Below are 57105 nucleotides of genomic sequence, written 5' to 3'. Positions count from 1 at the left end.
CTGGAACTGCTGGATGGTGAGCAGACGCAATGTGTACCGCATGATCACGGCGACACCGTGCTCTGCGTCGAGGCCGCCGAGGTGGGGTTTGCGGCGCCGGATGGCGAGCGTGAACGCGGTCAGGCCCAGATACGCCTCGGTCTTGCCACCACCGGTGGGGAACCACAGGAGGTCGGCCAGCGCGCCGCGGCCGTCGGTGCGCTCGTGGTGAGCGGGATCGGCGAGGGAAGGAAGGTTGAGCAGCAGGAACGCCAGCTGGAACGGACGCCAGCTGCGGTTCTCCGGCAGGTCGCGTACCTGGACCGCTTCCTCGAGCGACGTGGTGGGCGAGCGGCGCCGGTCCCCTGCGGCCATGGTGTGCACCCGCTGGTGCCACATGGCACGGTTGGCGAACCGGAAGGCGTGGAGGGCGTCGGGGTCGTCCCGCAGCAGGTCGATGCCGGCCTGGATGCGTTCGGCCGCCTCACCGGCGAGACGCATGTTCTCCATTGCTTCGGCGCGGTAGGCGTCGAGTCCGGCGGCGGGATCGTCGACCGACTGCCTCTGCCGCTCGATCCAGGAGCGGTAGCCCTCCACCAGGGGAAGCAGCGCGGCGCGTAGCGGAGGGATCTCCAGCCGGCTCAACTCGCTCATGTCCAGCACGAGGTCCCTGAGCTCCGGCAGGTCCTCGTCACGCGGGTCGCGGCGCGGGTCCGGCACGTCCGTGTGCGGCACCTCGTACGAGGGAGTGGCCGTGGTGGAGAGGCGCACGGCACGCCTGGCGTTGGCCGGATCGGTCTCGGCGTGCACACCTGTGCCGTGGCCGACGGCGAACTCGGGGTGGAAGCGGTACGTCATGGCGAGCGAGCGCCGCTCGTCCTGGCTGCTGCCGGGCTGCTGCTCGGCGGAACGGCGCGGCAGGAAGGGTGCGGTGTCCGGGGCGCCCGCCACGCTCATCGAGGCCTGGAACATCCAGTGGGTGGAACCCGGTTTGTTCTCCTGCCCGTTGACGAGGAACAGGGACACCAGCCAGGACCCCTCGTGCAGGCGGGCCCGCCCGCGCACCACGATGTGCGGGAAGTCCCGGACATGCACCGCCTGGGGCGCCAGCTTCCCCTCCACCAGCTTCACGGTGACCGCGCCCGAGCAGGGCACCCGGTGCCACACCCGCTTCGGGTTTCCCTCGATCTCCGAGTCCCCGCGCTCGTACCGCGCCCAGGCGCAGTCGACCGTCAGCTCCTGGACCTGGCGCTCCACCCTCAGGGTCAGTCCCAGCGTCGACGGGTGGAGGCTCGGCATGGCGGGCGCGGAGGGCTCGGGGTCCCCGGCCTCCGGCTCCTGCTCGGGCGCCATGCCCGGCTCTTCGAGCGTCTCCGGCTCGACCACCTTGCCGACGGTCCGCAGGGTGGCACCGTCCTCGTCCCGCACACCACCGGGAGCCAGTCGCCCGATGATGTAGTGGTCCAGAGGGTTGCCCGCCAGTTCCTCCGGCTCGTTCCCGGTCGGCCCCAGCAGATCACGCACCACCAGCTCCGCGAGCTTGTCGCGCAGTTGCTGCGGAGTGGGCGCGGACAGCACCGACCCGCCGGCGGCGGGGTCCGGCTCGGAACCTGGGCTGACGAGAGGCTGCTGGGTCACGGGGCCAGAGTAGGCGTGCGCACCGACAACCGGCACGGACTTCCGTGCGCAACCCGATCACGCACATCAACCCCCGGCCGTTCCACGCCGTCCGACGAACTGCTTTCGGCCTGATTCCGATCAAGGTCTTTGGCTGAGTGTGTGACCTTCGTTACGGTGCGTTGCCCGAGGGGTACGACACGCGCACGGGGGCCGGAGGCGCGGTGTCGCGCGGGGGTTCGAAGGGCGAGCGGGGGCTTATGACAGACAGCACGACCGGCGGCATCCCGCAGCAGTCGCCGAGCGGTTCACACCCTGCGATGTCCGTGTCGAAGCGGTACTACGGCATTCCGCTGACCGGACCCCAGCACACGCCGGAGTGGGCGAAGGAGTCCAAGGATTTCGGGGACAACGGCCACCGGGGCGCGTTCGGCGAGGAGTTCATCCGCATGCTGGCCACGGCGGCCAACCTCGACGTGACCCGCAAGGAGCGCGACCGGGTCGGCGTGGACTGGCAGCTGGGATACGCCGGCAGGAGGGGAACCCGCAGATATCCGGCCATCGAGGCACAGGTCAAGTGCACGTCGTCCCCTGAACTCCACCACGACCACATCCGCTACCCGCTCAAGGTGAAGAACTACAACCAGCTGGCCGGCCCGGACTACGAGATGCCTCGCTTCCTGTTCCTCGTCCTGGCACCGGCGGACCCCTTCACGTGGTCGCATGCGACCGAGGAACACCTGCTCCTGAGCCACGCCGCCTATTGGTTCTGCCTGCACGACCAGGAACCGCTCGCGCTCGACAACCGGTCGAGCACGGGGACTCGCACGGTTCACATCCCGCGTGCCAATCTGCTGACCGTCGACTCCTTGCACGAGCTGTTCGCCGAGGACTACCGGGAGCTGGTGGGAGCGTCATGACCACGATCACGGACGCCGACTTCGAGGCGGCGGCGGCCCTTGCCCCCGAGGTCGTCCGGCGTTATCTGAGCGGCAAGGGGTGGAACGCGGAACGCGACCTGTCCGGCGCCGAGCTGTGGGAGTGGCGGCCGCACGACGAGCCGGGCCCGCCGTACGAACTCCTGGTGCCGGTGCAGCGTCGCCGTGACTACGCGGGGCGGGTCGCCGACATCCTGGAGACCCTGTCGGTGGTCGAGGCGCGGCCCCCGGGCGACATCCTGCGGGAGATGCGGTTGCCGCCGGTGGACTGGCAGTTCCTGCGTCTCGTACCGCCGGGCCCTTCCGGCACGGCTCCTCTCCTGGACCTCGTCTCGGCGTTGACCGGTCTGAAGGACCTGCACACGGCGGCGGCGTCCTCGGCGCTCGGCCCGCAGGCGGTACAGCCAGCACAGAAGCCGCAAGTGGTGAAGGATCACGTGGCGACGATTCGGCTGGACCAGACCCGTGTCGGCAGTTACGTCGTCGCCGCCCACACTCCGCTGCCCGAGGGGCCGTACGGCGGATACGACCGGAGCGGACAGGGGTCCCTCTTCGACAGGACGGAGCCGGCCAGGCGCAGTCCGCTCCACCCCGAATCGTCCGAGCCCTTCGCCCGCAGGGTCTCCCGGATGCTGTACGCGGGTGTGGCCTGCGCACACGCGGCAGCGGAGGAGACACTCGCCGACGACTCGGTGCCCCGCGTCGAGCACATGTCGGGTGCCGGCCTGTCGGCGAACCTCTGTGAGGCACTGGTCAGGATCGCGGGTGAGGAGCGCCGGGACTTCTCGCTGTCCTACGCCTGGTCGTCCGAGATGCCGGTCGAGCAGCCCTCTCCTCCCGTCGCCTTCTGCCCTCGTCACGCGGAGGCGTTGGAGGCGGTGGCGAAGGATCTGCGGGAGCGGCTGGGTCGGGAGGAAGGGGCGGTCCTGCACGGGGTGGTGACGAAGCTGCACCGGGACGTGAACCCGCGCGAGGCGACGATCTACGGCTCCTTCCTTCACGAGGACGCCCTGCGCCAGAGAAGGGTCCGGGTGGAGCTGCGGGCGGACGACATCGACAACGCCACCGAAGCCTGGCGTCACGGATGGGAGGTGGAGGTGACCGGGGACCTGGAGCCACGGGGTACGGGCGTGCGGATGCGCGGGGTCACGGTGTTCGCGGTGCGGCCGGAGTAGCGGGTCCTGCCGAACCGTTGTCGGTCATCCCACCGCTGCGAACTCCTTTTCCCGCCGCGTGCCGAGCCCGGAACCCAGCCTCGTCCCACTGCTGGGCCCGCTCCAGATGGCGCAGCCGGGCCTCGGTACGCCAACGGCGCTCGGCGTACTCCCGAAGCGCCAGGTGCTTCATATGAAGGTGCCCCATGCTCCATGCATCACTTGGGGCCGTCAGCGTTGCTCCCGTAGCGCGGCAGGCCCTGGGTGGAGATCGTCCAGTCGCCGATGGGGACGTCCTCGCCGTAGACGAAGTCCTTGCGGGCCGCGTAGCGGGGGCCGTCGGGGGTGGGATGGATGTCGGACAGTACGGCGCCCTCGCCCGTGCGCGGATCGAAGATCGCGTAGACAGGGACGCCGATGAGGGGGTAGTCGCGCATCTTGCTCACCCAGTCGTTGTCCGGGTTGGAGCGGGAGACGACCTCGATGGCGGCGATCAGGGCGCGAGGGTCGAAGGAGCCCGGCACGTCCATGTCCGTCCAGGCGATCACCATCAGGTCGGGTCGGCGCATGATGCCCTCGGCCTCGTCCTCGACATCGGGCTCGCCGGTGTGGGCCACCAGCTCTTCCGGCATCACCTTTTCGAGGCGCTTCCGGAGGTGCGCGGTGGTCAGCTCGTGCGGACCGACGGGCGCCATCATGTCGTGAACGATCCCTTCCCGGGTGACTTCGAACTTGCCGGGCACCGTGTCGTCCGTGGACCGAACGAAGTCGCGCATGGCCCGGTACCGGTGGGAGGCGCCCTGCTGCGCGTTCTCCGAGGCGATGGTCATGGCGCTCGCTCCTCGTCTGGGCCCAGGGGCAAGGATCGTCGCCTTCATGCTATGCGCCCCACGGGCCATCGGACCGGCAGTCGCGGCAGCGGCCCGGGGCTGGGGCGCGGAAGGGGCGGTCGCAGCCGTCGCAGGTCTGGAAGGGGTGCCTCGGTTCCGGGAGCGGTGGGGCCGGTGGTCGGTACGGGGGCAGGGGCGGTAGCTGTGCGGTCAGGCGGTGGGCCAGGAAGGCGGCCGGGCGGATCAGGGGTTCCAGGGGCAGGTTCTCGGACAGGGCACGGCTCACGGCTGTCGGAGTGAGGTCGCGTTCCAGCCATGCGGCGACACCGGGGGCGAGGTGTTCGGCGTCGGTGGCGGAGAGGAGAAGGCGGGGGTCGCGGCGGCGGAGGCCGGCGAGGACGTCGACGGCCGCCTGGAGGAGGCCGGGGGCGGTGCACGCGGGCTGAGGTACGGCGGGGAGGCGCTTGCGCGGAGGTGGCTTGTCCGGGGCTGGGCGTCGGGCGGGCCTGGCGGAGGCGTCGGCCCCGGTGGTCCGGTGTCCGGGCCTGTTGCAGGAGACGGTGCGGGTGACGATCCGGCCGGTGGGGGTGCGTTCGCGGGTGCGGCGCAGGTAGCCGTGGGTTTCGAGTTCGCGCAGGGCGGCGGCGATGCGGGTGGGTCCCTCGGGGAAGCGGTTGGCTAGGGTCTTGATGTCGACGGCGGTGCCCGGTCGCACGGACTGGATGTAGCAACCGAGCCCGATGGCGAGCAGGGACAGGTGCTCGTGCTGGGCGAGGTGGTTGCCGATCACCGTGAAGTTCTCGGTGTGGCGGGCGTTGTCGTGGACCACGCCGGATTCGGGGCGCGCGTGGGGGTGGTTTTTGCCCGAGGTACGGGACTGGGCAGGCGGGGGCGCGCTAGGGTTTTGGGAGTCCATCGGGAAGTTGCCTCTTCCTCGGTGGTCAGGCCCTCGCAGGGATCGCTAGTCCCGGCGGGGGCCGTCGCATGTCTGGGGTTTGTGTATTGCTGCGGTGAGCGTAAGGCAGGCAACCGGTCCCGAATCCAGCCGAGTTGGGCATATTCACTCGCGGGAGTGAGTTTGCCCGGCGGGAGGGAGGGGTGGGGCTTGGTGAGGTGCTTTCTCCCCAGTGGGTAGTTCATAGGGAGCGCAGGTCGGACCGGGGTGTGGGGCGTCAGGCTTCGGTGACTCGTGGGTTGGGGCGGTGAGTTGGAGTTCGGCCCAGACCGTCTTGCGTGGGGGCAGGCCTGGGGCCACTCCCCAGCGGTCGGCGAGGGCGGTTACGAGGGCCAGGCCGCGGCCGGCTTCGCTGTCGGGGGTTGAGGGTTGGGGTTGGGGGTGCGGTAGTTGGTCACCGCGCGTGTCGGTGACTTCGATACGGAGGGTTTCGCCGACCACGTAGAGCAGGAGCTGGAAGCTTCGGCCTGGGACGCGGCCGTGGGTGGCCGCGTTGTTCGCCAGTTCGGCCACGATGAGTGCCGCCGGGTCCAATGGGAGGCCCCATGTGCGGAGTTGTTCCGTAGCGAGCAGGCGGGCGAGGCGGGCGCCGCGGGGGGTGGGGGACAGAAGGACGCTGAAGTTGCGGATGGGGCGGTCGGGTTGGGTGGGGTGGGCTGTGAGATCGGCGAGTTTCTGAATCACGTCACTCAGCGTGGCCGAATGTGTCTACCGTGATGAGTGATGGCGCCGGTACGTAGAGTGACTGTCCAGGCTTGTCCAGAGGTGTCCAGGCTGTCCAGAGGGTGCGTACGGGTAAGGGCGTTGCGGCACGGTCGTACGACGGAGGGGTGCGGGATGTCGGTGGACGCGGAGGTTGGACGGCTCACGAGTGAGGCGGATGAGCCGGGTTGGGAGGTGGATCCGGACGACGACTGGGGCGTGGCCGTCATCGCCACTGTGGGGCGGCAGTTGCGGCTTCGGCGGGAAGCCGTGGGGATGCGGGTTCCCGAGTTCGCCAAGGCCGTCGGGTACGGCGAGGACCTTGTTTACAAGATCGAGGGCGGGAAGCGGATTCCCAGGCAGGAGTATCTGGACAAGTCCGACGAGGTGTTGGGTGCGGGTGGGCTGATCTCAGCGACGTGGGAGGACGTGAAGAAGGTCCGGTACCCGAAGAAGGTGCGGGATCTGGCGAAGATAGAGGCGAAGGCAGTCGAGATCGGGGTGTACGAGTGCAGCAACATCCACGGACTGCTGCAAACGCCCGAGCACGCGCGGGCCCTGCTGGAATCGTGGAAGCCTGCCTACTCACCGGAGGACCTGGAGCGACTGGTCGCGGCGCGTGTGGCTCGGCAGTCCATCTACGAGCGGACGCCTGCTCCTGCCCTCGCTTTCGTCCTCGAAGAGGCGACGCTGTACCGCAATGTTGGAGGCACAATGGTGCGGCGACAGCAGTTCGAACGTCTGCTGGAGGTGGGGAGGCTGCCCAACGTCACGCTTCAGGTGATGCCGCTGAACAGCGCGCCGCACCCCGGCATGAGCGGCAGGATCGAGTTGCTGAAGTTCGAGGACGGCACGGCTGTCGGGCGATCCGATGGCGCCTTCAATGGCCGCCCCGTCTCGGACCTGCGGGAGCTACGCATCCTTGAGCTGCGGTATGGCACCATCCGGGCCCAGGCTCTTCCTCCGAGGGAGTCGCTGGCCCTCATCGAACGACTGCTGGGAGAAACATGATCCGCAAGTCCACAGCCGGTGACGCCTCCGACCTGGTGTGGTTCAAGAGCAGCTACAGCAGCGGCCCCGACGGCGACTCCTGTGTGGAGGTCGCCCCTACCCCCGCGACCATCCACGTCCGCGACTCCAAGTACCGCGATGCCAGCCCCCGTCTTGCGCTGGCGCCGGGGGCTTGGGCGGACTTCGTGGCGTACGCCTCGGGGAGCTGACGCCTCAACTGCACGCGTCCCGCGCCTGGTTTTCACCAGGCTCGGGGCGCCGTCGTACGGCTCAGAACAGGGCGTCCGGCTCAGGGAAGAGCGCGCCGTCGTCAAAGTTCTCCGGGGCGGTCTTGGGGGTGCGCGCGGCGGCCCGAGCCTTCGCCTTGGCCTTACGAGCGGCAGCACGTCGCCGCTTGGCCTCCGGGGTGTGCAGGCCCTTTTTCACCTCATCCTTATAGCGGGCATGGTTCAACTCAAGGAGGCGGTCCAGGATCTTGGTCTGGGCGTCTGGCGACATTGTGTAGCGGGTTCCTCGCCGCGTTTCGTGGAAGCCGTAATCGAGATCGATGTCCCAGCCGTAGCCCGCCAGCACGGTGTGATCAATCCGGCGGTGGATCTCCCTCAGTATGACGATCTCGGTTGCTGACTCCTTGGGGGAGTGGACCCCCTGCGACAACGGCGTCAAGGCAAGGCCCGTACACTTTTGGGCGGCTTCCAGCTCCTTGCCGAGATCGCGAAGTTGATCGTTGAGCCCAGGCAGAGGTAGGGGAGCACAGCAGGTAGTGGGTGTGTAAACGAGATCTGCTGTTCGAGTTGGGCCGTACTTTTCGGTCCACCAAAATTGGAACTCGCTGCTGCGAAAGGCCAGTTCTGCGTAGCTGTCTGTGGGGAAGACCACCAATTTCTGATCGAAGACGGACTTGCGCGGCAGGAGCGCGGGGAGTTGGGTGCTGCTGGTCTGGCCGATGACGATCACCTGATCTAGGTGATCAATCGACTCGTAGAGCTGCGGAGCACGTTCAGCGAACTGCCACCAGCGGTCGCGGCGAGCTGCCCTCTTGTTCTTTGCGCGTACTGGTTTTACCTCTCGCTCCACGATCGCGAAGGCATCTTCGTATTGGGAGGCCTTTTCTTGAGTCCAGTCGCGGAAGTTGATAACCCAGCGGCGTGCTGGTGCACCTGTTCGCTGGTTCAGATCATCGCCGTTAAAATAGGGTGACAAGACGTCTTTGTTCCTGGGGTCTTTCTCGATGAGTGCCCAGGCCTGTTCGGGTTCGAGGAGGAACCCTGAGCCCAGAACGTACGACCCGATGAAAGCCCGGTTTTCGTTTTCCGCCAACTGATGGTGCTTGCCTGATGCCTGTGAACGAGCTGTTAGTAGAGGAGTGATCCCATCCACCTGCTGGCCGTCCAGAAACACTTCCTCTGTCGGTCCCAGGTTCTGCGCGAGCCACACGAGAGCAACTTCAAGGTTGGCCGTTCCGGGCCAGGGTTGAGACTTAATTGCTCGGCTTACGGTCCATCCCTTCGCCGTGGCCTGCTCAAGTCCTACTTCTCTGGTGTAGCCCTGAGCGATCGTGTTCGTCGCGATGATTCCTGTGCGCTGCCCCGGTGCGATCCCCAAATTCCGAAGCAAAAAGTAGGCGCACAAGTCCGCATGTCCACGAGTGCCGCCCGCCAGTCGATTGACCAGGTACTCTCGGTAGTCTTGGCCCAGAGCTCCCGTGATCTTGAGTCCGCCCACAAACGGCGGATTCCCCACCACCACATCAAACCCAGTGGAGCCCCCCACCCCCATAACCTCAGGAAACTCCAACGGCCAATGCAACGGCCGAACCGCCTCAGCCCGAGGCCCCTTCAGCCACCTGTTCACGATCTCTCGGGCACGAACGGCCGCCTCCTCGGCTCCTGGTCCGTCTTCCAGCGCCGTCACGATCAGACCGGCCACACCATCCAAACGGTTGCGGTACGCCTTGGACTTCGCGTCTTCCTTGGCTTCTGAATGAGCTGCCCTGCCTCGGGCGCCAGGAACGCTCTCCACACCAGAGATCTCGGTGGCTTCCTCGTCTGAGATGCCTTCCGCCGCCAGTGCAGCCCCCACCACGGCGTCAGCAGCCAAACGTAGTCGCTCACTCAAAGACTCGGCTTCCGCGAGCAGCTTTGCTTTGTCCCTGACGACTCGAATGTCACTCACGGGAGTTGATTCGATCTGCCTTCGTAGGTCGGCAGCGCGCCACAGCAACGACTCCGTCACCTCCAGCGCCCGCGCCACCTCCGGACTCAACTGCCGGTCCTGCCAGTCCAAATGGAACTGCCTGACCTGCCGTACGTCGATGACCCCGACCAACGAGTCCCCACACCGCAACGCATGGTCCAGGAACGAGAACGGCCGCCCCTTCGCCAGCGTCACCAACCACAGCGACAGCTTCGCCAGCTCCACGGCCATCGGGTCGCGGTCTACGCCGTACAGGCACCGGTCCGCCACCAACCGCCGTGCGATCTGGTGCAGTTGCTCGTGGTCGTCCCGGTCCACGTCCCGCGCGATCTCCGGCGGGAGTTCGTCCTCCCGGAGCCACGCCTCCACCACCCGGTCCGACAGGTACCGGCACGCCGAGACCAGGAACGCGCCCGATCCCATCGCCGGGTCCAGAACCCGCAGCTTCAGCAGTTCCTCGGCCTTCTTCGGCCGCCAGACCCCCGGCTCCGCGCCCTCCGCCGGGCCCGGCGAGAAGCACAGCGGGGCCAGCGTGTGCTCCACGACCTCCTCGGCCAACGCCTTCGGCGTGTAGTGGGTGCCGGTGTCGCGCCGGTTGCCGGAGCGGACGACGATCACCGAGCCCGCCGGCCACACCTTCGGCTCGCCGCGCAGGTCGATGCCGTACAGGCCGGAGAAAGCGGCCGCCCGCTCGACCAGGGCTGTGTCACTGCCGCACGCCGTCTCCAGCTCGACCGTCACCGCGCCGGACGACTTGGCCTGGGCCGCCGTCACCGTGGCGGGCTTCGTGCCCGCTGCCTCGGCCACCTGCTCCGCCAGCGTCCCGGCCGCCGCCCACTCCTCCAGACGCGCCAGCGGCAGCACCGCCTCGTACTTCTTGTCCCGCCCGAAGGAGACCCCGACGTACGGCTCCTCCGCCCAGTGGCAGCCGTACTCCAGCAGACCCTCGTAGACGTGGCCGATCTGCTCGACGTCCAGGCCCTTGTACGACAGGCGCTCCTTGCCCTTGAAGCCCTTGCGGGCGCGCAGGGTGAGGAGGGCGTCGAGGATCTCGTACACCACGCGGTCGGTCACCTTGGCCGGGACCAGCCAGGGGAAGCGGGACGGGTCGAAGAGCGAGCCGCCGTAGGGCGGGATCCACAGGCGGTCGTGCGTGCTGCCGCCGTGGATCGCAGCGAACACGGCGAGCAGGCGCGGCCAGGTCGCCTCGACCCGGTCGCCCAGTTCGTCGCCGTGCAGGCTCTGGGCCGTCGCCAGCTCGTCGTGCAGCGGGCCGACGGCGTACGAGGCGTCGTACAGCTCGTCGCCGGAGGGCAGCAGACGCTGTTCCTCGGCGTAGAGGAGGAAGACCAGGCGCATCATGACCGTGAGCGCGCCCTCGTAGACCTGCTTGGCGGGTACACCCCGCAGCAGCTCGCCCCCCGACTCCCGGTCCAGCCGGGACAGCTCCGCCACCAGCAGTGACACCGCCTCGCGCACCTGGCGGCCGAGCGTGTCGGTGACCTCGGACTGGGCGGCGGCGGTCCGCGCGAAGAGGCCCGCGGTCGAGTCGGTCGGCTTGCCCTCGGCGTCCAGCGGCGGGCGGATCACCCGGCCCGCGGTGAGCAGGCTCGTGATGGCGCGGGCGAGGATCGGCTCCTCGGTCCACAGGTCCGCGTCGAAGACGGCGAGGGTCGTCGCCTCCTTGGGGCGGGCGTGGACGAGGGCCCACTCGCGGCCGTTCGTGAGCAGTGCGAGCGGCACGTCGCGGGCCCGGCACAGGTCCGCCGCCCGGTCCGCGAGGCCGGGCTGCTCGCCGCGCGGGCGGTGGAGCGGGCCCTCCCAGTCCTCCGTACGGAAGAACAGGGCGCGCGGGGCCAGGCCGCCGGACCGGCCGGGTCCCATGAGGACCGCGTCCGGCGTGTTCGCACCCGCGTGCAGCAGCTCGGGAATCGCCGCGCCCTCACGCAGGCCGGGAGCCCGCCAGCCGATCAGTTCGGTCAGGACGAACTTCTCCCACGCGGGCCGCAGCAGCGCCGGGTCCTCCTGGACCTCCGCCCACGCCTGCCGCAGCTTCGCCCATGTCTCCGGCGGGATCGTGTCGAGGCCCTGGGGGAACGCACCGACGAGCACCGGCAACGACACGAACGGGCCGTCGGGGCGCAGCAGCCGCAGCCAGTCCTCGTGCTGCTCGGCAGGAGTGGGGACCGAGCCCTTCGGCGGAAACTTCCTGGCGGTGGGGGCGGCGTTCGGCATCAGCGGTTCTCCTGGCGGGCGGTTGCGGAGAGGGAACGGGGGACGAGGAAGGTCACGGCGACCGGGAACCAGCGTGGAGACGGATCGGCCCAGCGGCGGCGCAGCGCGGCCGTCTCCGTCTCGGTCACCTCCGGCAGTCGCCGCAGCCGCTCCAACAGCGCCTCACGGTCCGCGCGCAGCTGGCGGCGCTCGTCGTCGACGTCGAAGAGCGACTCCTGCTGCCAGTGCCCTGTGTCGTCCAGCCGGGCCCGGATCGAGCGGCCGAGGTCCTCCAGGATCGCACGCATGCCCTCGACCTCCTCCTCGCAGCGCTCGGCGAGCAGCGTCTCGAGGGAGCGGAAGCGGCGCTTCGCGCGGGTGTTCAGGGCGCGCGCCAGGCGGTCCTCCAGCTGGGGCCAGAGCTCGGTCAGCTCGGCCCGTACGCCGTCGGCGGGCAGCTCGTCCGTCGCCTCGGCCAGCCAGCCGTCGACGTCCTCCATCTTCGCCGCGGAGAACTTGCCGGCCTCGATCAGGCCGCCCGCCGTGATCACCTCCTCGTGCAGGCGCGTCCCGCCGCTGCCGGTGATGACCACGCGGCCGTGCGCAACCACGGCCGGCTGCCGCAGCGCACCGTCCGGAACCACCCGGGCCGTCACCCGGGACAGGTGGGACCCCGCGCCGCTCGACCACAGCTCGGCGCGCAGCAGCCGCAGGCACATCTGCACCAGACGGTGGCCCAGGTGCATGTGGACCACGTCCGTACGGTCGCGGGCCTCCACCTCGTCGAAGACGACCAGGCGTTCCTTGCCGGTGAGCGGGTGCCGCAGACCGTCGTTGCGGGCGCGTGCCCAGGCGCCGGGCAGTTCCGGCAGCCGGAAACAGCGGGCGGCCTTGTCCGGGCCGGGGTCGGGGACCTCGCTGAGGTCCTTGCGGTGGGCCAGCAGCAGGCCCGTACGGACGACCCGCTCGACGGTCTCCGGGTGCAGGTGCAGCTGATGGCGGCTGTCCGTGAGGGCGTCGACCAGGCGCTCCAGGTCGCGGGCCAGGTCGCGCTCGACCTTCAGGACGGCTTTCCCGGATCGCTTGGTGATCTCGGCGTCCGCGGTCGTCCAGCTCGAACGCCGGCCCAGCATCTTCTGCTCGACCTGCGCCGCGATCACCTCGCCCGCGCTGCCGAGGTCCTCGCGGATGCGCTCGGTCTTGCGGGCGGCGACGGCGAGGAAGTGCAGCTCGTCCTCCAGAGCGCCGTCCTCGTAGCCGGAGTCCGTCTGGTGGTCGTGCGCCGGGTCGAAGCCCTGCCAGCCCCGCGGCACGAAGTGGAACACGTCCACCTGGTCCGCCTTCTGCCCGTGCCGGTCCACACGGCCGTTGCGCTGCTCAAGGCGGTTGGGGTTCCAGGGGATCTCCCAGTGCAGCACCCGGTGGCAGTGCGCCTGGAGGTTGATGCCCTCGCTGGCCGCGTCGGTGCCGAGCAGGATGCGGACAGGGGACAGATCGGAGCTCTCCTGGAAGACCTGTTTGACCCGCTCGCGGTCCTCCTGGTGCTGGCCGCCGTACAGCTGGGCGATCCGCTCCGCCGGGTACCCGGCGGCGATCAGCTGCCCGTACAGCCAGCGCTGGGTGTCGCGGTACTCGGTGAAGACGATGACCCGCTCCGGCTCCCAGTCTCCCAGCGGGCCGTCGGGGCAGACGATCCCGTCCAGCCACTCCTTGAAGAGGGCGAACTTGGCGTCCGGCCGCTTGCCGGCGTCCACGGCCCAGACGTCCAGTTCCTTGAGCAGCGTGTGCTCCCGGTCGGAGAGCGGGCGCATCGCCTGGCGGGCGGCGGTGAAGGCACGCGTCGCCGCCTCGGCCTGCTCCTGCTCGTCCTCCTCCTCGGCCACCTCGATTCCGTCGATGAGCGGGCGCAGCACGCGCACGCTCGGCGCCGGCTCCTCCTGGGGGCCGGTCTGCCGGGTCGTCATGGTCTTGAGATGGGTGCTGATCGTCTCCGCGAACGCCTTCGGCGACGACAGGAAACGCTTCTTCAGCAACGTCGTCACGAAGTCAGCGGCCGTAGCGCCCGCCTTCCCGCCACCCTGCCCGCCGCGGCGCGAGCGCGCGTACTCCGTCAGCCTGGCGTACGCCTCCCGCATGGCGTCGCTGTACTCGACCTCCAAGGCGTGCGGAACTCGCCGCGGGAACCGTGACCTGCCGTTCCACAGCGGAGGCAGGTCCGACTTCATGCGGCGCACCATCACCCGGCGCAACTGCTCCTCGGACGGCTTGACGCCACGGGCGAAACGGTGGTCGTCGAGCAGTTCCAGGAGCGCGGTGAAGGACTCCAGGTAACCGTTGTGCGGGGTGGCGGAGAGGAAGAGGCGGTGTTCGCAGTGCGGGGCGAGAAGCTTCACGGCCCTCGTCCGCTGCGAGTCCACCGCGTACTTCCCGGTGCCGGACGGCGCGCACGTATGCACCTCGTCCACCACCAGCAGGTCGAAGGCCCTCGGGTACTCCGGAACCGGCGGCAGCAGCTCACGCAGCATCCGCAGCGGGCGCTCGCGCTTCAGCCAGTCGATCGAGACGATCAAGCGCGGGTGGTGCGTCCACGGGTTGGCGTACAGTCCGGCCGATCGGCGCAGGTCACGCAGCATCCGTGTGTTGACGATCCGGAAGTCCAGCCCGAACTTGTCGCGCATCTCGTCCCGCCACTGGAGCGTGAGACCGGCGGGGCACACGATGAGCATGGAGCGGGCGCGGTGGCGCAGCATCAGCTCCTGCATCACCAGCCCGGCCTCGACCGTCTTGCCGAGGCCGACGTCGTCCGCGATCAGCAGGTTCGTGCGGGGCATGGACAGGGCGCGGACCACGGGGTCCAGCTGGTAGTCCTGGATCTCGACGCCCGAGCGGAACGGAGCCTGGAGAGCAGTCTTGTCGGCGGAGGCGATGGCACCCCATCGCACGGCGTCCAGGAAGGCGTCCAGACGTCCGGGTTCGTCGAAGCCGTCGTGGGGGGAGGGCAGCTCGTACTGGTCGTGGACGTCCGTCGCCTGCTCCAGCTCCCACACCACCCGCAGTTCCTCGTCCCGGCCGTCGCTCTCCAGCGAGGACAGCGTGATGAGGTGGCTGGTGGCGGCTTCCGCCGCGCGGGCGGGATCGTCGCTGGCGGCAGTCGACCGGAGGACGTCGGTGACCACCCAGGGGCGGTTGCGTACGGTCACACGTTGACCGGGGGCGGGGACCGACGCGCTCGCCGTGTCCGGATTCGCCGACTGCACGACCATCTCGCTCGTCCCCCCAGCTTGCACGGGCATCCCTTTCCCCAACGGTCGTAAAAGTCTAGGTGGGGAATGGGCGGTGATAACCAGGTCGGACCGATCTGCCCGAGCAGCACCGCGGAACGCGGTGCCACCGCATCAGGTGTCGTACGTGCCGTCCCACGGTTCGCCGAAGGCGAGGCGGTCCGGGTAGAGCTCGGTCCAGGACTCGTCGTCCTCCTCGCGGATCACCAGGCCGAAGAGGACGTCGTCGAAGGTGATGTGGAAGGGGCGGATCGCGATGTCCGTGTAGGAGCGGCGGGGCAGTCCGCGCAGGAGGTGTGCCAGGCGGACCCGGGCCTGGGTGACGATCGAGTCCTCGCCGTGCGGGTTGCGCAGATGGTCGGCCCAGGTGCCGGCGCACCAGATGTCCGAGTCGCGGTAGTGGCCGTCGGCGTCGAAGGTGTGGAGCACGGTGTACAGGCGTTTGTGCTGTTCCCAGCCGTCGTCGAGGCGGAAGCCCTCGGGGAAGGCGTACGTGATCGACGCGAGGAACTGACCGTCCGCGTACCGGCCGATGGACTCGGTGCGGTGCTTCGGCACGTAGCCGATCGGGATGACGTCGGGGACTGCCATGGCGGAAACCATACGGCTTGGCGAGAACATGGCGCCGTGGGTGCGGCAGTCGTCGCCGGGAGCGGGCGGGCGTCGTGGCAGGCAGCGCGCGGGCGTCTTGGCCGGGGACGGGTGAGGGGCCCGGGAGACGGTCGCGCTCCGGGCCCCTCACCTCGTGGTGCTCACGCCTCCGGCTCGCCGCCGAAGCGCTCCTTGTACGTCGCCAGGTCTTCGTCCGTGAGCTTCGCGAACAGCACCGGCGGGACCGTGAAGGGCGTGCCGGCGGGGACGGAGGCGAGAGTGCGGGCCTCGTCCGCGGTGACCCAGGTCGCCGTGTCGTCCGGGAGGGAGAAGGCCTGGCGCATGGCCGCCGACGTCGCCGGGATGAAGGGCTCGGAGACCACCGCGTAGAGGTGGATCAGGTTCATCGCCGTGCGCAGGGTGAGGGCCGCGCCGTCCTTGTCGGTCTTGATCTCCAGCCAGGGGGCCTTCTCCTCCAGGTAGGAGTTGCCCGCGGACCACAGCGCGCGCAGGGCGGCGGCGGCCTTGCGGAACTGCAGCGCCTCCATCTGCGACTCGTACTCGGCGAGGAGTTCGGCGATCTGCCCGCCGAGCCTCGTCTCGGCCTCGCCGGGCTCGCTGCCCGCCGGGACGTCGTCGCCGAAGCGCTTCCTGGAGAAGGACAGCACGCGGTTGACGAAGTTGCCGAGGGTGTCGGCCAGGTCCTTGTTGACCGTGGCCGTGAAGTGCTCCCAGGTGAAGGAGGAGTCGTCCGACTCCGGGGCGTTGGCGATCAGGAAGTAGCGCCAGTAGTCGGCGGGGAGGATCTCCAGGGCCTGGTCGGTGAAGACGCCGCGCTTCTGGGAGGTGGAGAACTTCCCGCCGTAGTACGTCAGCCAGTTGAAGGCCTTGACGTAGTCGACCTTCTTCCACGGCTCGCGCACGCCCAGCTCGGTGGCGGGGAACATCACCGTGTGGAAGGGGACGTTGTCCTTCGCCATGAACTCGGTGTAGCGGACCGGGTTCTCGCCGGTGTCCGCCTCGTACCACCAGGACTTCCAGTCCCGCAGCTCGCCGTCGGGGGCCTGGTCCGCCCACTCCTTCGTCGCGCCGATGTACTCGATCGGGGCGTCGAACCAGACGTAGAAGACCTTGCCCTCGGCCGCGAGCTCCGGCCAGGTGTCGGCCGGGACCGGGACGCCCCAGTCCAGGTCACGGGTGATCGCGCGGTCGTGCAGGCCCTCGTTCAGCCACTTGCGGGCGATGGAGGAGGCCAGCTGCGGCCAGTCGTCCTCGTGGCGGGCGACCCACTCCTCGACCTCGTGCTGGAGCTTGGACTGCAGCAGGAACAGGTGCTTGGTCTCGCGGACCTCCAGGTCCGTGGAGCCGCTGATCGCCGAGCGCGGGTCGATCAGGTCGGTGGGGTCGAGCACCCGGGTGCAGTTCTCGCACTGGTCGCCGCGGGCCTTGTCGTAGCCGCAGTGGGGGCAGGTGCCCTCGACGTAGCGGTCCGGGAGGAAACGGCCGTCGGCCGGGCTGTACACCTGGCGGATCGCCCGCTCCTCGATGAAGCCGTTCTCCTGGAGGCGGCGGGCGAAGTGCTGGGTGATCTCGACGTTCTGCGGGGAGGAGCTCCGGCCGAAGTAGTCGAACGCGAGTGCGAAACCGTCGTAGACGGCCTTCTGGGCGTCGTGCGCCTGGGCGCAGAACTCCTCGACCGGCAGGCCCTGCTCCTTCGCGGCGAGCTCGGCGGGGGTGCCGTGCTCGTCGGTCGCGCAGATGTAGAGGACGTCGTGGCCGCGCTGGCGGAGGTACCGGGAGTACACGTCCGCCGGGAGCATGGACCCCACCATGTTGCCCAGGTGCTTGATCCCGTTGATGTAGGGAAGGGCGCTGGTGATGAGGTGTCGAGCCATCTCGGGCTGCTCCCAGGTTGCTATGTACGGAACCTTGAAATCGTAGCCGACAGGGGTGTGCCGCCCGCTTCTCGTTTTACGGGGTGAGAAGGGGGCGGCACGGGGGTCGGTGTCACGGGTGACCGGGTGGCGGGGTGGGCGCCGTCGGGGCTACGGGCGCCAGGTGGCCAGTACGCCTTCGTAGAGCTCGGCGTCCGTGAGCTCCAAGGGGGTCGGGCCCGCGTGGAAGAACGACGTGTTGCCGGTCTTCAGTTTGCGCAGATAGTCGAAGGCCTTGTTGTCGTGCTCGCCGAAGGCGACGAACGAGAAGAAGAGGGAGGGGTGGTTCTTCGCGGCGTCCGTGAGGGACTGGGTGGCGGGGGTCTTCGCGTCGGGGGCGCCGTCGGTCTGGAAGACGACGAGGGCGGGGGTCTTCGGGGCCTTCTTGTGACGCGCCACGTGGTGTTCCACGACGGCCTCGACGGCGGCGTGGTAGCTGGTACGGCCCATGCGGCCCAGCCCTGCGTGCAGGTCGTCGACCTTGTCCTCGGGGTCGGTGAGGGTGAGGTCGGCGGTGCCGTCGAGCTCGGTGGAGAAGAAGACGACGTGGACGTTCTTGCCCTCGGCGAGGTGGGCGGCGAGGGCGAGGGTCTGGTTGGCCAGGGCCTTGACCGAGCCGTCCTTGTAGTACGGGCGCATGGACGCGGAGCGGTCGAGGACGAGGTAGATGTCCGCCCGGGCCTCGGAGAGGTTGAGTTTCTCGAGGGTGGAGGCGGCTGCGGTGTGGGCGGTGGTGAGGTGGGGTGGGGTTGCGGGGCTGGCCTTGGCGCCGGTCTTGTCGCCGGCATCGGGTTCGGGGCTGTCCTCGGCGTCGGCTTTGTGGCTGGCCTCGGTCCCGGTTGCGGCCTCGGCTTCGCCTTCGGCCGGGGTGTTCCCACCCGCATCGCCCGTGCGGGTTTCGTCGTCGGCTGCGGGTGGCCCCTGTGGGGCGTCCTCGCCGTCGGCGTCCGCGGGCCCGCTCTGCGCGGTCGGCTCCGCCGGCTTGGCCGTGGGGGCGGGCTCGGCCTCGGGCGCGGTTTCGGCCTCGGGTGCGGTGGTGGCCTCCGGCGTGGTTGCGGCCTCGGCTTCGCCTTCGGCCGGGGTGTTCCCACCCGCATCGCCCGTGCGGGTTTCGTCGTCGGCTGCGGGTGGCCCCTGCGGGGCGTCCTCGCCGTCGGCGTCCGCGGGCCCGCTCTGCGCGGTGGGCTCCGCCGGTTCGGCCGTGGCGTCGGGCTGCTGAGTCGCCGGCTCCGCCGCAGGCTCGGGCTGCTGAGCTGCGGGCTCGGTCGGCTCGGACTCCGGGGTTGCCTCCGCGACCGGCTCCGGCTGGGCCTCGGTGGCGGTCTCGGCCTCTTCCGTCACCTCTTCAGCCTCGCGGGTCGCCGTCGCCTCGGCTTCGGCTGCCGGCGTGGGCTCATCGGTCGAGGGCGCTGCCTCGGCCTCGGGGGTTGCCGGGGGCTCTTCTGGGGCGGGCTCCGCCTTCGGCTCCGTAGCCGGGGCCTCCACCGACAGCTCAGGCTCGGGCTCGGGTGCCGTCGGCTCCGGCTCGGCCACGGTCGGCTCGGGGTCGGTGACAGCCTCCTGCTCGGGTGCAGTCGACTCGGGCTCGGCCACGGTCGGCTCGGGGTCGGTGACAGCCTCCTGCTCGGGTGCAGTCGACTCGGGCTCGGCCACGGTCGGCTCGGGGTCGGTGACAGCCTCCTGCTCGGGTGCAGTCGACTCGGGCTCGGCCGCTGTCGGCTCGGGGTCGGCGACAGCCTCCCGCTCCAGCGCAGCCGACTCCGGCTCCGCCGCCGTCGGCTCCGGCTCGGCCACGGTCGACTTGGGTTCGGGCGCTGTCGGCTCGAGGTCGGCGGCAGGCTCCCGCTCGGGTGCCGGCGGCTCGGCGACGGCCTCGGCCTCGGGGGCCGGGGGCTTCGTTGTCGGGGAGGGGTCGGGCTGCTTCGGGACCGTTACGTTGTCGAAGGCTGCCGTGACCAGGTCGTGGTCGTCGCCGGGTTCCGGGCGGGGGTCCGGGATGCGGGCCGGGGGCTGCTCGGGGGCGGCGGCAGGTGTGGGGGCTGACGGGGTTTCCTGGGTGGGAATCCGTTCCGCAGTCTCTGCCTCGGCGGTGCGCTCCTTGCGTGACCGGCCGAACGCGTTCCGCAGGAGAGAGAGAATGCCCATGTGCGCAACCCTTCGCTGAGTTGAAGCCCGTCAATCCCTGGCCAGGACGGACACGTAAGGTTAGCGGCCCCCGGTGGTGATCTTGGGTAGGGGTGAGCGGGCGGGGGGCGGGCGTGTCAATGCCGTCTTCGCTCCGGCTCAACACCCGTGCGGATGCCGGGGATTCACCCGTCGTTCACTCAGCGTCAGCGCCCCCGCACAAAGACGCCCCTAGCGTCACGCTCACACCACGGGCACGCAAGGGGAGAACAGAGTGCGCAAACCGCTGCCGCTGATCGGAACGCCGTCCCATTCACATCCCGGCGGACGTTCCGCCATGACCTGCCGGTTCCGGTGTGGTGACGCCTGCTTCCAGGAGGTGCCCAACACCAGTGCCAACGAGTACGTCGGCGATGTCATCGCGGGAGCCCTGAGCCGCCGGTCGATGATGCGTGCCGCCGCCGTCGTCACCGTCGCGGGCGCCGCCGGTGCGGCCGGCGTCACCGGGGCCCGGCCGGCCGCCGCCGCGACGCGGGAGGCCGCGGCCCAGGGGACGTACGGGAAGGGGGGTGCGACGGGGAAGGCCGCCCGGGGGTTGCGCTACTCCGCCGTCGCGCCCAACACCGTCGACGCCGTCGTCGTCCCCGACGGGTACCGGCAGAACGTCGTCATCCGCTGGGGCGAGCCCATTCTGCGCGGCGCTCCCGCCTTCGACCCGGAGAAGCAGACGGCGAAGGCCCAGGCCGGGCAGTTCGGGTACAACTGCGACTTCCTCTCCCTGCTGCCGCTGCCCGGTGAGTGCGGACGGCAACTGCTCGTCGCCAACCACGAGTACACCGACGAGATCCTGATGTTCCGCGGTTACGACGCCGCGAACCCGACCCGGGAGCAGGCCGAGATCGCCTGGGCCGCGCACGGCCTCTCCGCCGTCGTCGTGGAGGAGGACCGGCGCACCGGGCGGCTGACCGCCGTGCCGCGGCATCCGCTCAACCGGCGCGTCACCGCGACCACCGAGTTCCGGATCACCGGCCCCGCCGCCGGGTCCCCGCTGCTGCGGACCTCCGCCGACCCGACGGGCCGCAAGGTCCTCGGCACGCTCAACAACTGCTCCGGCGGCACCACGCCCTGGGGCACCACGCTCCACGGCGAGGAGAACTTCAACCAGTACTTCGCCAACAGCGGCCGCGCCACCGACAAGCGGTACGGCATCGGCACCGGGGCCAGTGAGCGCAAGTGGGAACGGTTCGACAAGCGGTTCGACGTCGCCCAGGAGCCGAACGAGGTGCACCGGTTCGGCTACGTCGTCGAGTTCGACCCGTACGACCCGGACTCCACGCCCCGCAAGCACACCGCGCTCGGCCGCTTCAAGCACGAGGCGGCGACGGTCCGGCTCACCGACGACGGGCGGCCGGTCGTGTACTCCGGGGACGACGAACGGTTCGACTACTTCTACAAGTTCGTCGGCAGCAAGCGGATGCGCAAGGGCGGCTCGCGTGCCGCGCGCGAGCACAACCTGTCGCTGCTCGACGAGGGGACGCTGTACGTCGCGAAGCTCACCGGGGACTCGCCCGCGATCGAGATCGACGGCACCGGGAAGCTGCCGGGCGACGGGGAGTTCGACGGCAGCGGGGAGTGGATCCCGCTGGCCACCGCGAGCGCGCGGGGCGCCGTCTCGCACGTGGAGGGGATGACGGCGGAGGAGGTCTTCGTCTTCACGCGGCTCGCCGGTGACAAGGTCGGCGCGACGAAGATGGACCGGCCCGAGGACATCGAGCCGAACCCGGTGACCGGGAAGGTGTACGTCGCGCTGACGAACAACAGTAACCGCGGCGTCGGGGCCAACGCCAAGGCGGACGAGGCCAATCCGCGCAACGCCAACAAGCACGGGCACGTGCTGGAGCTGACCGAGCGCGGGAACCGGGCGGAGTCCACCCGGTTCGCCTGGTCGCTGTTCCTCGTCGCCGGTGATCCGGACGATCCGGCCACCTACTTCGCCGGGTTCCCCAAGGACGCCGTCAGCCCGATCTCCTGCCCCGACAACGTGGCCTTCGATCCGTACGGCAACCTGTGGATCTCCACGGACGGCTCGCAGCTCGGGTCGCACGACGGGCTGTTCGGCGTGGCCACCCGGGGCCCGCGGCGGGGTGAGCTGAAGCAGTTCCTCACGGTGCCGAACGGGGCGGAGACGTGCGGGCCGATCATCCAGGAGCGGCGGGTGGTCGTGGCCGTCCAACACCCGGGGGAGCTGGACGGGGCGTCCGTGGAGAACCCGAAGAGCGTCTGGCCCGACGGGGCCGGGAAGATCGTGCGGCCGGCGGTGGTGGCCGTCTGGCGGGGCGACGGGGAGGACGTCGGCGTCTGACCGCCCGGGCGGGCACGGTTCCACGGCTCCGAGCCCGCCCCCTCCTCACGGCTACACCTCGGTCCGCGGCCGCTTCCCCGGGCGCGCCGAGTGCGCCGGGGCCCCCGCGGGACGTCGGCGGGCGAGGCGTGCTCGGTGGGTCAGCCAGGTGGCCGCCGCGGTGGTCAGGCCCAGCGCCACGAGCAGCCAGGACGCGGTGCGCAGGGTGGTGGTGAGGGCGTCGTAGACGGCGGCGGCCGCGGGGCGGTGGGTCTGGTCGGGGAGGTCGGCGAGGGTGAGGCGGCGGCCGAGGGACACCGCGAGGCCGAGGAGGGCGCCGCCGAGGGCCGTGCCCAGGGCGGTCGCCGTGAGTGCGCGGCGGCGGCAGGCGGCCAGGGCGATGCCGCCGGCGGCGAGGAGGACCGCCGTCAGCGGCAGCCAGAAGGCGGCGACGTCGAGCACGTGGTAGCCCTTCCTGAGCGTGACCAGGTCATGGGCCGGGAGCAGTGCGACCCGGGTGTGCGTGACGGGGATGCGGTCGGCGAACGGGGCGTGGTCGGCAGCCAGTTGGCGTTTTATGCCGTCGACCACGGGGGCCAGGTCGACGCTGACGTCGTCGGCGCGGTCGTCGTGCAGCGCCGTCATGACGGCCCGGTGCGCGGCCTCGTTGCCGGCGTCCCACGCGGTGTGGAAGGCGCGGGTGTGGGTGAAGGAGCGCACCGCGTCGTGGACGAAGGGCTTCACCTCGGCGTGCAGGGGATGGCGGCCGAGGGCGGCCTCGCGCAGGATGCCGTCGCCGACCGTCTCGGCGACCACGTCCCGGACGGCCGGATCGGAGGCGAGCGGGGCCATGGCGGCGACGTAGCGGCCGGTGTCGGTGAGGCCGTACGCGGCCCAGGCGGCCAGCGCGCCGCAGGGCAGCAGGAGGCAGGACAGTGCGATCAGGGCGGCCGATACGGCGTTCCGAAGGCGTCGGGAGGCGGCGGCGGTGGTGACACCGCGCGTCGTGGTGCCGGTGACGGTCGTGGCCACGGTTCCACCCCCTTCTCCGGAGTGCCGGGGTACCGGTGTGTCTCCAGGCAAGGGCGCGGGTGCGGCGGGCGCGAGCGGGGCGCGGCCGCTCGGGTGGCGGCCCGCAGGCCGGGGGGCGCTTCGCGCGGGGCGGCCTCCGGTGGAGCGTTCACCCGAACGGGTGTCTCATGGTTCTGGGGGGAGTCCGAGAGCCTCGTCGGGCGGTGGGAGCGATCCCGTCCGCCCGGTGAGTGGAGGGATGAGGGAAACGCGTGGGCCCCGGCGAACACCGCCGGGGCCCGCGTGCGTCGTCGGCTCCTGAGCACCGCCGCGGCCCGCGTGCGTCGTCGGCGCCCGAGCACCGCCGCCGTGTCCGCGCCGGCCGACGTGGGGCTCAGCTCATCTGGTGTCCCTCCGCGTCCTCGTGCGTGTAGTAGCGGTAGAAGAGCACCGCGAAGAAGCCGGCCGCGGTCGCGAGGGAGATGCCCACGGAGTAGAGGACGCTCGTGCCGGACTGGTTGACCAGGAAGCCCATCGCGCAGCCGGCGAACGCCGCCCACAGCAGGGCGTGCACCTCGCGCCGCCGGTGCCGGGCGAGGGCGCGCACACCGGCGTACAGCGCGACGAACACGAGGGCGGTCACGAAGCCGAACAGGACGTTCCAGCCGGTGATCGGCCCGCCGCTGCGCTGGTTGGCGGCGGCCCAGTACCCGTAGACCAGCCCGAGGGCGACGGGCACCGCCCACTTGGCGATCAGATGGGTGCGCGAGTCGAAGACGTCGGGCGGGGCGCCGCCGCCGGCGCCGGGCCCGATGGGCGTGCGGGGCACGCCCGACGCGGATACCGCATGAGCCATGAGAGCACTCCTCTCTCTCCTCGCCCCCGCCTTCCAGGGCACACCTGGGTGGGGTGCGGTGGCAAGTCGGCTGCCCGGATGCGGCAGGGCGCGGTGCGTGTTTCGCTGAATCCGTGAGCGACCGTGGGCGTCAGGGGCTGCCCTACCGCTCCCCGCGGGCCCGGCGCCGGCACGTCGAGCGCCATCGGCTGCTGCGGATCCGGGGCCGCAGCGTGACCTGGCTCGTGCCGCTGCTGACCCTCGTCGTCATCGCCTTCGTCGACTACAACACCAGCGGCGAGTTCCGGATCGTCTCGTGGTGCGTGTTCGTCGCCGCGATCGCCGCCGCGCTGTGCGGGGTGTGGACGACGGCGCTGTTCGCGGTGCTCGCGCTGTTCACCTACGTCGTCGCGGACGACGCCTGGCCGGTCCAGTACCGGGCGGGGCCGGCCGACTTCGTCCTCGTCCTCGCCGGCGGCATCCTCTCCGTCCTCGCCGCCGCGGTCCGGGTACGCGGCGAGCAGCGCATGCTGCACATGCAGCACATCGCCGCGACCACCCGCCGCACGGTGCTGCGGCCGCTGCCGCCCGGCTGGGGCGGCCTCGACCACGCCGAGGAGTATCTCGCCGCGGACGCCGACGCCCGTATGGGCGGCGACTTCTACGACATCCAGCCCGGCCCGAACGGCGCCCGCGTCCTCCTCGGCGACGTGCAGGGCAAGGGACTCGGCGCGGTGGAGGCGGCCGCCGCGCTGCTGGGGACCTTCCGCGAGGCCGCGGACCACGAACCGGAACTCGCGACCGTCGCCGGCCGGCTGGAGACCCGGATGCAGCGGCACCGCGGCCACACCGTGGCCCTCGGCCGCGACGACGGCGACCGTTTCGCCACCGCCGTGCTGCTGGGGTTCCGCAAGGGGGAGGCGGGGGTCGTCGAGGTCGTCGACTTCGGGCACGAGCCGCCGCTCGCGGTGGGGCCCGACGGCGTACGGCTGCTGCCGCTGGCCGAGGGGCTCCCGCTCGGTCTCGCCGAGCTCACCGACGGCGGTCCGCCGCCCGTGCTGCGGACCGCGCTCGCGCCCGGGGAGACGCTGCTCCTCGTCACCGACGGGGTCACCGAGGCCCGGGACCGGGAGGGCGCGTTCTACCCGCTCGTCGAGGACGTCACCGCCGCACTCGCCCGGGATCCGCGCATCGCCGATCCCGCCCGCCTGGTCGCCTTCGTCCGCGACCGCACGCTGAGGCACTGCGGGGGACGTCTCGCCGACGACACGACGATCTTCGCCGTGCGGAGGGAGGGGAGGGCTTGACGGGCGAAGGTGCGGCGGGGTGGGCGGGCCGACGAACGCTCCCTGGACGGACGCTCCGTATGGGGACGTTTGACGGGCTGAGGCCCTCCTTCGTCGGCTCAGCGGTTACCGTGCTGACGTACGTGATCGACAGGGGAGGGACCATGCCCGGAACCGTGCTGCTGCTCGCGGCCTCGCCGGCGGGCAAGGGGTGCCTGGTGGACGCGGCCTCGGTGCTCCCCGTGCTCGCGGCGGTGCCGCCGGCCGTGCTGGCCGGCACCGAGACCGCGAACGTCGTCGAGCTCGCCGATCCGCTGGAGCCGCAGGCCGTCCTCACCCGGCTGCGGGCCGCGGCGGCCTCGCCGGGGCCGTTGACCCTGTTCGTCACCGGACAGCTCCAGCTCGACCGGCGTCAGCGGCTGCCCCATCTCGCGCTGGCCAGGACCACGCCGGCGACCGTGCGGTACACCGGGTTCCCCTGGCACTGGTTCCGTGAGGAGCTGCGGCTGCGGGCGGCGGGGACGACGACTCTCGTCCTCGATCTGCACGCCGACGCCGAGAGCTGGGTGTGGCTGCGGGCGAACGCGCTGGACTGCGGGCCGACGGTGGCCGTGCACGGGCGGATCGCGCCGCCGCCCGGCCGGCGGCGGGTCGCTGTGCCGACGTACATGAAGGCCGTGGCCACGGTGCTGCGCAGCGGTGGCAGGCCTCCGCTGGAGCAGCTGCACCACATGGCGGCGGCGCGGATCGCGGGCGAGGGGGAAGTGGGGGACCTGGTCCTGTCGGGCACGGGGACCGGCCTTCCGGGCGGCGGGAACACGGGCGCGGGCATGGGTGTGCGTGCGGGCGCGGGTGCAGGAACGGGTGCGGGCGCGGGTGCAGGAACGGGCGCGGGTGCAGGAACGGGCGCGGTCGCGGCCCCGCGTACGGCGCCGGGAGCCGCCCTCGCCATCCCCGCCCCCTCCGGCCCGCTCCCCCCGCTCCCCGCCCACTTCCCCGGAGCCCCCGTCCCGCCGGCCCCGGTGGACACCGATCCCCACCTCGCCATCGCCGCCGCCGTCCAGGCCGGGCGGCATGCCGACGCCGACGCCCTCGCCGCCCGCTGGGAGCGGTCCGCCGCCGTCGAGCACGGGGCGGGGTCGGAGGAGACGCTGCACTGGGCCGAGGTGCGGGCCGACCTGGCGATGTTCGCGGGGGACGCGGCGCGCAGCTGCCGTGCGTGGATGGCGGTGGCCGGCGCCCGGCTGACCGCGGGACAGCCTGCCGACGCCCCCGCGGTGGAGGCGGCCGTGGACCGGGCGCACCACCAGTGGGGACGCATCGGCGAGACGGACAGCGCCCGCGAACTGGGCCCGGCTCTGGCGGAGTTGCGCGCGCGGGTCCCCGGCCGTCGTGAGGGCGCCCTGGACCACGTCCACCGTCAACTGCGCCGGCTGCAGCTCCAGACGCAGAGTTGAGCCCGCGACCTCAGCGGACGCCGGTCCGCGCCGCCGAGGAGTCCGTGTCGGGGTTGACGTGGGGGGTGTGCTGGGTGCGGGAGGGTTCCGCCCCTCGGGTCGGGCCCGCGTTCGCGGCCAGGACCAGGGCGGTCACGGCGATGAGGGCGGCGGCGAGTCCCCTGGTGAGACGCCCGGGGGTGTCGGTGCGTTCGGGCACGGCTACCTCGCTGGAGCGGCAGGAGCAACAGAGCGCGGGAGCGACAGAGCGGCTTTGCGTGACAGAGTGCGAACCGTGGCTGTCGCGAGTTAAGCATCCTCCGTACGGATGCTTAACCCGCCGTTTAACCTAGGCGCTGGGGGAGCCGAACGGCAAGGGGCAGCAGGGGAGTTGGGCGATGGCGGAACGCGATGATCCCAGCGTCATCGGCAGAAGAGTGCAGCAGTTCCGCATCGAACGCGGGCTGACTCAGAAGCAGTTGGCGGAGCCGGCGTACACGCCCGCCTACATCTCCACCCTGGAGTCCGGACGGGTGCGGCCCTCCGACGACGCGCTCAGGCATCTCGCCGAGCGGCTCGGCGTCGAGTTCGACGAGCTCGCCACCGGGCGCTCGGCCCGGCTGGTCACCGGACTGCGGCTGCGCCTCACGGACGCACAGCGCACCCTCGCCACGGGCGCCACGGAGGCGGCGGCCGAGGCGTTCGAGTCGGTGCTCGCCGACGCCGAGGAGCACGCCCTGACGGCCGAAGTGGCCGCCGCCCTCCTCGGACTCGGCGAATGCGGGCTGGTCAGGGGCGAACTGGAGGTCGGGCGGGGGTACTTCGAGCGCGCCGAGCGGACCCTCGCCGACGCGCCGCTGCCCGCCCGGGTCCCCGCCCTCCGCGGCCGTGCCGTCTCCCACTACCTGGCCGGTGAACTGCGGTACGCCGTCTACCTGTTGGAGTCCACCCTCGACGAGCTCAACCGCGGCGGACTGCACGACCCGGACGCGCTGCTCCTCCTCTACGCCAGCGTCATCGGCCCCTACATGGACATGGGCGCCCAGGCCCGCGCCGCTCAGGCCGCCGAACTCGCCCTCGCGCTCGCCCCGCAGGCCGGCGATCCGGAACTCGTCGCGCGGATGCACCGGTCCGTCGCCCGCACGCTCCTCGCTGAGGGACGCGTCGCCGAGGCCGACGCCTCCCTCGCCAAGGCGGCCGAGCTGTACCGGCAGTTGCAGATCCGCACCGAGCTCGCCAACTGCCACTGGATGCGCGGTTACGTGTGCGCGCAGAACGGCGAACTGGAGCGCGCCGAGAGCGAGATGCGGCTCGCCCTGGACATGCTCTCCGCCAAGCGGGCCGCCCTCTACTCCAGCCAGGTGGCCGTCGAGCTGGCCGACGTGCTGCACCGGCGCGGCAAGTCCGAGGAGGCCGCCGCGCTGCTGCGCGGGGTGCTCAGCGACTTCACCGCCGAGCGCGGGGCCCTGCACTCGGCGGCGGCGCACCGGCTGCTCGGCATCATCGCGGAGGACGCCCGCGACACCGACACCGCCGAGGAGCACTACGTACGCGCGCTCAGCCTGCTGGAGCGGGCCGGCGCGGCCGGTGACCTCGCCGACCTGTGCCGGCTGCTCGGCGATCTGCTGCGCCGTACGGGGCGGGTCGAGGCCGCGCTCGACGCCTACCGCACCGGCCTGGGCCACCGCACGGCCCCGGGCACGACGACGCTGGGCCCGGCCCCGGCGCAGCCGCCGCTGTAGCGCCCGAGCCACGCGGAGCCCGGGCGAGAAGCCGTCTCGTCGCCGGTTTCCGGCGGGGCGGCGGGGTTACCCGGCCCGACGACGAAGAGACGTGGGGGAGCCCGTGCGCGGAGGTGGTCGCCGTGCGCGATCGGGAAAGGGAGCCGGCCGCCGAGGTGCTCGCCCGGGCGGTGCGGGGCGTCGATGCCGGTGACGTGCCGGACCGGCTGTGCGCCGCCGCGGTGCGGCTGCTGCCGGTGAGCGGGGCGAGCGTGTCGCTGTGCGGGGACGGGATGCCCGTGCCGTTGAGCGCGAGCGGCGCGCGGGCCGCGCACCTCATGGAGATGCAGGCCACGCTGGGCGACGGGCCGTGTCTGCGGGCGGCGGAGACCGGTGCGCCCGTCTTCGCCCGCGATCTCACGACCGGCCGGGACGCCTCACGCTGGCCGGTGTTCGCCCAGCAGGCCGCGGCGGTCGGCGTGCGCGCGGTGTACGCGCTGCCGTTGGGCGACCGTTCGGTGTGCGTGGGCACCCTCGACCTCTACCGTGACGTGCCTGGCGATCTGACCGCCGACGAGGTGCGTACGGCCCGGCTGGTGGCGGACGCGCTGACGGTGGCGCTGATGGCGCTGCCGCGCGGGGAGGAGGCGGGCCGGCGCGGCGACGGGCTGTGGCTGAGCCCGCTGGCCACCGACCACGACGAGGTGTACCAGGCGGTGGGCATGGTCATGGCCCAGCGGAAGGTGGCCTCCGCCGAGGCGCTCGCCCTGCTGCGCGCCCACGCGTTCGCGGCGGGCCGCACGGTGCTGGACGTGGCGCACGAGGTGGTCGCCAGACAGACCCGCTTCGACACGGACTGACGCCGGGCGCGCCAGCGCGGACCGGGCGGACCGACGCCGTGCACGCCCCCTCGGACCAGGGTGGACCGACGCCGTGCACGCCCCCTCGGACCAGGGTGGACCGACGCCGTGCACGCCCCCTCGGACCGGGCGGACCGACGCCCGCGTGCCGGCGACGGTCGGCGTCCGCCGTCACACCTGCACCCGGCCCTGCTTCCTGACCTCCTTCAGCCGCTGCACCCCGAGCTGCACCGCGGCCTGGGTGGCTTCGTTCGGTACGTCGCCCATGCTGCCGTTGGTGAGGACGAAGGTGTCCTCGCCGGCGCGGACGGCGGCGACGTCGAGGGAGAGCGTGATCGGGTCGCCGTCGGTCTCCCAGTTCGTGAGCGTCACCCGCAGTCCCTGACGGGCGTCGCCGACCTCCGGCAGTGCCAGGTCGGTGACCACCACGTCCAGCACGGTGTCGTCCGGGGCCCGGGCGGTGAACCGGGCGCATCGGCCCGGCAGGGTCCGCATCCGGTCCAGGGCGCGGTCGGCGTCCCGGGGCCGCCGGTCGGTGAGCTGGTAGCGCAGCTGGGCCCCGGTGTCGGCGTCGTCGAGCGCGACGACCGCCCGGGCCGGCCCGCCGAGCAGCTCGTCGGCGTACAGGCCGTCCAGCAGCTTCTGGCACTCGGCGGTGGGCGTGGTCGCCTTGAGCATGCCGTCCCGCCAGGTCGCGGCGCCCCGGGTGGGGATCCAGGGGGCGCCGAGGTCGGAGTCGGTGATGAGCGCGGCCTGCGCCTGCGCGTCGGTGAGGACCGACGACGCGGCCGGCGCGGCCGGCTTCGCCGACGACTGGCCCACCGTCGGCTGCGGCGGGCGCGCCGTGGGCGGATGCTCCAGCCCGAGCGTGGCGCAGGCGGCCGCGCCGAGCAGGATCCCGGCGCCGGACAGGGCGCCGGCGAGGAGGGCACGGCGGTTCATCGGAGGGTTCCTCCCGCATCGGCCGAAGGGGGGCGGACACAAGGCACTGCCACCCCCACGCCACCACCTGGCCCACCCCCCGACGACCGGGACGATCCGTCCGGGCTACGCGACTGCTGCACCCGGGTGGCCGCACGCGTGCGGGGAGGTGCGTAAGGTCGCTGTCGGAGAGCCGTTGTCAGGAACTTCCCAGGGAGTTCCCAGGAAGAGGGGGTCCGCCGTGACCGGTCAGCCCGTCCCGGTGATCATCGACTGCGACACCGGCGTCGACGACGCCCTGGCCCTGCTGTTCGCCGTCCGGCACCCCGGGCTCGACGTGCGGGCGGTGACCTGTGTGGCCGGGAACACCGATGTGGACGGCGTCGTCCGCAACACGCTGACCGTGCTGGAGCAGGCCGGCGCCGGTGACATCCCCGTCGCGCGCGGGGCGGAGCGGCCGCTGATCGAGCCGGTGCGCACGGCCCGGCACGTGCACGGGGCGGACGGGATGGGCGACCTCGGGCTGCCCGCGCCGACCAGGGCGCCGGTCGACGTGGACGCGGTGACGCTGCTGCGGCGCGAGATCCTCGCCTCGCCGCGCCCGGTCACGCTCGTCCCGACCGCGCCGCTCACCAACATCGCCCTGCTGCTGCGCACGCATCCCGAGGTGGTCCGCAACATCGAGCGGATCGTGTTCATGGGCGGGTCGGTGGCGACCGGGAACGCCACCCCGGTGGCGGAGTTCAACGTCTGGCACGACCCGGAGGCGGCGGCGATCCTGCTGACGGCCGGGGTGCCGATCACGATGTACGGGCTCGACGTGTTCCAGCGGGTGCTCGTCCCGGCGGGGGACGTGCAGAGGCTGCGCGCCAGTTCCGAGCCGCGGCTGCGACTGGCCGGTGAGCTCCTCGCCCACCGGGATCCCGCTTCCTCGGGCGACCCGACGCCGACGGGCGGTCTGGGCGACGCGGGCGCGGTGTGCGCGGTCGTCGACCCGGCGGGCCTGACCACCGAACTGCTGCCGGTGGAGGTGTCGTTGGCTCCGGGACCGACGCGCGGCCAGACCGTCGTCGACCGCCGCCCGGTCCCGGGCGAGTCGGAGATCCACGAGGGCGGACGCGAACAGACCCTGGTGGACGTGGCGTTGGGCGTGGACGCGGACCGGTACGTCAGCCTCTGGCTGACGACGGTGGAGAAGCCGTGACCGAGCCGGAGGGGTCAGGGGTCCGGTGACGGCCGACGCCGGCCGGTTTCCCACGGCCCGGCCGGCGTCGAGTTCAGGTACGGACCCGGGGGCGCCCCCGCTCAGCGGGACACGCCCTCGAGCCCCTTCAGGCCCCGTTCAGGCCCCTGTGAGCGACTGGCGTCGCCTCAGCGCGTGGCCTTGCGGCGTCGCGTGGCCACGACGATCGCAGCGCCCGCCGCGAGCAACGCCGCCGATCCGCCGACGAGAACACCGGTGTTGCCGTTCGCGCCGGTCTCCGCCAGGTCGCCGCCTCCGCCGTTGGGCGTGGGTGCGGGAGCCGGGGTCGACTCCGAGGCGCTGGGCGCCGGGGCGGACGGGGACGGGGACTCGGTGTTCGTCGAGGGGGTGTCCGTCGGAGGCTGCGAGGTGCTCTGCGACGGCGTGCCGGCCGGCGGCTGCGAGGCCGGCGCCGACGGCGAGGAGGGGACGCCCGGCGAGCTGGCAGGCGGGCTCGACGGCGGCTGCTCGGTGGGCGTGCAGTCCTTCGTGCCGCCGTTCCAGGCGGCGATCAGCTTGTCCTTGATGACCGGCCGGTCCGGGCCCTTGGGCAGCTCCCCGTGCTCGAAGCCGTCCTTCGCGTCGAGCACGCCGTCGAACTTCACCGCGCCCCGGTAGAGGTCGACCTGCGCGTAGCAGCCCGCGTCGGGCACCGCGATGTCGAGGGTGTCGGTCTGGCCCGCCTTGACCGTCACGGTGTCGAAGTCGACGAAGACCTGGAGACCGGAGGTGGGGAAGGTGGCGCCGTGGGCGAGGTAGGAGGCCAGGGAGGCGGTGCAGGAGGAGGCGTCGCCCGCGGTGCGGACCGTGACGTGGACCTTGCCGTCGCCGCCGGGCTTGAGGTTCTGGTCGTCGACGCGGACGGAGTCGAAGAACTGCTTGCCGTCGAGCGAGAACTGGCAGCGGTCGGTTCCCGTCTCGGTGCCCGCGCCGGTGCCCGGCTGGTACTGGCCGCCGGACTTCCAGCCGTCGCCGCCGGGAGCACCCGTGCCGGCGAAGGCGCCGGTGGCGGCGGCGACGGACGCGGCGCACAGGGCGATCGAAGCGGCGCCCGCCCCCAGCAGGCGGCCTGCGGAAACACGTCTCGCTATGGACATGCGAATCCCATCTCGGCGAGGGCCCGTCACGGCATGGCGAAGCAGCCCGGGGTGACGGGTCGGAACAGAAGAAACACTGGGCTCATTGGTCACACGCGCCACAGTGTGCGCACATCGTGGGTCGACCGGTGGACGGCTGTCAACCTGGGCCAATGGAGGGGGTGTTCAAAATTCCCTCACGAGTTCCCCAGGTTCGGAATGGGGCGGTCCGGAAAGCGCGGTGTTCACCTTCCCGGCAAACTGGACAGGCTTCGGTACGTGACCGACCACGCGAACAGCGCCGTGCCCGATCTGTCCTCCCGCAACCCCGACTGGTGGCGTCAGGCCGTCGTCTACCAGGTGTACCCGCGCAGCTTCGCCGACGCCGACGGCGACGGACTCGGCGACCTGCGAGGAGTCGCCGAACGGCTGCCGCATCTCGCCGCGCTCGGCGTCGACGCGCTCTGGCTCAGCCCGTTCTACCCGTCCCCGCTGGCCGACGGCGGCTACGACGTCATCGACCACCGGGACGTCGACCCGCGGCTCGGCGGCCTGGACGACTTCGACGCGATGACCGCCGAGGCCCACCGCCTCGGCCTGAAGGTGATCGTCGACCTGGTCCCCAACCACACCTCCCACCTGCACGTCTGGTTCCAGGAGGCGTTGGCCGCCGGCCCCGGATCGCCCCCCCGCGACCGCTACGTCTTCCGCGACGGGCGTGGCCCGCGCGGCGAACGCCCGCCGTCCGACTGGCAGTCCGTCTTCGGCGGCAGCGCCTGGCAGCGGGTCCCGGACGGCCAGTGGTACCTGCACCTCTTCGCCCGCGAGCAGCCCGACCTGAACTGGGACCACGAGGAGGTCCACGAGGACTTCCGCACCACCCTGCGCTTCTGGTCCGACCGGGGCGTCGACGGCTTCCGCGTGGACGTGGCGCACGCGCTCGTCAAGGACCTGAGCGAGCCGCTGCGCGACCTCGGACCGGACGGCGGGTCCGGCGAGACGGCCCTCGCCGCGATGGCGCCGGGCGCCCACCCCTTCTACGACCGCGACGAGGTCCACGCCGTCTACCGCGACTGGCGCCGCGTCCTCGACGCCTACTCCCCGCCCCGCACGGCGGTCGCCGAGGCCTGGGTTCCGGGTGCCCGCCGCGCCCTGTACGCCCGCCCCGACGAACTGAACCAGGCCTTCAACTTCGAGTATCTGCAGGCGCCTTGGGACGCGGACGCCCTGCGTGAGGTGATCATTTCGTCCATGGCCGGCGCACGGGCCGTCGGCGCCTCGGCGACCTGGGTGCTCTCCAACCACGACGTGATCCGCCACACCTGCCGGCTGATGCTCCCCGCGGACGCCGACGACAACGCCTGGCTGCTGTCCGGGGGACGGGCCCCGCGCGTCGACGAGGACGCCGGCCTGCGCCGCGCCCGCGCGGCCACCCTGCTGATGCTGGCGCTGCCCGGCTCGTCGTACGTCTACCAGGGTGAGGAACTCGGGCTGCCGGAGGTCGCCGAACTGCCCGTGGAGGTCCTCCAGGACCCGCTGTGGGAACAGTCCGGGCGGGTGCGCAAGGGCCGCGACGGCTGCCGGGTGCCCCTGCCGTGGACGACGACGGGACCTTCGTACGGCTTCGGCGCGGGCGGGGCGTGGCTGCCGCAGCCGGAGTCCTTCGCCCGGTACGCGGTCGAGGCGCAGGACGGCGTGGAGGGCTCCACGCTGGAGCTCTACCGCACGGCCCTGCGCCTGCGCCGCAAACTGCTCCAGGGCGAGGAGCTGACCTGGGAGCCGGGCAGCCCGCCCGGTGTGCTGGCCTTCGCCCGCACCGACGGATGGCGGTGCGTCGTCAACCTGTCTCCGGAGCCCGTGCCGCTGCCGCTCGGCGAGGTGCTGCTGAGCAGCGCGCCGCTCGACGACGGCGCGCTCGGCCCGGACACGACGGTCTGGCTGGCGTAGGCCCTCGAACGGGCCTACTGCTGGGGCGCGGTGGGCGCGGGGGCCGGGGCCGCTCCGCCGCCGACGACGGCCGCGGCGTCGATGTCCACCGGCGTGGACGTGGCGGTGGCCGGCGGGGTGAGGACGACCATCGGCTGTCCGGGGGCCGGCGGCGGCGGTGTGGTGTCCGACTTGGGCAGCTTCGGCGGCGTCGTCTGGTTGAACAGCGTCTGGTCGAAGTCGACCATGCCGGTCTTCTCCATCACCGTCATGTGGTCGAGAACGGTGTCGTTGGCCTGGTCGGCCAGCGCGCGAACGATGGTGTTCTTGGTGGTGGACCGGATCTTCGCGATGGTGTTGAAGATGGAACCGTGCGTCATGCGCAGGATGTTGGCGAACTCGATGTCGAACTGCTTGCCCTGGGCGGCCTGGAGGGTGCTGACGAATCCCATCTGCTGAGGGCTGGCCACGTTGGGCAGTGTGATGTTCAGCATCGGGGCGACCTTGCGGCAGGTGGTGTCCAGGGCCGCGTGACCGTCGATCAGGTGCTCGCTGGCGGTCTTCACCGCGGGGCTCTGACCCTTCTGCAGGCCGATGAAGCCCACCGGGTACTCCCACAGGCCCGCCGCCCGCACGGCCACCACGAAGTTGCGGTCGCTCTCGGTCAGAGGACCCCACTGGGTGTTGGCGATGACCCGGTCGCCGGAGGTGGAGACAGTGTCCAGCCCCAGCATCGACGGATAGGCCAGCGCGGCCAGGGTCAAGCTCAGGGCACCGCCCACAAAGGCAGTTCCCATCACGTTCCGAGAAAAACGCACCGTTCCTCCTGCCCCCTAGGGGATACCGCCTGGCTCATGCCCGGCGGGGTCGACACACAGGAGTACGCACGCGAGGGCACGAAGATTCATCCGAGCCCGCAGAAAGTTTGCCCGGAGGTTCGCAGCACGGGGGGACGCGGTGCCGTGCGGGGCAGGTCAGACCGGTGAACGGTCGCTGCGGCCGGCGTCGGTCGTGACCCCGCCCGCCGGGGTGGCGCAGGGCGGACAGGAAGCCGACCGCGCAGCCCACGACCACGCGGCGCGCCCCGGGCAGATCGGTGAGCCGGCCGCCGAGCGCGAGCAGACGGGCGTTGCCCGCCCACCGGATGCACGAGGCCGACAGGTGTGGCTCGTCCACGATGTCGGGGGCCGCGGGGACGACGGCGGTGGGGCCGATGAACGTCATCGCGACCGCGAAGAGCGTCGCCGCGAGTGCCGTCGTCTGCCGGGGCGCCTCGGCGGCGGGGCGCTCAGTAGCGGACGGCCCGGCCCAACTGGGCCTTCACTTCGCCGGACAGGCCGTGGCTGCTGCGTGCGGTGGCGGTGCCGGTGCCGCCGGCGGGGACGTCGGGGACGGTGACGAGGACGGTGTCGAGCGTGGTGCCGTCGGTGTTGGTGAAGTTGACCTGGACGGCGAAGGACCTCTTCGCGTCGTCCGGGTTGGTGGCGGTGACCTCGGCCTTCGCGCGGCCGTCGGGGTCCGTGCTCGCCGGCCCGAGCTTCACGTCCTTCTTGGCGTCCTGGCCGCCCTTGATGCCGTCCAGCTTGTGGCCGATCTCCGCGGTGGCCGAGGCGATGGCGCCGGTGGCCTGCGCCGCGAGGGAGGACGCGGCGGCGGTCGCCCGGTTCTCCAGCGACTCGGCGGCGGAGGCGGCCTTGCTGGTCACGGTGGAGGGGCTCTCCTCGTCGGAGCAGCCGGCGAGGACGAGGGAGGCGGCGAGCGTGAACACCGCTACCAGGACGGGGAGGAGCGGGCGGGCTGGGCGGGCGCGGGTCGGCGTCGCCGTGGGGGTGCGGTGGGCTGCCATGTCGCCTCCGGCGTGGGTGGGGTCCTTGGTGTCCAGTGAAGATCCGGCCCGGTGCGTCGGCGGGATGCGACATGCCGTCTCCCGCCGCCTCACCCGTTCGGAGCAGCCCCCGTGGTGGCGGCGCCGGCCGCGGCGGATGGTCGTGAGGTAAGCCCCCGAGACAGTCCCCCCGAGAAAGAGAAGAGGCGGGTACGGCCATGACCGACGCGTCGCGCTCCCAAACGCCCCAGAGCTCCCCGGTCTGGGACCCCTCCCACCAGGGCACCGGCCGCCCTTCCGGTTCGCCCGGCCGCTCCTCCCACCCCGCCGCGGAGAGCGGCTGGGCCGTCGGCGGGGCCGTCTTCGCCGGAGTGCTGATGATCGTCAACGGCATCCTCGCCATCTTCCAGGGCATCGCCGCGATCGCCGAGGACGACGTGTACGCGCGCGTCGGCGACTACGTGTACGAGATCAGCCTCACCGGCTGGGGCTGGCTCCTGCTGATCCTCGGTGTGGTCGCCGCCGCCGCCGGCTGGGGCATCCTCAAGGGCGCGGAGTGGGCCCGCTTCACCGGCATCGTGCTGGCGTCGCTGAGCCTGGTCCTGCAGTTCCTGTTCCTGCCGTATGCGCCGGTCTGGTCGATCATCCTGATCGCGATCGACGTCTTCGTGATCTGGGCGCTCGCCGTGTACCGCCCGACGCACGCCCAGCACGCGCGGACCGGCACGCCGCCGATGTGACCGACCGGCCCCGGGGCGACGCGTGGACCGCTCAGCGCTTGGCCATCTTGTACCGGCGCATGAGAGCGACGACGCGGTCCCGGTCCGCCGGTCCGCTCAGCTCGGCCAGCAGGTCGTCGGGGCACAAGTCGTAGAAGTCGCCCCAGAAGCGGCGTCTCCGGTTGTCCCGGATGCGGTAGCCGCCGGAGACGCCCCGGGCGACGTGACGCCGTCTGATCACTCCTCGTCCCTCCCCCGCTTCCGCGCGCGTCGCGCCGGACGCACCAGCGTGCCGGGAGGCGGCGCACCGCCGCGCGCGGATCACGCGGGGCCGGTCGGTCGGGGACGAGGGGCTGCTCAGTCCGTCACCTTCACGGCCTTGCGCCGCAGCCAGGGCAGGGGCGACACCGACGAGCCCATGTACGGCGTGACGCGGACCTCGAAGTGGAGATGGGGGCCGGTGACGTTGCCGGTCGCCCCGGACAGGCCCAGGCGCTGGCCCGCCACGACGCGCCGGCCGGGGCGGACGTCGATGCGGGAGAGATGGGCGTACTGGGTGAAGTAGCCGTCGGGATGGCGGACGACGACCTGCCGGCCGAAGCCGTCGCCGCAGGTCGTGGCGTGTACGGTGCCGGGGCCGACGGCGAGCACGGGGCTGCCGGTGGGCACGGCGAAGTCCTGTCCGGTGTGCCGGTGGGCCCAGTGCGCGCCGCGGTCGGCGTAGCCGGCGGAGAGCCAGTAGTCGCGGGTCGGCGCGGTCCAGGCGAGGGGGCGCCGGGGCGGGCGGCTGCGATCGCGGTCACGGGCGGAGCAGCCCCCGGCGTGTCCGCCGGGGTCGACGGCGACCGGGTCGCCGGACGCCTTCGCCGCCGTCCACAGCCGTCCCCACAGCGCGGCCCGGAGCGCCTTGCGGCGGCGTTCGGCGGCCTTGATCCGCGTGGGTGCGGCGTCGGCGGCGCGCAGCCGGTCGACGTGCCGGCGGGCCTCCTCATGGGCCCGCACGGAACGGGCGGTCGCCTTGCGGAACGTGTCGTCGCCCCCGGCGCCGGCGGGCGCCACGGCCAGCACGACCAGGAGCACGGCCGCCAGAACGGCGCCCCCGCTCACGGTGCCGAGGCGCGTCAGCGGCGGGTACGCGGGGTGTTCTCGTCGCATATTGCGATCATCCGACCGCACCCTCCCCGTTCCCCCGGCGACGCACCGCCCGCTCCCCCGAACGGCCCCCGGAGGGCCCGCTCGGGCAGCGCGAGGGCCCTCAGTACCCGAGCTCCCCCGTCACCTCCCGGTACACCTGCGACGAACGCGGGTTGGCGCGGCAGCGCCAGACCCCGTGGGGGCAGTAGTCGCTGATGGTCTGGTACAGGGGGCGGTGGCGGGCGAACCAGTCGAGCATGCCGTGCATGTAGGCGGGGTTGTCTCCGTTGCGCCACAGACCCCACTCGGGGTACGAGACCGGCTTGCCGTGCTCCGCGGCGAACCGCACGTGCGCGGCCAGGCCGTACGGCTCGGCGACCTGCTCCTCGAAGGGCATGCCCCGGGGCTGGTCGTAGGCGTCCATGCCGATGACGTCGACATACCCGTCGCCGGGGTAGCACTCGGTCCACGGGACGGCGTCGAACCCCCGGTTGGGCGTGAAGTCGAACCGGAACCGCTGCCCCGGCACCGAGCGCATCGCGGTCACGATCCGCGCCCAGTACCGCTTCCAGGCCACCGGGTCGGGGCCGCAGCGGTGGGCGTAGGTGATGCCGTTCATCTCCCAGCCGACGACCAGCACGGTGTCGGGCACCCCGAGCGCGACCAGTCGCCTGGCGAGCGCGCGGAAGTGGGCGTCGTACTCGCCCCGGGCGCCCCGGCGCAGCTCCGCCCGCACGGTGGCGTCGTCGAGACCGCCCTCGGTGCGCTCCAGCATCGGCACGTTGAGCACGAACATCCGGTCGGCGCGGGCCTTGCGCCACTGAGCCCAGTGCGTCAGATACCCGGGCGTCCCCTCGATGTTGCTCCACCGGTCCCCGGGCAGGTACGCCCGCCCGACCCGGGGCGTGGCCGCGCCGACCCAGCCGTCGAGCCCGGCGATCCGCCGCACGCCCTCCGAGTCGTACCCGACGTAGGCCCCGAAGGCGGGCACGTCGCCGGGCGGACGGGCGTCGTGGTCGTCCCCGAGGGGGGCGCAGGCAGCCCCGGAGACGAGGACGAGGGCGGCGACGACGGCGAGGAGCGCGCGAAGGGGGTGGGGCACCGGGCTCATGATGCCGAGGAAAGTGCACCCGTACGGGTGAATCACCGGGGTTGCCCGGATCAGAGGCGCCGGGTCGGACGCCAGTTCGGGCGTCTGTTCACGCGGACGCGTGTTCAGCTGGGCGTTCATCGCATCGGACATCTGTTCATTCGCACACGGGTACGCCCATCGGGTCCCGCACCAGGAACACGTCCACCGCGTCCTCGCTCTCGAACACGAACCCGTGCCGCTCGTAGAGTCGCCGGGCCGGGCTGCCCTGGAGCACGTTCAGACGGACGCGTGCGCCGGCGCGGTCGGCCGCGGTGAGGATCCGGGCGAGGACGGCTGAGCCGATGCCGCGGCCTTGGGCGGCCGGGGCCAGATAGAAGTGCTCCAGCCAGTGCCCGTCGGCCGCGGGACGCAGGGCGACGCTGCCGGCGAGCGCTCCGGCGACCTCGATGACGTACGTGTGCGCGGGGTCGAACCCGTCGCGCAGCCGCTGCCGCACGCGCTGCCCGTCATAGCGCCCGAGCCGTTCGAGATCGGCGCGAAGCGCGACGGCCCGTATCTCCGCCACGGCGTCGGCATCGGCGAACAGGGCCGCTCGCAACGCCCAGCCCACCACACCCCCGACGGCAACCTCCGCCGGTCCGGCGGCTACTTCAAGAGGTACCTGTCCGTGAATCTCGTTCCCCACACGAGGAGTTCACTCCATACGCAGACAACTGGCCAGGCTTTTCAACGTATTGGCGGCATTGCCGTCCTCCTCCATCTGCTTGTCGGGGTGCCCGGTCCTTAAGGGCCGGGGTGAGTGCCCGTTCCCGCGTAGCGGGGCGGGGCGGGGAGCCGAATCGCGGTCAGGGCGACTGGGCGTCTCGGGACGACGCCGTGCAGCGTTTTCACGGGACGGTCGTCGTCAACTTGGAACGCCCCGCCCCTCCCAAGGCCGCGCCCGTGGGAGGCGCCGCGTCGGGCTGAGGGACGAACGGGGGTCCACGTCCGCCCCGGCGGCACGCCCACGGTTCGGCCGGGGCCGAAGTGTTCGGTGTCTAGCGTTCTGGCATGACTTCTTCAGTTGGATCGGGCGTGGTGGGCGGGCGGCATGTGGCCATTGCTCCGGCGATTCTCTACTTCGGAACTCCCGTCGCTCTGCTGGCGACCGTGAACGAGGACGGGTCGCCCAATCTCGCGCCCGTCTCGTCGGTCTGGGCGTTGGGGTGGAACGTGGTGCTCGGGGTCGGGCGCGGGAGTCGCACCGTCGAGAACCTGGCCGCCAGGCCGGAGGTGGTGATCAATCTGCCGGGGCCCGAACTGTGGCGACAGGTCGAGGCGTTGGCTCCGCTCACCGGGGCGGAGCCCGTGCCCGAGGAGAAGCGGGGGGTCTACCGGCACGAGCCGGACAAGTTCGCCGCCGCCGGGCTCACCCCGCAGCCCGCCGAGGTCGTGCGGCCGCCCAGGGTCGCCGAGTGCCCCCTCCAACTGGAGGCGTCCGTGACGCAGATGACGCCGGGCGGCGGTGGCGAGTTCCGGATCGTGGAGTGCGAGGTGGTGCGGGTGCACGCCCGCGACGATCTCGTGGTGCCGGGGACCCAGCACGTGGATCCGTCGGCGTGGAGCCCATTGATCTACAACTTCCGTCACTATCAAGGGCTTTCGCCGGAAGTGGGGTTCGGGTTCCGGTCGCTGACGCCGACGCGGTAAGGGGCGGCCTCCGGCGGGTGAATCTCGCGGTGGCAGGCAACCTGTGGGAGGGGTTTGGCTCTCTCACAGGGTGCTCGCGGAGTCGGCCGGGGTGCTTGGGGAGCGTCCGTCGTACAGGTCGGGTCCGAGGGCTGCCCAGTCCGATGCCATCGACCATGGCACTCGCAGACGAGGAACCCCGATGACCAGTCAGAAACACCGCAGGGAGCTGCAGAGAACGGCGTTCGCCGCCGGGGCTGTGCTCGCCGTCGTCGCCGTCGCCGGGGCCGCGCCCGGCGCCGGCGCGGCGCCGAAGGCCACGCCCGGCACGCCGCAGCTCAAGCTGATCGCCGCGTCGAAGTCCGTCACCCTCGAACGGTGGGAGTGGGACGGCCAGGCCGGCGTCAACCTGGACCTGGGCACCTATGTGTCCGTCGACAACGCGCCGCTCGAGTTCAAGGTGACCCGCAAGTCCTACAAGGACCCCGTCGTCGCCCAGCAGATCCTGCGCGACGGGACGAAGGTGAAGACGAAGACGCTGCCCGCCGGGCTCGTCCGCGACTTCCAGGGGCTGCCCGGCTTCCTGGAGGTGTCCATCAAGAACGCCGCCGGCGCCCAGGTCCTCACCGCCAAGGGGGACTTCTGCCCCAACAACGCCTCCGGGCGGATCCGGCCCGACGCGCCGGCCACCTCGCACTATCCGCAGAGCTGCCCCGCGAACCCCTTCACCCTGGGCTCGGTGTGGGGCGTGGAGAAGGGCTGGGCGGCCAACACCAGCGCCGGTGACCGCGACAAGCCGACCGACCTGGCGGTGGGCGAGTACACGGCCAAGGTGTCGGTGGCGAAGAAGTACCGCGACTACTTCGGCATGGCCGACGCGCCGCAGACCGTGAAGCTCACGGTCCGCGAGTCCCCGGACGACGGTGAGGGCGGCGTGGGGCTGCGGTCCAACCTCGCCCACGGCTCACACGGCGCGAAGGCGGCCCACGGGGCGCACGGCGCCCACGCGGGGCACGGTGCGCAGGGCGCCGAGGAGGCCCCCGGCGGTGGTCACCACTACGGTTCGCGCGGCGCGGACGAGCCCACCGCGCCCGCCCTCCCGCACGCGCTGGAGGCCCGCGGTCTCGCCCACCACCTGGGCGACGGCAGGGGCCACACCGACGGCTCCCGCATCGCGCCCGCGCTGAGGGCCAACGCCCAGCGGCCCACCGGCCGCGCGACCGTCCCCGCGAACGTGCCCAAGCCCGACCTGCGCTCCCTGCCGGCGTGGGGCTTCCAGATCACCGACGGCGAGGACGGCGACGTACCCGGCAAGGACTACCTCGCCTTCAGCGCCAACGTCTGGAACGCGGGCCCCGCCCCCCTCGTCGTGGACGGCTTCCGCAGCCCCGGCAAGGACCTGATGGACGCCTACCAGTACTTCTACGACGCGAGCGGCAAGCAGGTCGGCTACACCCCCACCGGCACCATGGAGTGGGACCCGCGTGTCGGCCACGAACACTGGCACTTCACCGACTTCGCCAGCTACCGCCTGCTCAGCGCCGACAAGACCAAGCAGGTGCGCAGCGGCAAGGAGGCGTTCTGCCTGGCCAACACCGACGCCGTCGACTACACGGTGAAGAACGCCAACTGGCACCCGTACAACACCGACCTGTCCACCGCGTGCGGCGAGCAGAACTCGATCTCCGTGCGCGAGGTCCTGGACGTCGGCTCCGGCGACACCTACACGCAGTACCGGCCGGGCCAGTCCTTCGACATCACCGGACTGCCCAACGGCACGTACTACGTGGAGGTCCTCGCCAACCCGGCCAAGCGCCTGAAGGAGACCGACCTCAGCAACAACACCTCCCTGCGCAAGGTCGTCCTCGGCGGCAAGCCGGGCGCCCGCACGGTGTCCGTCCCGCCGTACGACCTCGTCAACGCGCCCTGACCACGCGCCGGTGACGGCCTGACCCGCACCGGCCGGTTCTCACCACCGGTCCGGTGCGGGTCACGGTCAGTCATTTGACGTACGTAAAAGGTCACTTGGGGCAACCCTGCCGCACTCTGGCGAGTCTGGTGAGACGTCTGTGCTTTCGGGACGTATTCCTGCCTGCGGGTGGAGTTCCGTCGAACGGCGGTGACCAGCGCCGAGGATCCGAGCACGGTGTACGGGGTGACACAACGGCCGAGCGGAGGGCAGCGCCGATGAGCGGGACACGAGGGCGTCGGCGTACGGCCGGACGGGCCGACGGCCGGGGGCAGACCAGGCTGACCCGGCGGGGGCGCGTGCTGGCGTGGACCGGCGGCGTGCTCACGGTGGTGCTCCTCGGGGTCGGCGGCGCCGGCGCCTGGATCTACCAGGACCTCAACGGCAACATCCACTCCGCCGACATCGACGACAAGCTGGGCGGTGAGCGCCCGGACAACCTCAGCCCGGGCTCGAAGAACATCCTGGTCGTCGGCTCCGACACCCGTGAGGGCGCCAACTCCAAGTACGGCGGCTCCGATCTGACCACGATGCAGTCGGACACCCTGATGGTGCTGCACATCCCCGCGAACCGGGAGTGGGCCACGGTGCTGTCCTTCCCGCGTGACTCCTGGGTGCAGATACCGTCCTGCGACCGGGGGGACGGCAGCATGTCCAAGCCGCACAAGGCCAAGATCAACGAGGCGTTCGCGATCGGCGGCAGCAGCGGCGAGGTGGGCGGGGCCGCCGCGTGCAGCATCAAGACCGTCGAGGCGCACACCGGCCTGCGCATCGACAACTTCATGTCCATCGACTTCTCCGGCTTCAAGGGCATGGTCGACGCGCTCGACGGCATCGAGGTCTGTCCGAAGCAGAACATCGTCTCCGACAAGGCGAGACTGAGGCTGAAGGCCGGCTGCCAGACCGTCGACGGCGAGACCGCCCTCGGCTACGTCCGGGTCCGCTACGGCGTCGGCGACGGCTCCGACATCGGACGCATCGGACGCCAGCAGGAGTTCATGAACGCGCTGGTGAAGAAGGCGAAGGACAAGCTCACCAGCCCCGATTCGCTGTACGGCTTCCTCCAGGCCGGTACCAAGTCGCTCACCACGGACCCGGAGATGGACGGCATCAAGCCGATCTACGCCCTGGCCAGCGAACTCAAGGGCATCCCCACCGAGCGGCTCTCCTTCCTCACCGTGCCCAACTACCCGCGTGAGGCGGACTTCCCGAGGGACGTCGCCAACGTCGTCTGGCAGTACCCGCAGGCCACCGACGTGTTCACCGCCCTGGCCAACGACAAGGAGATGCCCAAGGCGCAGTTGCAGGCCTCCGTCAAGAACCTGATCTACGCCTCGCAGGTGCGGGTCCAGGTACTCAACGGCACCGGGGTGTCCGGCCGGGCGGGGCAGGTCGCGGACAAGCTGCGCGCGGCCGGCTACAGCGTCGTCGGCACCGGCAACGCGGGCGGGACGGTGGCCAAGTCGGCGCTCACCTTCCCGGCGGGCATGGAGAGGCAGGCCGCTGTCCTCGCCTCGCGCTTCCCCGGGACGCCGTCGACGGCGTCCGCGGACGCGGCGGCGGGCGTGGTCACGCTCGTCGTCGGGCCGGACCTGAAGTTGGAGAAGCTCGAATGACGGTGGTTCGACAAGCGGCGGAGATCGTGTACTATTGATCTTGAGCCGGTCAGCACGACAGCGAAGAACCGGTTCTGCGTTGGTGGTCCAAGGAAAGACGCCCCACTTCCTGTGGGGAGATGCAGGTGCAAGGCCTGCCCGGCGCTCTCACTGCGAGGCCCGTCCCGTGTCACACGGGGCGGGCCTCGTGTCGTTGCACGGTCCGACGCCCATGCGGTCAGCGGCCCCGGCGTCACCACCGACGAGGGCGGCCCCCGGCCCGGGAGACCGCCCTCGGCCCTGTGAACTTCCGCCGGGTCAGCCGGCGTTCGCCGTCGACGGGCCGAAGAACTCGACCTCCGCGATGGCCACCTGCTTGCTCGCGGACGCCGCGTACGCCGACTCGATCGTCAGGCGCACCTTGGTGACCTCGCCGACGCGGAACGCGCGCCGCTGGCCGCCCGCGCCCTGGTCCAGCACGAGGTCCCGGGTCGTCGTCGTGCCGTCCTTCTTCGTGATCGTCGCCTTCACCCGGTGGGGCAGCGCCGACTCCTGGAGCTGGTCGCCGCGGGTGGAGACGCCCGGGGTGATGATCAGGTCCAGCAGACGGGTCGGTTCGGCGAAGCGGGCCTCGATCCACTCGCCCTGGCCCGACTGGGAGACGCCGGGGCCCCACCAGCTGTTGTTGAGCCGGTCGAAGGCCAGCTCGGGCTTGTGACCCGGGTAGGAGCGGGAGGCGGTGATCTGGTCCGGGGCGACGGGGGCGCGCTTGGCGAAGTGGTCGCGGGTCGCGTCGATCCAGCCCGGTGTGCTGAACCCGACCCACACCAGCAGGCTGAGCACGGCGGCGGCGACCACCCAGGTAACGACGCGGTCGAAGGTGCGCCGCAGCCGGGGGCGGTCGCCCGCCCAGGGGGTCCGGCCGTTGCGGAAGCCCGGCAGCCGGCGCCACCACGGGCGTCGTGCCGGCGCGTCGTCCACCAGGGTCATCGGCATCGCGCAGCGCACGCAGTAGTGCCGATCGGGGTTGTTGGGGGTGGCGCACCAGGGGCAGGGCACGCCGTTCACCTCGCCCTGCTGCGGTCCCGGAGCCCGCACCTGGGGCCGGTCCACGACCGGCCGTCCCGGCAGCACCGGCGCGACGGCCGGCTGCGGCACGGGCTGGGGCTCCGGTTCGGCGACGGGGACGAGGAGGGAGCGGGCGCGGGCCGTCATGGTGTCGTCGGGCGCGGGTGCGGGGGAGGGAATCGCGGGGGCGGGCGTGGGGGCTGCGGCGGGTGCGGGTGCGGGTGCGGGTGCGGGTGCCGGTGCCGCCGTGGGCTGCGGGGTCGCCGGGGTGGGCTGTGCCGTGGGGGGTGCGGAGGGCGTCTCCTGCGAGGTGGGCTGCTCCGGCGGGAGGGCGGGGAGCGGGGTCTCCGCCGTGTCCTCGTCGTCCGAGGAGGCGTGGGCGTCCGCCGCGTCCGAGGGCTCCGCCGGGGCGGGTGCGGTCCGAGCACCGTCGTCCGCAACGTCCGGAGCAGCCACGCCGGCCGGCGCTCCCGCCGCCGTACCTGACGCCGTGCCCGCCGCCGTCGCGGCGGGCGTCCCGGTGGACGCCGGCACCGCGGCCGCCGCCGAGCCCGCGCCCGGGGTGTCCCCCTCGGCGCCCGCGCTCGCGCCCGCCGGTGTCGCGGCCGGGGTCCTGCCGGCCGGGGAGCGGTCCGTCCAGCTCAGTACGGCTCCGCAGGCGTCGCAGAAGGACTGGCCCGGCTCCGCCCGGGTGCCGCAGTCGGCGCAGTTGTGGGTGGTCATCTCTCCGGGGTCCTTTCGGCGGCGGTCGCGGCGGTCACCTCGACCGTGTACGGCATGTGGGCGGGGCGGGCGGCGGCCACGAGGGCGTCCAGCCGGTGTTCGTCGGCCGGGCCCGGGTCGGGCAGGCGGAGCGAGACGTGCAGGTGGGGGCGGGGCTCGCCGGGGACCGGGCCGAGCGGGCGGGCGCTCCACGCGGCGGCCCCGCTCTCGGAGATCTCCGGCTCGACGCCGAACGCGAGGCGCACCGCCTCCGCGAGACCGCGCCGGGTGCCGCGCACCCGGTGCAGATACGCGGCGGCGGCGACGGCGGCCCGCAGCCGGGGTTCCGGTTCGCTGCCGTCGGTCTCCGCGCCGACCCAGCCGGCCAGCCAGCGGGTGAAGTCGGCCGGGGCGAGCGCCGGGTCGAAGTAGGCGGGCAGACAGTCCAGGACGTTGAGGATCGGCGCCATGACCTCGTCGAGCCCGCCGACGAACCGCTGTGCGAGGTCGTCGTCGGCGAACACGGCGGGCAGCATGGCGCCGATCGGCGCGGACGAGCCGAGGCCGTCGACGGAGCCCCTCACGCGCCGTCCCCGATCACCCGGACGCGGTGGTCGTAGGAGAAGACCAGGGAGGGCGCGGACAGGTCGATGCGGTCGGTGGCCTCGCCGCGTTTGCCGGTGAGGGGGTCGGCCGGGTGCAGGGTGACCTGGTCGACGAGTTCGACGCCGGGGACGCGCTGGAGGACGGCGAAGACCTCGCCGGACTGCACGGGCCGGCCGAAGGGCCAGCCCCGGCCGTCCGCGCCGCCGGTCAGCGGGTCGAGATGGCGGTAGAGGGCGTCGTGGGCCTGCCGGCGCACCCGGTCGGTGTCCACGCCGCGGAAGGCGTGCACGGTGGCGACCACGGTGACACCCTGGTAGAAGGGCGGGCCGACCGCCAACCGGGTGCCGATCAGGCGGCGTTCGTCCAGGTGGCGGGTGATCCGGTCCAACAGTGCGTCACCGGGCACGAGTTGCTCGAAGCGGAGCCGTCCACCGGGGTCGGGGACGGCCTGCGGCACCACCAACACCCTTACTGCGTAGGCGCCGTGCTCGTCGGGCTTGCCTTCGAGGCAGGTGATGCGGGCGGTCTCGGGGGCGGCGCGGCGGGCCAGCTCCTCGTAGTCGCGCAGGGTGACGGCCCGTTCCTGGGCGCGCAGGGTGATGGGCGCGCGCACCTTCGCCTCCGTCACCGTCTCCCCGTCGACCCCGCCGCGCGCGGCCTCGCGGTTGACGACCTCGGAGACGTACGGCACGGAGGTGCGCAGCACCTGGACCGCGCCCCGGGCCACGTTGCCGGCCCGGCCGCCGCCGGTGCGGTAGCGGCGGGCGCGGATCACCGCGCCCTTGGGGGCGACGGCGCCGTACTGGCGCAGGGTTCCGTCGGCTTCGCGGACGGAGGGGCCGAAGGCGATCTCGCCGGTCGCGGCGTCCAGGGTGATGTGCCGGTCGTCGGGGCGGGAGGCGGCGAAGTGCGGGACGACCGACCAGTCGGCCCAGCCGTCGTGCTCGGCGGTCTGGAGCAGCAGCGGCGGGTCGTCGCCGACGACGGGCGCGTGTTCGAGGCGCAGCCGCTGCCCGGGCAGGCCGGTGGACTCGCCGAGGGCCTCGTCGTACACGGTCTCGGCGTGGACGGCGGGCGCGGTGCCGCCGACGGTGAAGGCCTCGGCGGAGCGCACGGTGGGGGACGTGGTGTAGAAGGGCTGGCCGGCCAGCGGTTCGGTGACGCGGCAGCGCAGCCAGCCGGCCTCCTGACCGCCGGAGCGGGACAGGACGTGCCCGCCGGGGACGTGCAGGACGATCTCGCCGGGTCGGTTGAGGCCGCCGGTGCCGTCGCGGTCGACCTCGCAGGCCTGCCAGCCGTCCTCGGTCCACGCCTCCCAGACCAGCGGGGGCTGGCGCGGGTCGACGCCGACGCCGTCCACGCGGCTGTCGAGTTCGAGGGCGACGGCGCAGTGCGGGACGGCCGCGGTCAGCCCGAACAGCATGCAGTCGCCGGGCCGGGGGGCCTCGGCGAAGCACATGACGTCCTTGCCCTCGGCGAGGTCGGCGGTCCGGTCCGACACCGGCTCGCCCTGCCGCTGCACGACGAGATGCCGCAACGAGGAGGGCACGACCGCCAGTTCGCGTTCGGTGGCGAAGACGACGGCCTCCTCGCTCTCGGTGCGCACGGTCGCCGTCTCCGTGCCGACCGGCAGCAGCACCGTCTCCTCCTGCGGCGCGGACAGCCAGAACGTGACGTCGGTGCGGGCCGCCGAGGGCGGGAAGAGGTGGATGCCGACCAGGTCGAGGAAGGCGAGGTGGTTCTTCTCCGGGACCCGGTTGAGCCGGTACACGATCTGGTCGGCCATGTGGGCGACCGTCTCGACGAGGGTGACGCCCGGGTCGGAGACGTTGTGGTCGGTCCACTCCGGCGCGCGCTGCTGGATGTAGCGCTTGGCGTCGTCGACGAACTGCTGGAAGCGGCGGTCGTCCAGGTTGGGGGAGGGCAGGGCCATCAGCGGTCGCTTTCGGAAGCCGTACCGGAGGAGCTCGGGGAGTCCGGCTCGTCGTGGGACGGGATGACGTAGAAGGGGAAGACGAGGCTGCGCGGGTTGTTCGTGCCGCGGATCGAGTAGCGGACGTCGATGAACAGCACGCCCTGCTCGGCGCCGGCGGTGACCTCGACGTCGTGGACCTCGATGCGGGGCTCCCAGCGGTCCAGGCTGGCGTACACCTCGTGCTGGATGCGGCCCGCGGTCGCCTCGTTGACGGGGGCGAACACCAGGTCGTGGATGGCGCAGCCGAACTCCGGGCGCATGGGCCGCTCGCCCGGCGCGGTCGCGAGGACCAGCCGGATCGCCTCCTCGATCTCCCGCTCCCCGCTGACGAGGGCGATGCCTCCGGTGGGGCCGATGCGGAGCGGGAACGCCCAGCCGGATCCGACGAATTGCTCGGCCATCAGTGGGCCACCTGCCTTTTCCTTCTCCTCGGGCGCTGCTTCGTCACGGCAGCGGGTACGGCTTGCTGTTGACCAGCACGGCGCCCTGGAGCATGAGGGTGACGGCCCGGATGCCCACGTTCGCAACGGAGTTGACCTGGAGGGTGCCGCCCGAGCTGATCAGGGTGGCGCCCACGGCCTTGAGGTTGAGGGCGCCCATCGCGTCCACCGTGACCGCGCCGCCGAGCGACTTGAGGTTGACCAGGCCGCGGCCCTGCATGGTGAGGGTGCCGCCGCTCTTGACGGTCAGGTTGCGGCGCGCGCTGAGGGTGAGGTCCGTGCCCGCCTCGACCGTCACCGACTTGCCGCCGGTGATGCTGACGGCGCCCTTGCTGTCCACGGTGATCTCGGTTTTCGTCCGGTCCAGGTTGATGACGAGTTTGTCGTCGCCGCTGGTCAGCCGTACGCCCTGCTTGCCGCCGGTGCGCTGGCTGAGCAGGTCGACCCGGTTGCCGTCCCGGTCGGAGAGGGTGTGCCGGGCGGCGCGGTTGCGGGCCCCGTCGTGCAGCGGCACGTCGCGGACGGGCGTCGGCTTGTCGCGGCCGTTGTAGAGGCCGCCGATGACGTACGGGTGGTCCAGCGCGCCCCGGTCGAAGGCGACGAGCACCTCGTCGTCGACGTCCAGCGGGAAGATCGAGCCGCCGCCCTTGCCGCCCCACTGCGCGACCCGCGTCCAGTCGCTGACGTAGGCGTCGTCCAGCCAGGGGAAGCGGAGCTTGACCCGGCCCTGCTTCAGCGGATCCTGGGCGTCGGTGACCAAGGCGTTGGCGATGCCGGGCAGTTGGAGGCCGTTGGCCGCGCCGCCGCCGCCCGAGGACAGCCCGTACAGCGAGCGCCACTGCCGGCCGCTGACGGTGACCCAGGCCTCGTAGTGCTTGCCGTCGCCGAAGACGTGCCGCACCGAGGTCGCCGTGTACTTGCCCTCGAAGGGCGCGCCGACGTCGGCGAGCGTGACGGGCAGCCCGGGCCGCAGTTTGGGGGTGCCGCGCGCGATGACCTCCAGTTCGGCGAACGAGCCGGTGACCTCGTCGGCGAGGGCCTCCGCCGCGAACCTCACCTCCGACTGCCGGTCGTACGGCGTCTGCGCGTCGACCAGTTTGGCCGGCTTGAACTTCACGGCGGCCTCGGCGGGTGTCGTGCCGATGCTGATCCCCGGGTTGGAGGTGGCATGCACGGTCGCGGTGAGCGTCTTCTTCGTCGTCACGTCCCAGCCGCGCGCCTCGACGGTGCCGACCTGTTCGGCGGCGGTGACGGCGGCGCGCAGTCGGAGGATGTCGGTGCCCGCCTCCATCACGAAGGGGCTCTTCTCGCCGGGGGTGGACACGGGCGGCGCCCCGGAGGCGGGGTCGGGCCGGACGAACTGGAACTTGCCCTTGGCGTCGACGGACATGACCATCTCGTTCTCGTCGGCGAGACGGGCGAGGAAGTCCCAGTCGGTGACGTTGGCCTGGCTGATGAACTCGTACACCGTCTTCGTCGACTGGATCCGCCCGACCGGGACGCCGTCCTGCGCGGCGAGTCTGCGGGCGATGTCGGAGGCGCTCTGGTTGCGGTAGGCGGCGATCCGGCGCTGGCGCATCAGCCGGTGGCCGTGGTCGTAGCCGCGGACGACGGTGAAGGAGCCGGTGCCGTCGTAGTCGGCCTCCAGCCCGGACACCTCGCCGGTCAGCAGCGGGTCGGAGGCGCCCTGGCCGTCGGCGACGGGGGCGATGACGACCGGCGTCCCGAACCGCACGCCGAGCTTGCGCAGGACCTGCCGGTGGGGGTCGCGGAACGTCAGCCGGAAGGCGGCCGGCACACCGAGGCCCTGGTCGACCCAGCCTTCCACGAGGAGCGGCGCGAAGTCGGCGGGCAGGGGCCGGCCGCCCAGGGTGACCTGGACGACGCTGGAATAGGCGGACTGCACCATCAGTGACGCACCTCCTCCGCCGCGGGCAGCACCAGTTCGACGCCGTTGGGCAGCCGGGCGGGGTCGTCGATGTCGTTGGCCTCGGCGATGGCCCGCCAGGCCGCCGTGTCGCCGTACTCCCGCCAGGCCAACGACTGGAGCGAGTCACCGGCGACGACGCGGTGCACACGGCGCGCGGTGAGGGCGCCCGAGGTCGGGTTCTGGCCCTTGGTCTTGCTGGGGATCTCGTGCAGCCGCACCTGGCAGGTGGCGCGGATGGGGACGCCGGTGGTGCCGAAGAGGGAGTAGCCGACGTCGACGCTGCTGACGTAGGCGGTGAAGCGGGCCGTCGAGAAGGAACCCCACTGGAAGACCACCCAGGGCGGCGAGGGCTGCTTGGCGGCGATGCTCTTCGCGGTGACCTCGCAGCATTCGAGCAGCGACTCGACCTTCTTCAGCACGGTGTTGCCGCCCGGCTGGTCGGAGGAGTCCAGGAAGATCTCCAGCGTCATCTCGCGCGGCTCGGGACCCATGAACTCCGGTACGGAGCCGTCGCGGACGGCGGCCGTCGGCGTCACCTTCCACTGGGCGCGGCGGCCGAGCTGCAGCTGCGCCGGGTTGAAGTCGAACGCGAACGACTTGATCATGCCGCCCGGCGTCGTGCTCGACCCCACGGGCGGTTCGTGGATCGCGAGCGTGGCACGCACCAGGCTCTTGCCGGCGCCGCCCTTGCTTCCCTTGGCCATGTGGTGCGTCCCTCCGCCTAGTCCGTGAACCCGTGGTGGGTGATCTCCAGGACCTCCGTGGCGACGCCCGGGTTGTCGGGGTCCAGGGACGGCCCCTGCCATCTGACGGGCAGCACGTCGATCAGCCCCCAGCGGGCCACCTCCGAGCCGTCGGCGCGCAGCGCAGCGATCTGGGCGGTGGGGCGGGTCACCCCGGTGGTGACCGACGAGATCCACTTGGCGACCTTGGTGGTGTCCGGGGTGAGGGGGCGGGTCAGCCGGATCGTGGAGAACGTGACGCGGGAGGGGAGCTGCCAGACGAAGCCGTTGTTCCCGCCTTCCTGCCGGTGCTCGATCTCCACCTGGGAGGACAGGCCCTCGCACCCGTTGAAGTATCCGAGGCTCTCGCCGTCGATGGTCAGGGTGAAGAAGATGGTGGAGCCCGGGTCGAGATCGCGGGACATCGGGGGTGGGCCTTTCTGGGGTGCGGTGGGCTTCGGGGGTGGCGGTGGCGGGCCTCAGGTGCGGGGGTCGCGGAGACGGCCGATGCGCTCGCGGTCCAGGCGGAGTTCGGTGCGCAGGAGACGAGTGATGCGGCCGGTCAGCCGGTGGGTGAGTTCGTCGAGCTGGAAGTCGGTGAGGGCGCGGGGGTCGAAGGGGGTGGGGGTCGGGTCGGGGGGTGTCGTCGTGGGGGTGGAGGTGGTGGCGGCCGGCTTTGTGGAGCTTTTGGCTCGCGGGGCGGGGGCCGGGGCCGCGGTCGGGTTGGGGGTGGGGAGCGGTGGGCTGATGGCCGCGGGGTTGGGGTTGTGGGGGGCCGGGACGCGTTGGACGGCCGCGAGGACCGGCGGGACGGGGGCGGGGGGCTCAGCCGGTCGCGCCGGTTGCGCCGGTTGCGTGGGCGGTGCGGGGTGCTGGGGCGCTTGGGTGGTGGTGCGGGGCTGGACGACGGGGAGGGCGGCGGTGTGGGGGGCGCTCCGGCGCAGGGGTACGGCGACGGGGGCGGGGCGGCGCTGGACGGGGGTGGGCGGTGTCGGGCGGACGGTGGGGGGCTGCGGGGCGAAAGGGGATGTGGGAGGGGGGAGTTGTGGGGCGCTGGTGCGCTGTACGGCGCGTGCGGGGGGCGCCGGCGTGGGGTGCCGGGCGATGTGCTGAGCGGTGGGCTGGGTGGGTGCCGTGGTGGGCTGCGGAGTGAAAGACGTTGCGGGGGAGGGGAGTTGAGGGGTGTTGGTGCGCTGTACGGCGCGTGCGGGGGACGCCGGGGTGGGCTGCGGGGGCGTCGTGCGCTGTACGGCGGGGGCGGTGCGCTGTATGGCGGGCGCGGTGTGGTGTACGGCGGGTGCTGCGACCGGCGTTGCATCCGCCGGGCGGGCGGGTAGCGGGGCGCCGAGGGCCGGGCGGGCTCGTCCGCTTGCGGGAGTGGGGCGCTCGGTCTGCGGGGCCGCCGTGGTCCGGGCCGAGGGGACGGCAGGGGCCGGCTGCACGGGGAGCGGCGGCTGCGGGCTCACGGGAGTGGACGGGCGCGAGGGCGAGGCGGGGGCGGTCGGCGCCGGGCCGATGCCGGGAACGGCCGCGCTGCCGCGCGCGGGGGCGCCCAGGCCGGGTCGACGGGTGGCGCTCCGCTGGATGGCCGAAGTCCTGTGAGTGTCAGGTGAGTTGGTCGCTCGGGGAGCCGGTGTCACGGCGGAGTCGGGAGCGGGGCCGACACGCTGGCCGTTCGCTGCGCGGGCCGAGGGAGCGGACGCCGGGGGCGTGTTCGCCGTAGCGCCCGGGTCGGTCGACGGCATGGGCGTGCGGGCTGCCGGGGGCGTCGAGGTGCGTTCGCCGAAGGTACGGGGTGCGGTCTGGTTCTTCGGTGCCGATGCGGCAGACGGGGCGTGGGCCGCCGGGTTCGCTGTGCGTTCGCTCGCGGGACCTGGGGCCCGCTGGATGGCAGGGCTCGGTGCGGGCGGGCGGTGCTCTGACGAGTGCGTTGCGGGCCTGCTCGGCGGGACCGAGGTGCGTTCACTGGTGGGAGTGGGCGCAGATCCGGTGGTCGGTCCCGGGGTGCGCCGGACGGTGGGGCTCGTGGCGGTCCGATCCGCCGGTGCGGGCGGGCGGTGCTCTGACGAGTGCGTTGCGGGTCTGCTCGGCGGGACCGAGGTGCGTTCACTGGTGGGAGTGGGCGCAGATCCGGTGGTCGGTCCCGGGGTGCGCTGGACGGTGGGGCTCGTGGCGGTCCGATCCGCCGGTGCGGGCGGGCGGGAGGCCGCCGGGGCGGCAGCAGGCCCGACCGTCGGGTTGGACGTGGCGCGGGCCGCCGGGTCCGCTGTGCGACTGCTAGCGGAAACGGATGCGGACTCCGCCGGCAGTGCGGGAGTGGGCCTGACGGCGGGGCTTTGCCCGGTCTGAACCGTGAGTGCGGCCGTGTGCTGACCTGCTGAACCTGAACCGGGCACACCTGTCGGGCGGGTCGGGACGGGTGCGGGCCGACTCGCCGGAGGTGCGGGGTGGTTGTGGGCGGGGCCCGCTGTGAGCGTGCCCGCCGGGCCAGGCGCGGACCGGCTCGTCGGCGGTACGGGGCGCTTGCCGGCGGGGTTGGCTGCGGTCTGAACCGTCGGTTCCGAGGTGGGCTTGCCCGCCGTCGGTGATGCGGCCGGGGCTGCCGGTGCCGGGGTTCCCGCCGGGCCGGCGGTGGACGTACCCACCCGCGCCGGTGCGGCATCGCCCGTCGGAGGTGTGGGGCGCTCGCCTGCGGGGTCGGCTGCTGTTTGGACCGTCGGTGCCGAGGCGGCAGTACGCGTCGGGGCTGAGGCCGGGTGCGATGCGGCTCGGGGCGTCGGTCCGGGGGCAGGGTTGCCCGCTGGGCCTGCGGTGGGCATGCCCGACTGCCCCGGTGCGGCATCGCCCGTCGGAGGTGTGGGGCGCTTGCCGGCGGGGACGGCTGAAGTCTGAACCGTCGGTCCCGAGGTGGGCTTGCCCGCCGTCGGTGATGCGGCCGGGGCTGCCGGTGCCGGGATGCCTGCCGGGCCTGCGGCGGGTGTCCCCACCCGCACCGGTGCGGCACTGCCCGCTCGACTCACGGCAGTGGGCGTCGGGTTCGACGCGGGGGCCACAGGGCCGGTCGTACGCGCGTCCGTCGGACGGGTCGTACGCGCGTCCGCCGGAAGGGTCGTCCGCTCACCTCCGGCACGGGGGGCGCTCCCGCCGGTCGGACCCGAGGGCCGTTCACCCACCGGAGTGGGACCGGAACCGTCCGCCTGGCCTGGCACCGCGTCCGTCGGCGTCGACGTGCGTCCAGCGTGCGCGCTCGGAGCGGGCCGGCCCGTCGACGCCCGCTGCACGACCGCGCCCCCCTCGCCGGACTGCGGCGACGGCGCAGCCGTAGCGCCGCCCAGCGCCCGCTGGACTGTGGGCGCGTCGGCATGCGCCCCCGGTGCCGGTGCGGCCGTCAGGGAGTGGGCCGGGGCGGGCTCCTGGGCGGAGGCCGGGGTTCCGCCGTCAGTGGGCGCGCCCGAGCCGCTCCTGGGTGTGCCCGTGGCTCGCGCGGGCAGCGCGCGCCGTTGCACCGGCGAGGCGGCCGACCTGGTCAGCGGCGCGGAAGCCGGCGGCGTCGACGGCGGTCGCGCGGACAGCGTGCGCCGCTGTGCGGGAGCCGCCGCAGCCGGCGGGGCCGGGAGCACGTGGACGCCCCGCGCCGCGACGACGGGGCCGGGTGCCACGGTCGGCGTCGGCGCGGCGGGCGCCGGGACCGGGGCGGGTGTGACGGGAGCGGGGACCGACGCGGAAGGCGCGGTCGCCGGCGGTTCGGTGGGCGCGGCCGGGTGCGAGGGCCCGGACGGCAGCGTGGTCATCCGCTCGCCCCGGCCGCCGTCCAGGACGGAAGGTGAGCGCGTGCCGGTGAAGGAGGGGTTCTGCCAGGTGGCCAGCCGACCGCCGAACCCGGCGTCGGCGACCCCCGCCGTACGACGGGTCGCGGCCCGCTGGAGAGGGGGCAACGCCGTCCACCCGGCGGAACGGGGACGCACCGCACCGCCGCCCGGGCCGGTCGCCCCGCCGGCGGCGGGACCGCCCGGGACGCCACCGCCCGACGGACCGGCCGAACTCCCCGCAGCCCCGGCGGCCTTGGAACCGCCGACGTCAGAACCGCTCACGGCGGAGGCACTCACGTCGGATCCACTCACGCCGCCGCCACCGCCACCGCCCGACCCCGACCGCTTCCGGCCCAAGTCGGCGCCCCCGCGGAACCTCTCCAGGAAGCCCATCAGTCCTCAGCTCCCCGTCCCTGCCACGAGGGCCGCGATGCGGTCCGTGTAGCGGCGGCGGTCGTGGTGTTCGAGGTCCAGGATCTCGTCCTGGCTCCAGTGGAAGTGGAAGGCGACGTACGCGATCTCCTCGTGCAGCCGGTCGGTCGCGTACGTCACGATTCCCCCAGGCGGCTCCCGCCGAGTTCGACCTCGAAGGGCTCCGCGCAGTGCGGGCACTCCACGGTCGCGCGGGTGTGGCCCTCCGCGTTGATCTGGCGGTAGAAGTCCTGGAGGAACGCCAGGTCGGAGGCGAACATGTTCTCCACGACGCCGTCGTGGACGAGCGGCAGCGTGCCGAGGCGGGTGATGACCCGGCCGAGCAGGACGACCGACAGGTACGCCGGGTTCTCCTGGACGCGGATGTCGCGCAGCGGGACGAGTTCGTCCCGGGCCGTGGACAGGCGCATCACGCCGTCGCGGTGGACGACGCCGGCCTCGTCGACGTAGCCGCGCGGCAGTTCGAAGGGGAACTCAGTCTGCAGGCGCTGCTGAACCGGCGGGGGCACGGCGGACGCCGGCGCGGCGGCGGCCGGGAAGGGAGCCGGAGCCGACGCCGGCCCCGGCTCCCCGCCGCCCGCGGCCGGAACAGCGGCCGGAACCCCGGCCGACGCCGGCCCCCGCGCAGCCGTACGCCGCATTACTCGATGACCAGTTCTTCGAACGTGATGGTGACCGTCTCCGTCAGCGCGGAGGCCTCGCCCGCCTTCACCGTGCTGGTGTCGATCTTGCTGCACCAGGCGTTGCGCATGTTGTACCGCTTGACCGGATTGTTCTGGTAGTCCATCACCATGATCGTGGCGTTCTTGCGGGCCGTGCCCATCGCGCCGTTGATCGACTCGGTGATCCACTGGTTGAAGGCCGCGGACTGGGTCATGCCGCGCACGACCGTGCAGGTGCCCGCCTTCTTCACACCGGGCAGCTTCTTGGTGACCGGCTTGCCCTGCGCGGAGACCTGCTGGTACTCGATGACGTCCTGCTCGATGCTGAGGCCGCTGACCTCGGCGAGGTACTCGACCATCACGCCGTCGATCTGCAGGCCGAAATTGTGCGAAGTGAGGGCGTCACCCGGCTGGAGACTCATCTTGCTTTCCTTCTAGGGGAGTTGACGACAGGGGGCGGAGCGGAAGGCGCGGCTACTCCTCCAGCTCACCGCTGCCGCTGGAGAACTGGGCCAGCCGGAAGATCACGAACTCGGCGGGCTTGACCGGCGCGATGCCGATCTCGCACACCACC

At 72.3% G+C, this 57105-nt stretch carries 47 protein-coding genes (2 of these 47 running past the window's edge); 15 read left to right on the top strand and 32 right to left on the bottom strand.

Annotated features, from left to right (window positions below; all coding sequences use genetic code 11):
• Window positions 1-1617, bottom strand: partial view of a DISARM system helicase DrmA gene (gene drmA / locus ACIOC0_RS08650; protein WP_402153825.1) — the start only. 2001 nt of this gene lie to the left of the window's left edge; the window shows 1617 of its 3618 coding nt (coding positions 1-1617); its start codon is at window positions 1615-1617; the stop codon falls past the left edge of the window.
• A gap of 239 nt (window positions 1618-1856) precedes the next feature.
• On the opposite strand from drmA, the gene ACIOC0_RS08645 reads away from it, so the two are divergent.
• Together ACIOC0_RS08645 and ACIOC0_RS08640 are read left to right on the top strand one after the other, a co-directional pair.
• A complete protein-coding gene (locus ACIOC0_RS08645) occupies window positions 1857-2516 on the top strand; it encodes a DUF4365 domain-containing protein (protein WP_402153823.1) in 660 nt (219 codons plus the stop codon).
• Window positions 2513-3709, top strand: coding sequence for a hypothetical protein (locus ACIOC0_RS08640; RefSeq protein WP_402153821.1), 1197 nt, complete (start codon window positions 2513-2515; stop codon window positions 3707-3709). The genes ACIOC0_RS08645 and ACIOC0_RS08640 overlap by 4 nt, the downstream gene beginning before the upstream one ends.
• A 197-nt stretch (window positions 3710-3906) precedes the next feature.
• Here ACIOC0_RS08640 and ACIOC0_RS08635 read toward each other — a convergent pair whose 3' ends face one another.
• From ACIOC0_RS08635 to ACIOC0_RS08625, 3 genes are all read right to left on the bottom strand, one after another.
• On the bottom strand, window positions 3907-4518 hold the full coding sequence (locus ACIOC0_RS08635; RefSeq protein WP_402153819.1) for a Uma2 family endonuclease: 612 nt from the start codon (window positions 4516-4518) through the stop codon (window positions 3907-3909).
• Between the two features lie 49 nt (window positions 4519-4567).
• Entirely contained in the window at window positions 4568-5434 is an 867-nt protein-coding gene (locus ACIOC0_RS08630; protein WP_402153817.1) for a helix-turn-helix domain-containing protein, read from the bottom strand.
• 144 nt (window positions 5435-5578) lie between these two features.
• On the bottom strand, window positions 5579-6157 hold the full coding sequence (locus ACIOC0_RS08625; RefSeq protein WP_402153816.1) for an ATP-binding protein: 579 nt from the start codon (window positions 6155-6157) through the stop codon (window positions 5579-5581).
• Window positions 6158-6310: 153 nt separating this feature from the next.
• On the opposite strand from ACIOC0_RS08625, the gene ACIOC0_RS08620 reads away from it, so the two are divergent.
• Window positions 6311-7186 (top strand): helix-turn-helix domain-containing protein, encoded by an 876-nt coding sequence (locus tag ACIOC0_RS08620; protein WP_402153814.1) that lies wholly within the window; start codon window positions 6311-6313, stop codon window positions 7184-7186.
• Window positions 7183-7395 (top strand): DUF397 domain-containing protein, encoded by a 213-nt coding sequence (locus ACIOC0_RS08615; protein WP_402153812.1) that lies wholly within the window; start codon window positions 7183-7185, stop codon window positions 7393-7395. Before ACIOC0_RS08620 ends, ACIOC0_RS08615 begins: the two co-directional genes overlap by 4 nt.
• A gap of 61 nt (window positions 7396-7456) precedes the next feature.
• Here the strand turns inward: ACIOC0_RS08615 and ACIOC0_RS08610 are convergent, their stop codons facing one another.
• The 5 genes from ACIOC0_RS08610 to ACIOC0_RS08590 all read right to left on the bottom strand — a co-directional run bounded on the left by ACIOC0_RS08610 (window position 7457) and on the right by ACIOC0_RS08590 (window position 19547).
• The gene (locus ACIOC0_RS08610) at window positions 7457-11617 is read right to left on the bottom strand and encodes an Eco57I restriction-modification methylase domain-containing protein (RefSeq protein WP_402153810.1); all 4161 of its coding nucleotides are present in this window, start codon (window positions 11615-11617) and stop codon (window positions 7457-7459) included.
• Entirely contained in the window at window positions 11617-14859 is a 3243-nt protein-coding gene (drmD, locus tag ACIOC0_RS08605; protein ID WP_402154362.1) for a DISARM system SNF2-like helicase DrmD, read from the bottom strand. Before drmD ends, ACIOC0_RS08610 begins: the two co-directional genes overlap by 1 nt.
• Window positions 14860-14991: 132 nt before the next feature.
• Entirely contained in the window at window positions 14992-15468 is a 477-nt protein-coding gene (locus ACIOC0_RS08600) for a hypothetical protein (protein ID WP_402153808.1), read from the bottom strand.
• A gap of 161 nt (window positions 15469-15629) precedes the next feature.
• Window positions 15630-17363, bottom strand: coding sequence for a methionine--tRNA ligase (metG, locus tag ACIOC0_RS08595; RefSeq protein ID WP_402153806.1), 1734 nt, complete (start codon window positions 17361-17363; stop codon window positions 15630-15632).
• A 150-nt stretch (window positions 17364-17513) separates the two neighbouring features.
• A complete protein-coding gene (locus ACIOC0_RS08590; RefSeq protein ID WP_402153804.1) occupies window positions 17514-19547 on the bottom strand; it encodes a VWA domain-containing protein in 2034 nt (677 codons plus the stop codon).
• Between the two features lie 253 nt (window positions 19548-19800).
• On the opposite strand from ACIOC0_RS08590, the gene ACIOC0_RS08585 reads away from it, so the two are divergent.
• The gene (locus tag ACIOC0_RS08585) at window positions 19801-21888 is read left to right on the top strand and encodes a PhoX family protein (protein ID WP_402153802.1); all 2088 of its coding nucleotides are present in this window, start codon (window positions 19801-19803) and stop codon (window positions 21886-21888) included.
• Window positions 21889-21939: 51 nt separating this feature from the next.
• Here ACIOC0_RS08585 and ACIOC0_RS08580 read toward each other — a convergent pair whose 3' ends face one another.
• Window positions 21940-22899 carry a hypothetical protein gene (locus ACIOC0_RS08580; RefSeq protein ID WP_402153800.1) on the bottom strand — a complete coding sequence of 320 codons (960 nt, stop codon included), beginning with the start codon at window positions 22897-22899 and terminating at the stop codon, window positions 21940-21942.
• Window positions 22900-23272: 373 nt separating this feature from the next.
• The gene (locus ACIOC0_RS08575) at window positions 23273-23734 is read right to left on the bottom strand and encodes a hypothetical protein (RefSeq protein ID WP_402153798.1); all 462 of its coding nucleotides are present in this window, start codon (window positions 23732-23734) and stop codon (window positions 23273-23275) included.
• Window positions 23735-23847: 113 nt separating this feature from the next.
• Between ACIOC0_RS08575 and ACIOC0_RS08570 the strand changes: the two genes are divergently transcribed.
• Together ACIOC0_RS08570 and ACIOC0_RS08565 are read left to right on the top strand one after the other, a co-directional pair.
• Window positions 23848-25020 (top strand): PP2C family protein-serine/threonine phosphatase, encoded by a 1173-nt coding sequence (locus tag ACIOC0_RS08570; protein ID WP_402153796.1) that lies wholly within the window; start codon window positions 23848-23850, stop codon window positions 25018-25020.
• Window positions 25021-25163: 143 nt separating this feature from the next.
• A complete protein-coding gene (locus tag ACIOC0_RS08565; RefSeq protein WP_402153794.1) occupies window positions 25164-26456 on the top strand; it encodes a hypothetical protein in 1293 nt (430 codons plus the stop codon).
• Window positions 26457-26466: 10 nt separating this feature from the next.
• On the opposite strand, the gene ACIOC0_RS08560 is transcribed toward ACIOC0_RS08565, so the two are convergent.
• Entirely contained in the window at window positions 26467-26655 is a 189-nt protein-coding gene (locus tag ACIOC0_RS08560) for a hypothetical protein (protein ID WP_402153792.1), read from the bottom strand.
• Window positions 26656-26833: 178 nt separating this feature from the next.
• Between ACIOC0_RS08560 and ACIOC0_RS08555 the strand changes: the two genes are divergently transcribed.
• Window positions 26834-28177 (top strand): tetratricopeptide repeat protein, encoded by a 1344-nt coding sequence (locus ACIOC0_RS08555; RefSeq protein ID WP_402153790.1) that lies wholly within the window; start codon window positions 26834-26836, stop codon window positions 28175-28177.
• 122 nt (window positions 28178-28299) lie between these two features.
• The gene (locus ACIOC0_RS08550; RefSeq protein WP_402153788.1) at window positions 28300-29016 is read left to right on the top strand and encodes a GAF and ANTAR domain-containing protein; all 717 of its coding nucleotides are present in this window, start codon (window positions 28300-28302) and stop codon (window positions 29014-29016) included.
• Between the two features lie 171 nt (window positions 29017-29187).
• Here the strand turns inward: ACIOC0_RS08550 and ACIOC0_RS08545 are convergent, their stop codons facing one another.
• Entirely contained in the window at window positions 29188-29958 is a 771-nt protein-coding gene (locus ACIOC0_RS08545; RefSeq protein ID WP_402153786.1) for a hypothetical protein, read from the bottom strand.
• Between the two features lie 220 nt (window positions 29959-30178).
• Here ACIOC0_RS08545 and ACIOC0_RS08540 point away from each other — a divergent pair, with 220 nt between their 5' ends.
• Entirely contained in the window at window positions 30179-31141 is a 963-nt protein-coding gene (locus ACIOC0_RS08540; protein WP_402153785.1) for a nucleoside hydrolase, read from the top strand.
• A 167-nt stretch (window positions 31142-31308) separates the two neighbouring features.
• Here ACIOC0_RS08540 and ACIOC0_RS08535 read toward each other — a convergent pair whose 3' ends face one another.
• Complete coding sequence (locus ACIOC0_RS08535) at window positions 31309-32277, bottom strand: LAETG motif-containing sortase-dependent surface protein (RefSeq protein ID WP_402153783.1); 969 nt, start codon at window positions 32275-32277, stop codon at window positions 31309-31311.
• A gap of 282 nt (window positions 32278-32559) precedes the next feature.
• Between ACIOC0_RS08535 and ACIOC0_RS08530 the strand changes: the two genes are divergently transcribed.
• Entirely contained in the window at window positions 32560-34203 is a 1644-nt protein-coding gene (locus ACIOC0_RS08530; protein ID WP_402154360.1) for a glycoside hydrolase family 13 protein, read from the top strand.
• 14 nt (window positions 34204-34217) lie between these two features.
• Here the strand turns inward: ACIOC0_RS08530 and ACIOC0_RS08525 are convergent, their stop codons facing one another.
• Together ACIOC0_RS08525 and ACIOC0_RS08520 are read right to left on the bottom strand one after the other, a co-directional pair.
• Window positions 34218-34979, bottom strand: coding sequence for a DUF4142 domain-containing protein (locus ACIOC0_RS08525; RefSeq protein WP_207228743.1), 762 nt, complete (start codon window positions 34977-34979; stop codon window positions 34218-34220).
• A gap of 491 nt (window positions 34980-35470) precedes the next feature.
• A complete protein-coding gene (locus ACIOC0_RS08520; RefSeq protein WP_402153781.1) occupies window positions 35471-36028 on the bottom strand; it encodes a hypothetical protein in 558 nt (185 codons plus the stop codon).
• Window positions 36029-36225: 197 nt separating this feature from the next.
• Here ACIOC0_RS08520 and ACIOC0_RS08515 point away from each other — a divergent pair, with 197 nt between their 5' ends.
• A complete protein-coding gene (locus ACIOC0_RS08515) occupies window positions 36226-36747 on the top strand; it encodes a hypothetical protein (RefSeq protein ID WP_402153779.1) in 522 nt (173 codons plus the stop codon).
• Between the two features lie 31 nt (window positions 36748-36778).
• On the opposite strand, the gene ACIOC0_RS08510 is transcribed toward ACIOC0_RS08515, so the two are convergent.
• The 4 genes from ACIOC0_RS08510 to ACIOC0_RS08495 form a co-directional block, all read right to left on the bottom strand.
• Complete coding sequence (locus tag ACIOC0_RS08510) at window positions 36779-36967, bottom strand: hypothetical protein (protein ID WP_402153777.1); 189 nt, start codon at window positions 36965-36967, stop codon at window positions 36779-36781.
• A 116-nt stretch (window positions 36968-37083) separates the two neighbouring features.
• On the bottom strand, window positions 37084-37881 hold the full coding sequence (locus tag ACIOC0_RS08505; protein WP_402153775.1) for a M23 family metallopeptidase: 798 nt from the start codon (window positions 37879-37881) through the stop codon (window positions 37084-37086).
• A gap of 100 nt (window positions 37882-37981) precedes the next feature.
• Complete coding sequence (locus ACIOC0_RS08500; protein ID WP_402153773.1) at window positions 37982-38971, bottom strand: glycoside hydrolase family 26 protein; 990 nt, start codon at window positions 38969-38971, stop codon at window positions 37982-37984.
• Window positions 38972-39107: 136 nt separating this feature from the next.
• On the bottom strand, window positions 39108-39566 hold the full coding sequence (locus ACIOC0_RS08495; RefSeq protein ID WP_402154358.1) for a GNAT family N-acetyltransferase: 459 nt from the start codon (window positions 39564-39566) through the stop codon (window positions 39108-39110).
• A gap of 437 nt (window positions 39567-40003) precedes the next feature.
• Between ACIOC0_RS08495 and ACIOC0_RS08490 the strand changes: the two genes are divergently transcribed.
• The 3 genes from ACIOC0_RS08490 (at window position 40004) to ACIOC0_RS08480 (ending at window position 44206) form a co-directional block, all read left to right on the top strand.
• Entirely contained in the window at window positions 40004-40642 is a 639-nt protein-coding gene (locus tag ACIOC0_RS08490; RefSeq protein WP_402153771.1) for a flavin reductase family protein, read from the top strand.
• A 181-nt stretch (window positions 40643-40823) separates the two neighbouring features.
• Window positions 40824-42551 (top strand): lysyl oxidase family protein, encoded by a 1728-nt coding sequence (locus ACIOC0_RS08485; protein WP_402153769.1) that lies wholly within the window; start codon window positions 40824-40826, stop codon window positions 42549-42551.
• Window positions 42552-42808: 257 nt separating this feature from the next.
• A complete protein-coding gene (locus ACIOC0_RS08480; RefSeq protein WP_402153768.1) occupies window positions 42809-44206 on the top strand; it encodes an LCP family protein in 1398 nt (465 codons plus the stop codon).
• A 297-nt stretch (window positions 44207-44503) separates the two neighbouring features.
• Here ACIOC0_RS08480 and ACIOC0_RS08475 read toward each other — a convergent pair whose 3' ends face one another.
• The 12 genes from ACIOC0_RS08475 to ACIOC0_RS08420 form a co-directional block, all read right to left on the bottom strand.
• A complete protein-coding gene (locus ACIOC0_RS08475; RefSeq protein ID WP_402153766.1) occupies window positions 44504-45976 on the bottom strand; it encodes an NADase-type glycan-binding domain-containing protein in 1473 nt (490 codons plus the stop codon).
• Window positions 45973-46539, bottom strand: coding sequence for a phage tail protein (locus ACIOC0_RS08470; protein ID WP_351090117.1), 567 nt, complete (start codon window positions 46537-46539; stop codon window positions 45973-45975). The genes ACIOC0_RS08475 and ACIOC0_RS08470 overlap by 4 nt, the downstream gene beginning before the upstream one ends.
• Window positions 46536-48494 carry a putative baseplate assembly protein gene (locus ACIOC0_RS08465; RefSeq protein ID WP_402153764.1) on the bottom strand — a complete coding sequence of 653 codons (1959 nt, stop codon included), beginning with the start codon at window positions 48492-48494 and terminating at the stop codon, window positions 46536-46538. The genes ACIOC0_RS08470 and ACIOC0_RS08465 overlap by 4 nt, the downstream gene beginning before the upstream one ends.
• Window positions 48494-48937: a GPW/gp25 family protein gene (locus ACIOC0_RS08460; RefSeq protein WP_130438943.1), complete on the bottom strand. Its 444-nt coding sequence runs from the start codon at window positions 48935-48937 to the stop codon at window positions 48494-48496. Before ACIOC0_RS08460 ends, ACIOC0_RS08465 begins: the two co-directional genes overlap by 1 nt.
• Window positions 48938-48980: 43 nt before the next feature.
• Window positions 48981-50885, bottom strand: coding sequence for a VgrG-related protein (locus ACIOC0_RS08455; protein ID WP_402153761.1), 1905 nt, complete (start codon window positions 50883-50885; stop codon window positions 48981-48983).
• Complete coding sequence (locus ACIOC0_RS08450; protein WP_130438939.1) at window positions 50885-51610, bottom strand: tail protein X; 726 nt, start codon at window positions 51608-51610, stop codon at window positions 50885-50887. Before ACIOC0_RS08450 ends, ACIOC0_RS08455 begins: the two co-directional genes overlap by 1 nt.
• A gap of 17 nt (window positions 51611-51627) precedes the next feature.
• Complete coding sequence (locus ACIOC0_RS08445) at window positions 51628-52053, bottom strand: phage tail protein (RefSeq protein ID WP_402153759.1); 426 nt, start codon at window positions 52051-52053, stop codon at window positions 51628-51630.
• Window positions 52054-52107: 54 nt separating this feature from the next.
• Entirely contained in the window at window positions 52108-53094 is a 987-nt protein-coding gene (locus ACIOC0_RS08440; RefSeq protein ID WP_402153757.1) for a hypothetical protein, read from the bottom strand.
• A gap of 2742 nt (window positions 53095-55836) precedes the next feature.
• Window positions 55837-55989, bottom strand: coding sequence for a DUF6760 family protein (locus ACIOC0_RS08435; protein WP_165430358.1), 153 nt, complete (start codon window positions 55987-55989; stop codon window positions 55837-55839).
• Window positions 55986-56510, bottom strand: a complete 525-nt coding sequence (locus ACIOC0_RS08430) for a hypothetical protein (protein WP_402153755.1) — start codon at window positions 56508-56510, stop codon at window positions 55986-55988. Before ACIOC0_RS08430 ends, ACIOC0_RS08435 begins: the two co-directional genes overlap by 4 nt.
• Complete coding sequence (locus tag ACIOC0_RS08425; RefSeq protein ID WP_130438933.1) at window positions 56510-56953, bottom strand: phage tail protein; 444 nt, start codon at window positions 56951-56953, stop codon at window positions 56510-56512. Before ACIOC0_RS08425 ends, ACIOC0_RS08430 begins: the two co-directional genes overlap by 1 nt.
• 52 nt (window positions 56954-57005) lie before the next feature.
• Window positions 57006-57105: the end of a phage tail sheath family protein gene (locus ACIOC0_RS08420; protein ID WP_402153753.1), read on the bottom strand. It continues 1493 nt past the right edge of the window; 100 of the gene's 1593 nt are visible here — the last part of the coding sequence; the start codon falls outside the window, past its right edge; the stop codon is at window positions 57006-57008.

The organism is Streptomyces sp. NPDC088254 (assembly GCF_044740925.1).
Lineage (GTDB): Bacteria > Actinomycetota > Actinomycetes > Streptomycetales > Streptomycetaceae > Streptomyces.
This window is presented reverse-complemented; position numbering and strand designations above follow the sequence as displayed.

Bases quoted from the DNA above. Each gene is read 5' to 3' on its own strand.
- metG (WP_402153806.1), bottom strand. From the start codon at position 17,363: ATGGCTCGACACCTCATCACCAGCGCCCTTCCCTACATCAACGGGATC.
- ACIOC0_RS08455 (WP_402153761.1), bottom strand. From the start codon at position 50,885: ATGGTGCAGTCCGCCTATTCCAGCGTCGTCCAGGTCACCCTGGGCGGC.
- ACIOC0_RS08565 (WP_402153794.1), top strand. From the start codon at position 25,164: ATGCCCGGAACCGTGCTGCTGCTCGCGGCCTCGCCGGCGGGCAAGGGG.
- ACIOC0_RS08640 (WP_402153821.1), top strand. From the start codon at position 2,513: ATGACCACGATCACGGACGCCGACTTCGAGGCGGCGGCGGCCCTTGCC.
- ACIOC0_RS08610 (WP_402153810.1), bottom strand. From the start codon at position 11,617: ATGCCGAACGCCGCCCCCACCGCCAGGAAGTTTCCGCCGAAGGGCTCG.
- ACIOC0_RS08555 (WP_402153790.1), top strand. From the start codon at position 26,834: ATGGCGGAACGCGATGATCCCAGCGTCATCGGCAGAAGAGTGCAGCAG.
- ACIOC0_RS08545 (WP_402153786.1), bottom strand. From the start codon at position 29,958: ATGAACCGCCGTGCCCTCCTCGCCGGCGCCCTGTCCGGCGCCGGGATC.
- ACIOC0_RS08485 (WP_402153769.1), top strand. From the start codon at position 40,824: ATGACCAGTCAGAAACACCGCAGGGAGCTGCAGAGAACGGCGTTCGCC.
- ACIOC0_RS08520 (WP_402153781.1), bottom strand. From the start codon at position 36,028: ATGGCAGCCCACCGCACCCCCACGGCGACGCCGACCCGCGCCCGCCCA.
- ACIOC0_RS08430 (WP_402153755.1), bottom strand. From the start codon at position 56,510: ATGCGGCGTACGGCTGCGCGGGGGCCGGCGTCGGCCGGGGTTCCGGCC.
- ACIOC0_RS08460 (WP_130438943.1), bottom strand. From the start codon at position 48,937: ATGGCCGAGCAATTCGTCGGATCCGGCTGGGCGTTCCCGCTCCGCATC.
- ACIOC0_RS08620 (WP_402153814.1), top strand. From the start codon at position 6,311: ATGTCGGTGGACGCGGAGGTTGGACGGCTCACGAGTGAGGCGGATGAG.
- ACIOC0_RS08590 (WP_402153804.1), bottom strand. From the start codon at position 19,547: ATGGGCATTCTCTCTCTCCTGCGGAACGCGTTCGGCCGGTCACGCAAG.
- ACIOC0_RS08490 (WP_402153771.1), top strand. From the start codon at position 40,004: ATGACTTCTTCAGTTGGATCGGGCGTGGTGGGCGGGCGGCATGTGGCC.
- ACIOC0_RS08635 (WP_402153819.1), bottom strand. From the start codon at position 4,518: ATGACCATCGCCTCGGAGAACGCGCAGCAGGGCGCCTCCCACCGGTAC.
- ACIOC0_RS08500 (WP_402153773.1), bottom strand. From the start codon at position 38,971: ATGAGCCCGGTGCCCCACCCCCTTCGCGCGCTCCTCGCCGTCGTCGCC.
- ACIOC0_RS08525 (WP_207228743.1), bottom strand. From the start codon at position 34,979: ATGGGAACTGCCTTTGTGGGCGGTGCCCTGAGCTTGACCCTGGCCGCG.
- ACIOC0_RS08445 (WP_402153759.1), bottom strand. From the start codon at position 52,053: ATGTCCCGCGATCTCGACCCGGGCTCCACCATCTTCTTCACCCTGACC.
- ACIOC0_RS08475 (WP_402153766.1), bottom strand. From the start codon at position 45,976: ATGACCACCCACAACTGCGCCGACTGCGGCACCCGGGCGGAGCCGGGC.
- drmD (WP_402154362.1), bottom strand. From the start codon at position 14,859: ATGGTCGTGCAGTCGGCGAATCCGGACACGGCGAGCGCGTCGGTCCCC.
- ACIOC0_RS08425 (WP_130438933.1), bottom strand. From the start codon at position 56,953: ATGAGTCTCCAGCCGGGTGACGCCCTCACTTCGCACAATTTCGGCCTG.
- ACIOC0_RS08535 (WP_402153783.1), bottom strand. From the start codon at position 32,277: ATGTCCATAGCGAGACGTGTTTCCGCAGGCCGCCTGCTGGGGGCGGGC.
- ACIOC0_RS08480 (WP_402153768.1), top strand. From the start codon at position 42,809: ATGAGCGGGACACGAGGGCGTCGGCGTACGGCCGGACGGGCCGACGGC.
- ACIOC0_RS08645 (WP_402153823.1), top strand. From the start codon at position 1,857: ATGACAGACAGCACGACCGGCGGCATCCCGCAGCAGTCGCCGAGCGGT.
- ACIOC0_RS08505 (WP_402153775.1), bottom strand. From the start codon at position 37,881: ATGCGACGAGAACACCCCGCGTACCCGCCGCTGACGCGCCTCGGCACC.
- ACIOC0_RS08465 (WP_402153764.1), bottom strand. From the start codon at position 48,494: ATGGCCCTGCCCTCCCCCAACCTGGACGACCGCCGCTTCCAGCAGTTC.
- ACIOC0_RS08515 (WP_402153779.1), top strand. From the start codon at position 36,226: ATGACCGACGCGTCGCGCTCCCAAACGCCCCAGAGCTCCCCGGTCTGG.
- ACIOC0_RS08630 (WP_402153817.1), bottom strand. From the start codon at position 5,434: ATGGACTCCCAAAACCCTAGCGCGCCCCCGCCTGCCCAGTCCCGTACC.
- ACIOC0_RS08615 (WP_402153812.1), top strand. From the start codon at position 7,183: ATGATCCGCAAGTCCACAGCCGGTGACGCCTCCGACCTGGTGTGGTTC.
- ACIOC0_RS08575 (WP_402153798.1), bottom strand. From the start codon at position 23,734: ATGGCTCATGCGGTATCCGCGTCGGGCGTGCCCCGCACGCCCATCGGG.
- ACIOC0_RS08600 (WP_402153808.1), bottom strand. From the start codon at position 15,468: ATGGCAGTCCCCGACGTCATCCCGATCGGCTACGTGCCGAAGCACCGC.
- ACIOC0_RS08450 (WP_130438939.1), bottom strand. From the start codon at position 51,610: ATGGCCAAGGGAAGCAAGGGCGGCGCCGGCAAGAGCCTGGTGCGTGCC.